This is a genomic window from Streptomyces sp. NPDC005202, from assembly GCF_040608235.1.
Lineage (GTDB): Bacteria > Actinomycetota > Actinomycetes > Streptomycetales > Streptomycetaceae > Streptomyces.
This window is the reverse complement of sequence record NZ_JBEXHW010000013.1, coordinates 125136-180616: the sequence shown is the minus strand read 5'-3', so window position 1 is coordinate 180616 and position 55481 is coordinate 125136. Positions and strand designations below refer to the sequence as shown.

The 55481-nt window shown below is 71.8% G+C and carries 56 protein-coding genes, 1 tRNA gene, 3 pseudogenes and 1 riboswitch (1 of these 61 only partly in view); of the genes and pseudogenes, 35 read left to right on the top strand and 25 right to left on the bottom strand.

Features of this window, described 5'->3' with window-relative positions; genetic code table 11:
• The 3 genes from ABZV31_RS20955 to ABZV31_RS20945 form a co-directional block, all read left to right on the top strand.
• Window positions 1–507 carry the final stretch of an aspartate aminotransferase family protein gene (locus ABZV31_RS20955; protein ID WP_355895814.1) on the top strand. Its footprint begins 876 nt before the window's first position, so the window shows 507 of its 1383 coding nt (coding positions 877–1383); its start codon lies beyond the left edge, outside the window; the stop codon is at window positions 505–507.
• An 84-nt stretch (window positions 508–591) separates the two neighbouring features.
• A complete protein-coding gene (locus ABZV31_RS20950) occupies window positions 592–1215 on the top strand; it encodes an XRE family transcriptional regulator (RefSeq protein WP_355895811.1) in 624 nt (207 codons plus the stop codon).
• Window positions 1212–1331, top strand: coding sequence for a DUF6126 family protein (locus ABZV31_RS20945; RefSeq protein ID WP_355895808.1), 120 nt, complete (start codon window positions 1212–1214; stop codon window positions 1329–1331). The genes ABZV31_RS20950 and ABZV31_RS20945 overlap by 4 nt, the downstream gene beginning before the upstream one ends.
• A gap of 29 nt (window positions 1332–1360) precedes the next feature.
• Here the strand turns inward: ABZV31_RS20945 and ABZV31_RS20940 are convergent, their stop codons facing one another.
• Window positions 1361–2158 (bottom strand): tyrosine-protein phosphatase, encoded by a 798-nt coding sequence (locus ABZV31_RS20940; protein ID WP_355895805.1) that lies wholly within the window; start codon window positions 2156–2158, stop codon window positions 1361–1363.
• 180 nt (window positions 2159–2338) lie between these two features.
• Here ABZV31_RS20940 and ABZV31_RS20935 point away from each other — a divergent pair.
• From ABZV31_RS20935 to ABZV31_RS20925, 3 genes and pseudogenes are all read left to right on the top strand, one after another.
• Window positions 2339–4441 (top strand): annotated as a pseudogene (locus tag ABZV31_RS20935) (alpha-galactosidase).
• Window positions 4442–4745: 304 nt separating this feature from the next.
• Window positions 4746–4904, top strand: a riboswitch (cyclic di-AMP (ydaO/yuaA leader).
• A 2-nt stretch (window positions 4905–4906) separates the two neighbouring features.
• A pseudogene (locus tag ABZV31_RS20930) lies at window positions 4907–5808 on the top strand (LysM peptidoglycan-binding domain-containing M23 family metallopeptidase).
• A 234-nt stretch (window positions 5809–6042) separates the two neighbouring features.
• Window positions 6043–6828 (top strand): SGNH/GDSL hydrolase family protein, encoded by a 786-nt coding sequence (locus ABZV31_RS20925; RefSeq protein ID WP_355895865.1) that lies wholly within the window; start codon window positions 6043–6045, stop codon window positions 6826–6828.
• Between the two features lie 196 nt (window positions 6829–7024).
• Here the strand turns inward: ABZV31_RS20925 and ABZV31_RS20920 are convergent, their stop codons facing one another.
• From ABZV31_RS20920 to ABZV31_RS20905, 4 genes are all read right to left on the bottom strand, one after another.
• Complete coding sequence (locus ABZV31_RS20920) at window positions 7025–7645, bottom strand: TetR family transcriptional regulator C-terminal domain-containing protein (protein WP_355895802.1); 621 nt, start codon at window positions 7643–7645, stop codon at window positions 7025–7027.
• A gap of 146 nt (window positions 7646–7791) precedes the next feature.
• Window positions 7792–8244, bottom strand: a complete 453-nt coding sequence (locus ABZV31_RS20915; protein ID WP_355895799.1) for a hypothetical protein — start codon at window positions 8242–8244, stop codon at window positions 7792–7794.
• Window positions 8245–8463: 219 nt separating this feature from the next.
• Window positions 8464–9642 (bottom strand): Glu/Leu/Phe/Val dehydrogenase dimerization domain-containing protein, encoded by a 1179-nt coding sequence (locus tag ABZV31_RS20910; RefSeq protein ID WP_355895796.1) that lies wholly within the window; start codon window positions 9640–9642, stop codon window positions 8464–8466.
• A 367-nt stretch (window positions 9643–10009) separates the two neighbouring features.
• A complete protein-coding gene (locus ABZV31_RS20905; RefSeq protein ID WP_355895794.1) occupies window positions 10010–10594 on the bottom strand; it encodes a carboxymuconolactone decarboxylase family protein in 585 nt (194 codons plus the stop codon).
• A 146-nt stretch (window positions 10595–10740) separates the two neighbouring features.
• Between ABZV31_RS20905 and ABZV31_RS20900 the strand changes: the two genes are divergently transcribed.
• The 14 genes from ABZV31_RS20900 to ABZV31_RS20835 all read left to right on the top strand — a co-directional run bounded on the left by ABZV31_RS20900 (window position 10741) and on the right by ABZV31_RS20835 (window position 24607).
• On the top strand, window positions 10741–12006 hold the full coding sequence (locus tag ABZV31_RS20900) for an MBL fold metallo-hydrolase (protein WP_355895791.1): 1266 nt from the start codon (window positions 10741–10743) through the stop codon (window positions 12004–12006).
• Window positions 12007–12359: 353 nt separating this feature from the next.
• A complete protein-coding gene (locus ABZV31_RS20895; RefSeq protein ID WP_355895862.1) occupies window positions 12360–14594 on the top strand; it encodes an ATP-binding protein in 2235 nt (744 codons plus the stop codon).
• Window positions 14595–14662: 68 nt separating this feature from the next.
• Window positions 14663–15097: a roadblock/LC7 domain-containing protein gene (locus ABZV31_RS20890; protein ID WP_355895789.1), complete on the top strand. Its 435-nt coding sequence runs from the start codon at window positions 14663–14665 to the stop codon at window positions 15095–15097.
• Window positions 15094–15471 carry a DUF742 domain-containing protein gene (locus ABZV31_RS20885; RefSeq protein ID WP_355895787.1) on the top strand — a complete coding sequence of 126 codons (378 nt, stop codon included), beginning with the start codon at window positions 15094–15096 and terminating at the stop codon, window positions 15469–15471. The genes ABZV31_RS20890 and ABZV31_RS20885 overlap by 4 nt, the downstream gene beginning before the upstream one ends.
• A complete protein-coding gene (locus ABZV31_RS20880) occupies window positions 15449–16066 on the top strand; it encodes an ATP/GTP-binding protein (RefSeq protein ID WP_355895785.1) in 618 nt (205 codons plus the stop codon). The genes ABZV31_RS20885 and ABZV31_RS20880 overlap by 23 nt, the downstream gene beginning before the upstream one ends.
• A 57-nt stretch (window positions 16067–16123) precedes the next feature.
• On the top strand, window positions 16124–16702 hold the full coding sequence (locus ABZV31_RS20875; protein WP_355895782.1) for a GAF domain-containing protein: 579 nt from the start codon (window positions 16124–16126) through the stop codon (window positions 16700–16702).
• A 193-nt stretch (window positions 16703–16895) separates the two neighbouring features.
• A complete protein-coding gene (gene tdh / locus ABZV31_RS20870; RefSeq protein ID WP_355895780.1) occupies window positions 16896–17924 on the top strand; it encodes an L-threonine 3-dehydrogenase in 1029 nt (342 codons plus the stop codon).
• Between the two features lie 36 nt (window positions 17925–17960).
• On the top strand, window positions 17961–19160 hold the full coding sequence (locus ABZV31_RS20865; protein WP_355895777.1) for a glycine C-acetyltransferase: 1200 nt from the start codon (window positions 17961–17963) through the stop codon (window positions 19158–19160).
• Between the two features lie 31 nt (window positions 19161–19191).
• The gene (locus ABZV31_RS20860) at window positions 19192–20094 is read left to right on the top strand and encodes a LysR family transcriptional regulator (RefSeq protein ID WP_355895775.1); all 903 of its coding nucleotides are present in this window, start codon (window positions 19192–19194) and stop codon (window positions 20092–20094) included.
• Window positions 20095–20281: 187 nt separating this feature from the next.
• A complete protein-coding gene (locus tag ABZV31_RS20855; RefSeq protein ID WP_355895772.1) occupies window positions 20282–21505 on the top strand; it encodes a radical SAM protein in 1224 nt (407 codons plus the stop codon).
• 63 nt (window positions 21506–21568) lie between these two features.
• Window positions 21569–22171 carry an XRE family transcriptional regulator gene (locus ABZV31_RS20850; RefSeq protein WP_355895769.1) on the top strand — a complete coding sequence of 201 codons (603 nt, stop codon included), beginning with the start codon at window positions 21569–21571 and terminating at the stop codon, window positions 22169–22171.
• A 2-nt stretch (window positions 22172–22173) separates the two neighbouring features.
• Window positions 22174–22707: a GNAT family N-acetyltransferase gene (locus ABZV31_RS20845; RefSeq protein ID WP_355895860.1), complete on the top strand. Its 534-nt coding sequence runs from the start codon at window positions 22174–22176 to the stop codon at window positions 22705–22707.
• 30 nt (window positions 22708–22737) lie between these two features.
• Entirely contained in the window at window positions 22738–23097 is a 360-nt protein-coding gene (locus ABZV31_RS20840; protein ID WP_355895766.1) for an MmcQ/YjbR family DNA-binding protein, read from the top strand.
• Between the two features lie 127 nt (window positions 23098–23224).
• Entirely contained in the window at window positions 23225–24607 is a 1383-nt protein-coding gene (locus ABZV31_RS20835; RefSeq protein ID WP_355895764.1) for an MFS transporter, read from the top strand.
• A gap of 44 nt (window positions 24608–24651) precedes the next feature.
• On the opposite strand, the gene ABZV31_RS20830 is transcribed toward ABZV31_RS20835, so the two are convergent.
• Window positions 24652–25572, bottom strand: coding sequence for a transketolase C-terminal domain-containing protein (locus ABZV31_RS20830; protein ID WP_355895761.1), 921 nt, complete (start codon window positions 25570–25572; stop codon window positions 24652–24654).
• A gap of 90 nt (window positions 25573–25662) precedes the next feature.
• Window positions 25663–26370 (bottom strand): transketolase, encoded by a 708-nt coding sequence (locus tag ABZV31_RS20825; RefSeq protein ID WP_355895758.1) that lies wholly within the window; start codon window positions 26368–26370, stop codon window positions 25663–25665.
• Between the two features lie 183 nt (window positions 26371–26553).
• On the opposite strand from ABZV31_RS20825, the gene ABZV31_RS20820 reads away from it, so the two are divergent.
• Window positions 26554–26627: transfer RNA gene (locus ABZV31_RS20820), tRNA-Pro, on the top strand.
• Window positions 26628–26726: 99 nt separating this feature from the next.
• Here the strand turns inward: ABZV31_RS20820 and ABZV31_RS20815 are convergent.
• The 7 genes from ABZV31_RS20815 to ABZV31_RS20785 all read right to left on the bottom strand — a co-directional run bounded on the left by ABZV31_RS20815 (window position 26727) and on the right by ABZV31_RS20785 (window position 31905).
• Complete coding sequence (locus ABZV31_RS20815) at window positions 26727–27224, bottom strand: tyrosine-type recombinase/integrase (protein ID WP_355895857.1); 498 nt, start codon at window positions 27222–27224, stop codon at window positions 26727–26729.
• Window positions 27225–27252: 28 nt separating this feature from the next.
• Complete coding sequence (locus ABZV31_RS20810) at window positions 27253–28203, bottom strand: ISAs1 family transposase (RefSeq protein ID WP_355895756.1); 951 nt, start codon at window positions 28201–28203, stop codon at window positions 27253–27255.
• Window positions 28204–28728: 525 nt separating this feature from the next.
• Window positions 28729–28950, bottom strand: a complete 222-nt coding sequence (locus ABZV31_RS20805) for a helix-turn-helix transcriptional regulator (protein WP_030724363.1) — start codon at window positions 28948–28950, stop codon at window positions 28729–28731.
• A complete protein-coding gene (locus ABZV31_RS20800) occupies window positions 28950–29435 on the bottom strand; it encodes a DUF2975 domain-containing protein (protein WP_355895752.1) in 486 nt (161 codons plus the stop codon). Before ABZV31_RS20800 ends, ABZV31_RS20805 begins: the two co-directional genes overlap by 1 nt.
• Before the next feature lie 531 nt (window positions 29436–29966).
• The gene (locus ABZV31_RS20795) at window positions 29967–30152 is read right to left on the bottom strand and encodes a hypothetical protein (protein ID WP_355895749.1); all 186 of its coding nucleotides are present in this window, start codon (window positions 30150–30152) and stop codon (window positions 29967–29969) included.
• A gap of 136 nt (window positions 30153–30288) precedes the next feature.
• Window positions 30289–31140: a hypothetical protein gene (locus ABZV31_RS20790; RefSeq protein ID WP_355895746.1), complete on the bottom strand. Its 852-nt coding sequence runs from the start codon at window positions 31138–31140 to the stop codon at window positions 30289–30291.
• A 201-nt stretch (window positions 31141–31341) separates the two neighbouring features.
• The gene (locus tag ABZV31_RS20785; protein ID WP_355895744.1) at window positions 31342–31905 is read right to left on the bottom strand and encodes a hypothetical protein; all 564 of its coding nucleotides are present in this window, start codon (window positions 31903–31905) and stop codon (window positions 31342–31344) included.
• 92 nt (window positions 31906–31997) lie between these two features.
• Here ABZV31_RS20785 and ABZV31_RS20780 point away from each other — a divergent pair, with 92 nt between their 5' ends.
• Window positions 31998–32549 carry a PadR family transcriptional regulator gene (locus tag ABZV31_RS20780; protein WP_355895741.1) on the top strand — a complete coding sequence of 184 codons (552 nt, stop codon included), beginning with the start codon at window positions 31998–32000 and terminating at the stop codon, window positions 32547–32549.
• A gap of 40 nt (window positions 32550–32589) precedes the next feature.
• On the opposite strand, the gene ABZV31_RS20775 is transcribed toward ABZV31_RS20780, so the two are convergent.
• The 4 genes from ABZV31_RS20775 to ABZV31_RS20760 all read right to left on the bottom strand — a co-directional run bounded on the left by ABZV31_RS20775 (window position 32590) and on the right by ABZV31_RS20760 (window position 36647).
• The gene (locus ABZV31_RS20775) at window positions 32590–33117 is read right to left on the bottom strand and encodes an NUDIX hydrolase family protein (RefSeq protein WP_355895854.1); all 528 of its coding nucleotides are present in this window, start codon (window positions 33115–33117) and stop codon (window positions 32590–32592) included.
• 84 nt (window positions 33118–33201) lie between these two features.
• Entirely contained in the window at window positions 33202–34374 is a 1173-nt protein-coding gene (locus ABZV31_RS20770; RefSeq protein WP_355895738.1) for an amidohydrolase family protein, read from the bottom strand.
• Window positions 34375–34376: 2 nt separating this feature from the next.
• Window positions 34377–35780 (bottom strand): glutamine synthetase family protein, encoded by a 1404-nt coding sequence (locus ABZV31_RS20765; protein ID WP_355895736.1) that lies wholly within the window; start codon window positions 35778–35780, stop codon window positions 34377–34379.
• Between the two features lie 51 nt (window positions 35781–35831).
• Window positions 35832–36647, bottom strand: coding sequence for an SAM-dependent methyltransferase (locus ABZV31_RS20760; protein ID WP_355895734.1), 816 nt, complete (start codon window positions 36645–36647; stop codon window positions 35832–35834).
• 234 nt (window positions 36648–36881) lie between these two features.
• Here ABZV31_RS20760 and ABZV31_RS20755 point away from each other — a divergent pair, with 234 nt between their 5' ends.
• The 3 genes from ABZV31_RS20755 (at window position 36882) to ABZV31_RS20745 (ending at window position 40430) form a co-directional block, all read left to right on the top strand.
• Window positions 36882–38174, top strand: coding sequence for a DUF1479 domain-containing protein (locus ABZV31_RS20755; protein ID WP_355895732.1), 1293 nt, complete (start codon window positions 36882–36884; stop codon window positions 38172–38174).
• Window positions 38175–38258: 84 nt separating this feature from the next.
• The gene (locus ABZV31_RS20750; RefSeq protein WP_355895729.1) at window positions 38259–39452 is read left to right on the top strand and encodes an ROK family transcriptional regulator; all 1194 of its coding nucleotides are present in this window, start codon (window positions 38259–38261) and stop codon (window positions 39450–39452) included.
• A gap of 108 nt (window positions 39453–39560) precedes the next feature.
• Entirely contained in the window at window positions 39561–40430 is an 870-nt protein-coding gene (locus tag ABZV31_RS20745) for a Cof-type HAD-IIB family hydrolase (protein ID WP_355895727.1), read from the top strand.
• Between the two features lie 279 nt (window positions 40431–40709).
• Here ABZV31_RS20745 and ABZV31_RS20740 read toward each other — a convergent pair whose 3' ends face one another.
• Window positions 40710–40889, bottom strand: coding sequence for a hypothetical protein (locus ABZV31_RS20740; RefSeq protein ID WP_355895724.1), 180 nt, complete (start codon window positions 40887–40889; stop codon window positions 40710–40712).
• A gap of 98 nt (window positions 40890–40987) precedes the next feature.
• On the opposite strand from ABZV31_RS20740, the gene ABZV31_RS20735 reads away from it, so the two are divergent.
• The 3 genes from ABZV31_RS20735 (at window position 40988) to ABZV31_RS20725 (ending at window position 44070) form a co-directional block, all read left to right on the top strand.
• Window positions 40988–42193 (top strand): helix-turn-helix transcriptional regulator, encoded by a 1206-nt coding sequence (locus ABZV31_RS20735; RefSeq protein ID WP_355895721.1) that lies wholly within the window; start codon window positions 40988–40990, stop codon window positions 42191–42193.
• A 302-nt stretch (window positions 42194–42495) separates the two neighbouring features.
• Window positions 42496–42993: a DUF6415 family natural product biosynthesis protein gene (locus tag ABZV31_RS20730; protein WP_355895719.1), complete on the top strand. Its 498-nt coding sequence runs from the start codon at window positions 42496–42498 to the stop codon at window positions 42991–42993.
• 477 nt (window positions 42994–43470) lie between these two features.
• Entirely contained in the window at window positions 43471–44070 is a 600-nt protein-coding gene (locus ABZV31_RS20725; protein ID WP_355895716.1) for a cupin domain-containing protein, read from the top strand.
• Window positions 44071–44220: 150 nt separating this feature from the next.
• Here the strand turns inward: ABZV31_RS20725 and ABZV31_RS20720 are convergent, their stop codons facing one another.
• From ABZV31_RS20720 to ABZV31_RS20710, 3 genes are read right to left on the bottom strand one after another with little or no spacing between them, the layout of a single operon-like run.
• Entirely contained in the window at window positions 44221–44691 is a 471-nt protein-coding gene (locus tag ABZV31_RS20720; RefSeq protein ID WP_355895713.1) for a DNA starvation/stationary phase protection protein, read from the bottom strand.
• Window positions 44688–44945, bottom strand: a complete 258-nt coding sequence (locus ABZV31_RS20715) for a WhiB family transcriptional regulator (protein WP_355895710.1) — start codon at window positions 44943–44945, stop codon at window positions 44688–44690. The genes ABZV31_RS20720 and ABZV31_RS20715 overlap by 4 nt, the downstream gene beginning before the upstream one ends.
• A 47-nt stretch (window positions 44946–44992) precedes the next feature.
• Window positions 44993–45802, bottom strand: coding sequence for a lysophospholipase (locus tag ABZV31_RS20710; RefSeq protein WP_355895708.1), 810 nt, complete (start codon window positions 45800–45802; stop codon window positions 44993–44995).
• A gap of 115 nt (window positions 45803–45917) precedes the next feature.
• Here ABZV31_RS20710 and ABZV31_RS20705 point away from each other — a divergent pair, with 115 nt between their 5' ends.
• The 3 genes from ABZV31_RS20705 to ABZV31_RS20695 all read left to right on the top strand — a co-directional run bounded on the left by ABZV31_RS20705 (window position 45918) and on the right by ABZV31_RS20695 (window position 49640).
• Window positions 45918–47105 (top strand): thiolase family protein, encoded by a 1188-nt coding sequence (locus ABZV31_RS20705; RefSeq protein WP_355895706.1) that lies wholly within the window; start codon window positions 45918–45920, stop codon window positions 47103–47105.
• Window positions 47106–47176: 71 nt separating this feature from the next.
• Window positions 47177–48688 carry a long-chain fatty acid--CoA ligase gene (locus ABZV31_RS20700; protein WP_355895703.1) on the top strand — a complete coding sequence of 504 codons (1512 nt, stop codon included), beginning with the start codon at window positions 47177–47179 and terminating at the stop codon, window positions 48686–48688.
• A 178-nt stretch (window positions 48689–48866) separates the two neighbouring features.
• A complete protein-coding gene (locus tag ABZV31_RS20695) occupies window positions 48867–49640 on the top strand; it encodes a sulfite exporter TauE/SafE family protein (protein ID WP_355895700.1) in 774 nt (257 codons plus the stop codon).
• Here ABZV31_RS20695 and ABZV31_RS20690 read toward each other — a convergent pair.
• Window positions 49629–50459, bottom strand: a complete 831-nt coding sequence (locus ABZV31_RS20690; protein ID WP_355895698.1) for an HAD-IIA family hydrolase — start codon at window positions 50457–50459, stop codon at window positions 49629–49631. The two genes, ABZV31_RS20695 and ABZV31_RS20690, sit on opposite strands and share 12 nt — an antisense overlap.
• 238 nt (window positions 50460–50697) lie before the next feature.
• Window positions 50698–50853 (bottom strand): hypothetical protein, encoded by a 156-nt coding sequence (locus ABZV31_RS20685; protein WP_355895696.1) that lies wholly within the window; start codon window positions 50851–50853, stop codon window positions 50698–50700.
• A 704-nt stretch (window positions 50854–51557) separates the two neighbouring features.
• Between ABZV31_RS20685 and ABZV31_RS20680 the strand changes: the two genes are divergently transcribed.
• A complete protein-coding gene (locus ABZV31_RS20680; protein ID WP_355895694.1) occupies window positions 51558–52583 on the top strand; it encodes an alcohol dehydrogenase in 1026 nt (341 codons plus the stop codon).
• A 38-nt stretch (window positions 52584–52621) separates the two neighbouring features.
• The gene (locus ABZV31_RS20675; RefSeq protein ID WP_355895692.1) at window positions 52622–53047 is read left to right on the top strand and encodes a hydrolase; all 426 of its coding nucleotides are present in this window, start codon (window positions 52622–52624) and stop codon (window positions 53045–53047) included.
• 195 nt (window positions 53048–53242) lie between these two features.
• Here the strand turns inward: ABZV31_RS20675 and ABZV31_RS20670 are convergent.
• Window positions 53243–53488, bottom strand: a pseudogene (locus ABZV31_RS20670) (GNAT family N-acetyltransferase); the annotation flags it as partial.
• A gap of 205 nt (window positions 53489–53693) precedes the next feature.
• Between ABZV31_RS20670 and ABZV31_RS20665 the strand changes: the two are divergent.
• A complete protein-coding gene (locus ABZV31_RS20665) occupies window positions 53694–54740 on the top strand; it encodes a serine/threonine-protein kinase (RefSeq protein ID WP_355895689.1) in 1047 nt (348 codons plus the stop codon).
• Window positions 54741–54814: 74 nt separating this feature from the next.
• Window positions 54815–55273 (top strand): RpiB/LacA/LacB family sugar-phosphate isomerase, encoded by a 459-nt coding sequence (locus ABZV31_RS20660; protein ID WP_355895687.1) that lies wholly within the window; start codon window positions 54815–54817, stop codon window positions 55271–55273.
• Window positions 55274–55481: the final 208 nt, after the last annotated feature.

Below are 55481 nucleotides of genomic sequence, written 5' to 3'. Positions count from 1 at the left end.
GACCGGGTGCTGGTCCACTCGGCGAGTTTCGGCTCCAACGCCCAGGCCATGGTGGCCGGCCTCGCCGTGCTGTCGGTCATGGAGAACGAGCAGATCGTGGCCAACGCGCGGGCGACGGGCGAGCAGCTGAAGTCCCGGCTCGCGGCGCTGATCGACAAGTACGAGCTGCTCGCCGACGTCCGCGGCCGGGGCCTGATGATCGGCATCGAGTTCGGCCGGCCCCGGTCGCTGAAGCTGCGCAGCCGCTGGACCATGCTGCAGGCCGCGCGCAAGGGCCTGTTCGCGCAGATGGTGGTCGTCCCGCTGCTGCAACGCCACCGGATCCTCACCCAGGTCTCCGGCGACCACCTGGAGGTGATCAAGCTGATCCCGCCGCTGGTCATCGGAGAGCGGGAGGTGGACCGGTTCGTCGACGCCTTCACCGCTGTGATGGACGACGCACACGGCGGCGGACTGATGTGGGACTTCGGGAAGACGCTGCTGAAGCAGGCCGTTGCCAACCGGTAGCCGGGCTCACCAAGCGGCCCCGCTGGGCCTTGCCTCTGAGGCAAAGAATTTGCCGGAGAGGCAAGTCTGCGGCTGAATGGAGGTATGAGCTTCCCCGAGTCCGAGCCCTCGGCGGGGCCGGTCGAGGAACTGCCCGCCGTCGCGCCGCAACTCCGTGCGCTGCGCCGTCGCGCCTCCCTCACCCTGGAGGCCGCGGCCCGCGCCGCCGGGCTGTCGCCCGCCCACCTCTCCCGCCTGGAGACCGGGCAGCGCCAGCCCTCGCTGCCGATGCTGCTCACGCTCGCGCGTATCTATGGTACGACCGTCTCCGAACTGCTCGGCGAGACCGTTCCCGAGCGGGACGCGATCGTGCGCGCCGCCGACATGGAGCCGACCCGGGCCGGCGGCTGGACGTACTGGCAGACAGGCGCACCCAGCCGCGGGATGCAGGCCCTGCGGGTCCGCGTGCCGTACGGCTCCCAGGGCGACATCGTGCGCGTGCACCCCGGCGAGGAGTGGCTGTACGTCCTCAAGGGGCGGCTGCGGCTGCGCCTCGGGGACACCATGCACCGGCTCGCACCGGGCGACAGCGCGCACTTCGACTCGCTGACCCCGCACCGCATCGCGGCCGAGGACCACGACGGGGTCGAGCTCCTCTTCGTCCACACCTTGCTGCAGAGCCCCACGGCCGCGCTGTGCCTGGGGCCCGTCACTGGAGACATACCATGAGCAACCTGGAAGAGAAGTTCCCGCGCGCCCTGTGGGTCCGGCTCATCATCTACATCGCCGTCGGGCACATCTTCGCCGCCTTCGTCTGGCTGCTGTTCGAGGTCGGCGCGAAGTAGCACCGCCACCCTCGGCAGCAACCGGCCCGTCAGTCGAGCAGCCGCTCCCGCAGCCGCTCCCGGGTCTGCGGAAGGAGCCCCAGCCCTCGCTCCAGGTAGGCGTCGACGCCGCCCCAGGTCTCCTCGATGGTCTCCATGGCCGCGGTCAGATACTCGGCGCGTGCCTCGAAGAGGGGGCTGAGCAGCTCCATGACCTCGGGGGAGTAGGCCGAGGCCGAGGTGGCGCTGCGGTGCACCTTGTAGCGGCGGTGCTTGGCGTTCGACTCCAGGTAGTCCGCGAGGATCGCCTCACGCTCCACGCCCAGGGCGAGGAGCGTCACGGCGATCGACAGGCCCGCGCGGTCCTTGCCGGCCGCGCAGTGCATCAGGGCGGGGACACTGTCCTCCGCGAGTGCGTGCAGCACCCGGGAGTGTTCGGCGGTGCGCTCCTTGATGATCGTGCGGTAGGAGGCGATCATCCTGTTCGCCGCCTTGCCGTCCGCGAGGATCGCACGCAGCTGGTCGAGGTCGCCGTCGCGGACCATCTTCCAGAACTCGGCGCCGTCCGCCGGGTCGCTCAGCGGCAGGTTCACATTGCGTACGCCGGGCAGCTCGACGTCCGGCCCCTCGAGCTTCTTGTCGGCCGCGTTGCGGAAGTCGAAGACCGTGTGCAGGCCCAGTGAGGCGAGGAAGGCCGCGTCCTGTTCGGTCGCGTGCGCGAGGTGGCCGCTGCGGTACAGCACACCGTGCCGCACCCGCCGTCCGTCCACGGTCGGCAGTCCGCCCACATCACGGAAGTTGCGCACTCCGGCCAGCTCGGGCTCGGTCGACGGGACCTGCTGCGTCACTGGGGCTCCCTCCCACATTGCCCCGCCGTCACGGCTCGTCGGCGGGCGCGACACCGACCATACGACATCGATTCCTGGGGCAACTGGGGCAACGAGTTGTCCACAGGCGTTGCCTCCGGGCCCGTACCCCTTGATGATGTTGGCGCTTGAGTGGACCTGTTCGGATCTGTGGGGGCGGACATGCTGGAGAGCGCCGACGACGGCCGTACGTGGCTCCTGACGGGCCCCGCGAGCAGTTACGCCGTCCATCTCACCGAGCACGACGAGCTGCTCCACCTGCACTGGGGCCCCAGGATCGCGCTCGCCGACGCCGAGGCCCTGGCCGCCCGCCCGCTGCCTGACCACTGGCCCTTCGAGTCCCCGCTCGACGGGCACGAGGAGTACCCGGTCGAGGGCGGCCCCCGCTTCGTGCGGCCCGCGCTGTCCGTGCGCACCGCCGAGCGGCGCGGCACCGAGTGGGCCTTCGAGGCGTACGAGACCGAGGACGGCGAACTGCGGCTGCGGTTCAGCGACTGCGGCCTGGCCGTCACGCTGCACTACCGGATGCGCGGCGACGTCGTCGAGCGCTGGGTGACCCTCGACAACCAGGGCCCCGAGGCCCTGGAGCTGCTGCGCGCCGACTCCGCCACCTGGACCCTGCCCGACCGCGAGGGCTGGCGGCTGTCCCAGTTGCACGGCCGCTGGGCCGCCGAGTCCCGGCTCGTGCGCTCCGACCTCACCTACGGGGAGAAGGTCATCGGCAGCAGCCGCGGCCACACCGGCCACCAGCACCTGCCGTGGGTCGCCCTCGACACCGACGCCACCGAGGAACACGGCGAGGTCTACGGCTGTGCCCTCGGCTGGTCCGGCTCCTGGCGGATCGCGGTCGCCGGGCTCCCGGACGGGCGGGTGCAGATCACCGGCGGCGCCGGGTACGACGACTCGGGCCTGCTGACGCTGGCCGCTGGGGAGTCGTACACGACGCCGGTCTTCGCGGGCCTGTTCAGCGACGGCGGCTTCGGCGGCGCGAGCCGCGCCTGGCACGCCTACCAGCGGGCACGTCATCCCGGACGCGGACCGGGACCGGCCGGTGCTCTACAACTCCTGGGAGGCCACGGAGTTCGACATCTCCGAGGAGCGGCAGCGGGCGCTCGCGCGGCGGGCGGCGGCCATCGGCATCGAGCTGTTCGTGGTCGACGACGGCTGGTTCGGCGCCCGCACCAGTGACCGGGCCGGGCTCGGCGACTGGCGGCCCAACCCCGACCGCTTCCCGGCCGGCCTGAAGCCGCTCGCCGACCACGTGCACGCCCTCGGCATGCAGTTCGGCATCTGGGTCGAGCCCGAGATGGTCAATTCGGACAGCGACCTGTACCGCGCCCACCCCGACTGGGTGCAGTACCAACCAGGACGAAAGCGGACGGAATTCCGCAACCAGCTCGTGCTCAACCTGGCCCGCGAGGACGTCCAGGAGTATCTGTGGGAGCAGCTCGACGGGCTCCTGTCCAGCGCCCCGATCGACTACGTGAAGTGGGACTTCAACCGCTGCTTCACCGACGCCGGCTGGCCCGGGGAGTCGTATCCGCAGCGCCTGTGGGTCGACCACGTGCGCGCGGTGTACGCCCTGCTGGACCGGCTGCGGGCCGCCCACCCGGGCGTCGCCTTCGAGTCCTGCTCGGGCGGCGGAGGCCGCGTCGACATCGGCATCATGAGCCGGACGGACCAGGTGTGGACCTCGGACAACACCGATCCGCTCGACCGCCTTGTCATCCAGCACGGCTTCAGCCAGATCCATCCCGCGCGGGTCATGGCCGCCTGGGTCACCGACAGCCCGAACACCCAGCTCAACGGGCGGGTTTGCGCTTCCGTTTCGTCAGCGCCATGGCCGGAGTACTCGGCGTCGGCGGCGACCTCACCGGGTGGACGGAGGAAGAGCTGACCGAGGCACGGGCTTGGGTGGCCCTCTACAAGGAGATCCGGCCCGTCGTGCAGCGCGGCGACCTCTTCCGGCTGCGCCCGCCGCAGGGCGGGCTGAGCGCGGTGCAGTACGTGCTCGGCGGCGAGACGGTCGTCCTCGCCCTGCTCCAGGCGCAGCACTACGTCGAGCCGGTTCCGGCGCTGCGGCTGCGCGGCCTCGACCCGACGGCGATGTACGAATGCCGAAGTGGGGGTCCCCCCGGCTCGAGTGCAGCCGAGAGCCTGCGGGAAGGTGAAGTGCTCCGCGGTGCCGTCCTGCTGCATCACGGGCTGCGCACCGGGCTCGGTGGCGACCTCGATGCGACGGTTCTCCGCCTCCGTCGTATCTGAAACTACTGTCCGAATTGCAGCCTTCATTCCAACTCGCTCCGGATTAAGGGGTGCTGGAAAGCGGCCGCGTGAGGAGCATCATATTCGTGACCGAGCGTCGCCCGTCATGTTCACGTAATTCGTGTAATATTCCAGGGAATTGAACAAGGAAAGGGCGATCGAATTCACGGAGGGTGACCGGGAATTCCCGTAACGGATCAAGCAAAAGGCGGAGAACTGTGACCATCTGCTTGTCCCTGCGTGTCTTGATCGCTTACGTTCTCCACCGATCCGGACGGACGCCGAATCCTGCCGCCGTCCGGGGCCCGCACACTCACCTGTGCACGGCAGGAGCGGCGGGACCCACAGGTACGACTGCCTGTTCCGGTCTCCGGAACGGCTAGGGGTTAAGCCGCGTCCCCGCGGCCGGGCATCTCCAGCCCGAACCCGACAGCTCACCTCGCAGGCGCCGGAGAGGAATTTGCCATGCCGGCGAAGGGAAAGCACCGCCGCCCGAAGCCCCAGCGCTTCACCCGCACCATCGCCGCCGCCGGAACCGGTGGCGCCGCCCTCGCCCTGCCGCTCATCGGAGCCACCGGCGCCCACGCGGCCCCCGCGCAGTCCGTCTCCGAAAAGGCCGTCCAGACCGTCCCGTGACCGGGAAGACGGCCGCCGCCAAGTACGCGGGCGTGCGGATCTACACCGTCAGGACCGGCGACTACCTCTCGAAGATCGCCGAAAAGCAGCATGTCGTCGGCGGCTGGAAGAAGCTCTACCAGGACAACCGCCGGGCCATCGGCGACGACCCGTCGCTGATCCACCCGGGCCTGAAGCTGACGCTCGGCCACAAGGCCGCGACGACCGACGCGACACAGGCGCCCAAGTCGTCGTCCTCCGCATCCTCCTCGGCCTTCGTCACGAAGGGTACGAAGGCCACGAAAGCCACGAAGGCCACCCAGGCCGCCCAGACCACCTCCACCGGCTACACCCTCCCCGTGACCGGCGCCACCATCGGCACCGGCTACCACGTGGCCGGCAGCATGTGGTCCAGCGGCTACCACACGGGCGTCGACTTCGTCGTGCCGACCGGCACCCCGGTCAAGGCCGTGGCCGCGGGCACCGTCGTCTTTGCGGGCTGGGGCGGCGCGTACGGCAACCAGGTCGTCGTCAAGCTGAGCGACGGCTACTACGCCCAGTACGCCCACCTGTCCTCCCTCTCGGTCTCCGCCGGCCAGACCGTGACCGCGGGCCAGCAGCTCGGCCTGTCCGGTGCGACCGGCAACGTGACTGGCCCGCACCTGCACTTCGAGATCCGCACCACGCCGAACTACGGCTCGGACGTGGACCCGGTCGCCTACCTTCGCTCGCACGGCGTCGCCGTCGGCTGACGCGCGCGCCCCTCGGAACCACCTGCCTGACACGCCGCCGAAGGCCGGACCCCGATCCCCGGGTCCGGCCTTCGGTGTTCGGCGGCTCGTTCCTGCCGCGTATTCCCGGTTGAGCCAGAAACGGAAAGTGGCTTATCTCACCGCCCGTCAACCCCTGCCTACGGTCGCGTAGGTCACATCAAAGGTGAATCATGGGCCGATGTGGCAGACGATTCGAAGAGTGACAGCAGATCAGTGATCGGGTCGTACGTGGCGGTGGGGGACAGCTTCACCGAGGGTGTCGGCGACCCCGGCCCCGACGGGGCGTTCGTCGGCTGGGCCGACCGGTTCGCCGTGCTCCTCGCGGACCGGCGGCCCGAGGGCGACTTCAACTACACGAACCTCGCCGTGCGCGGCAAGCTGCTCGACCAGATCGTGGCGGACCAGATCCCGCGGGCCGTCGAACTCGCCCCGGACCTGGTGTCGTTCTGCGCGGGCGGCAACGACATCATCCGCCCCGGCACCGACCCGGACGACGTGGCGGAGCGCTTCGAGAAGGCGGTCGCCCGGCTCGCCTCCGCCGCCGGCACCGTCATGGTCGCCACCGGCTTCGACACCCGGGACGTGCCCGTCCTCAAGCACCTGCGCGGCAAGATCGCCACATACAACGGGCACGTACGGGCCATCGCCGACCGCTACGGCTGCCCGGTGCTCGACCTGTGGTCCCTCAAGGCCATCCAGGACCGCCGCGCCTGGGACGACGACCGGCTGCACCTGTCTCCCGAGGGGCACACGCGCGTGGCGCTACGCGCCGGGCAGGCCCTCGGTATCGACGTCCCGGCCGACCCGGAGCAGCCCTGGCCACCGCTGCCGCCGCGCGGCACCCTGGAGATCCGCCGCGACGACGTCCACTGGGCGCGTGAGTACCTGGTGCCGTGGATCGGCCGCCGACTGCGCGGCGAGTCGTCGGGCGACCACGTGAGGGCCAAGGGCACGCTGTCGCCGGACGACATCAAGATGCGGATCGCTTCGGTGGCTTGAGGGCGGGCCGCAGTCGGGCTCCGCGTACCGAAGTCACCAAGGGGCACGACCTCGACACCGGGTCGTGCCCCTTGTCGTTGCCGGGGGGCGGGCGAGAGGCCCGCGCCGTTCCATGGCGGTCGGTGACGCTCCGCGGGCTCCGGGGCGGTCGGCGGATGCTCCTCGGGTTCCGGGGCGGGGCGAGGCGAAGGCGTCCTCACCGTTCCGCGGCCGTCAACGCCTCCCGCTCCAGCCCCAGTTCCCGGGCCAGCGCCTCGTCCACCCACTCCTGGGCCCGCGCGCGGGAGACCGCGGCCCCGTATGCCGTCATCTGCACGGCGAGCCCGTCCAGGAGAGCCGTCAGGCGCAGGGCCGCACCGGTGGGGTCCGGGCAGCGGAACTCGCCCGCGGCCACGCCCTCCGCGACGACCTCGGCGATCGCGGCCTTCCACTGCTTGTCGAGGTCCCGCGTAACCTCCCGCAGGGCGGGTTCGCGCAGCGCGGCCGCCCACCCCTCGATCCACAGCCGCCAGCCCTTGGCCTGCCCGGTCGGCGCGTACCAGCGCACGGCGGCCCGCAGTCGGCGCAGCGCCGTCGTACGCCGGCCGAGCAGCTTGCGCAGGTGTGCGAGGTCGTCCTCGGCCGCGTAGGTGAACGCGGCGGCGACCAGCTTCTCCTTCGTCGAGAAGTGATAGAGCACCAGCGCGTTGCTCACACCGAGCGCCGAGGCCACGTCGGCGATCCTGACCGCCGCCACGCCCCGCGCCTCGATCTGCTCGATGGCGGCCCGCAGCAACTCCTCGCGCCGCTCCGCCACGCTCAACCGCACTCTCGCCACGCGGTCACCCTAATCGGTCGCGTCCCAGGAACAAGGCGAGACCTCGCCGCAGGCGCCCGCTCGCGCGACGACGACCTCTTGCCACCCCTGCGCGGCCGGCCACGGTACCCGCACTGCTGGCTGCTCATTCAGTCAGCAGCGGCGGCTCAGTCGACGAACTGGTGGTCCAGCCTGATGCGGCCGTCCTCGGCCAGTACGAGAAACTCGCGGCCGCCTCCCGTCGCCCGGTTCTCCTCCCGGTGGAAGGACTCCCAGCGGAACGTGATCACATCACGCAGCTGCTGTGCGGGCTCCCGGATCCGGAACACATACGTCCCGGGGGCGACGAACTCCTCGTAGGCGCGCGTCACGCGCGCGTGCAGCTCGTCGTGGCCCCGGGCCTCGAGGACGGCGGTGGTGAAGCCGAGGCCGACCGCCCGGTCGTGCATCTCCGGGGGCGTGCATCTCCGGGGGGCGGGCATCTCCGGGGGCGGGCGCAGGACGTGCAGCCCGTCCTCCGCCCACAGGCCGTGCACGGTCTTGCAGCGGATCTCCGTATCGGGCTCGTTCCAGACGCCGATGTAGTGCTCGATCAGGTCCTGCGGGTCGATGGCGGGCAAGGACGCTCCTCGTGCGGGGCGGCTCGGTTCGGCCGTGTTCTGCGGTGCGCCACCGATGCTGCTGCCGGCGTGTGTCCGGCTCAATTCCCGGCAGGGTATGACGCGTCGGGCTCGCCGAGGACCGCATGCGCGTCCGGGGCGCATCGCGCGCGGGGTGCATCGCGCGCCGAGGTGCATCGCGGCATCGCGCGCCGGGGTGCACGAAAGGTCCGTCCGCCGTCACCGGTACCACCCGAAGCGCTCCGCGATCACCGGCAGCCGGTCGGCGACGATCGCGTGCGCGGCGGCCCGCGGGGTCGTCCCGTCGGCCTCCGCGCGGGCCAGCATCCGGTCGATCAGGGCCCGCATCGAACGCCGCGTGTACGCGAACGCCTCGTCCGCGTCGGCGCCGATGTCGCCGAACAGCGTCCACCACCACCAGGCGTTCGTCCCGGAATTGACGACGACGTCCGGCAGCACGGTGACCCCGCGCGCGGCCAGCAGTTCCTCCGCCTCGGGCAGGACGGGCATGTTGGCCGCCTCGACGATCCAGCGGGCGGTGATCCGCTCCTGGTTCGCGGTGTCGATCGCGTAGGAGACGGCGGCCGGCACCAGGACCTCCGCGTCGGCGGACAGCCAGGCGTCACCCGGCAGTTCACGGTCCTCGGGGCGCAGCACCGAGCGGTCGACGGTGCCGTAGGCGTCCCGCGCGGCCAGCAGTGCCTCGACGTCCAGGCCCGCCGGGTTGGCGACCGTGCCCTTGATGTCGGCGACGGCCACGACCGCCAGGCCCGCGCGCGCGAGGAAGCGTGCCGTGGCTCCGCCCATGGTGCCCAGGCCCTGGACGGCGACCCGCGTCCCCGCATACGGCATCCCGGCCCGGTCCAGGGCCGCCAGCACCGACTCAGCGACCCCGCAGCCGCCGACCAGTTCGTCGAGCCCGATGCCGTCCACCTCGACCGCGAACGCGTCCGCGAGCCGCCGCCGGGCTGTGGCCTCGTCGTCGAGCAGCGGGTACACGGCCTGGATGGACGACACGAGTCCCGCCTCGGCCGCTGCCCTGTCGACGAGGTCCTGGGTGAGGCCGAGGTCCTCGCCAGTCGTCCAGAAGTTCTCGATGTACGGCCGCATCGCGCGCAGATAGCGCACCAGCAGCCCGTACGCCCGAGGGTCCTGGGGATCGCAGTCGATGCCGCCCTTGGCGCCGCCCAAGGGGATGTAGCGGCCCTCGGGGTTGTAGTGCAGGGCCTCCTTCATGGTCATGCCGCGGGCCAGCCCGGCGACCTCCTCCAGCGTGCAGCCCTCACGCATCCGCAGACCGCCGCTGGAGACGCCGCGCACCAGCCGGTCGACGACCAGGAACCCCCGGCGGCCGGTGACGTGGTCGGTCCAGGTGAGCGACATCAGGGGGGCGGTCATGCGGTCTCCTCGGGAATGGTGATCAAGGTGGGGCCGGGCGCCGCCGAGGGCCTCGGACGACACCCGGAGGATGGCACCTCGAGGCTCCGCTCGATGGACCAGCTCGGTGGGGAGGCCGGACGTGGCGCCTCCAGGGGCTGCGGTGTGCGCCGGGTGCTGACCAATACGGCGATTACTGAACCGTGAGTCAGTATCGGAACAGGTCTCCTGCCCTGTCAACGCTCTGAACGGAGGGGAGAGAAGCCGGACGCGGCCACGCACACCGCACCGGACGCCCTGCATCGCGGCGACCGACGCTACGGAGCCGGGGGCCGAGGCCGGCCGGGCGGCGGTCGCCGGGGCGGTCTGGGCGCCGGGGACAGGACCTCTACTTCGTAGAGGTCCTGACGCGGTCCGCCGCGGCGGCCGGCGCGTCGCACGAGTCCTTGAACCCCTGACTGGTCAATTCGAGCGCGGAGTTGACGCGCGAGCGCAGGTTCTCCACCGCCACCATCGCCGTCAGCTCCACCCCCAGCGCGGGCTCGCCCAACCGGTCGCGCAGCCGCTCGGCGAGGCCGTCGTTCACGGTCGGCGGGGTGGCCGTCATGGCCTCGGCGTAGGCCATGACGTCGCGCTCCAGCGGCGTGTACGCGTCGCTGCCCCGCCACACGGGGACGTCGTGCACCTTTTCGGGAGCGATGCCGCGCTCCCGGCTGATCCAGTGGCCGAAGTCCATGCACCACGAGCAGCCGATCGCGGCGGCCGTCGCCATCTCGGCGAGCGCCCGGAGGCCGGGGTCGAGCCTGTTCCACTTCGACACCGACTGCTCGAACCGCATGGTGCCCCACAGCACGCGCAGGTTGTGGGCGAGCGCCTTGACGGGGTCGAGGGCCTTGCCGTAGGTGCGCTTGGTATACCACTGGGTCAGGCGGTGGAGGAGGGTCGGGGGCGGAGCGAGCGAGACGCGGGCCATGGGGGCCACCTCCCTGTACGCCGGTTCCGGTGCACCTCGAAGGTGCCTTCACCGGATACGACGGACGGGGCCGCGCCCGTGTGACATCGGGCTGTCGGAGGAGCCCTCCATAATGGAAAGCCTGACCGACTCCACCTGGAGGTATCGTGGCCGGATTCCGTTCCCTGAGCTCCGGACTCAGCGCCCTGCAGCCCGCGGCCTTCGGTGCGGACCCGAGCGGGGAGCGCCTGGCGCGCATCCGCCGATCACCCCACTTCAAGGACGGCGTCTTCCAGAACCCCGGGGGCGTCGCACGGACCCGGCCCTCCGGCTCGATGCTGGACTTCGCCAAGCTCTTCTTCGACAAGGACGAGCGCCCCCGCCGTGCTCCGCAGGGCACGGTGCCGCTGCACGCCACCACGCTCGCCGATCTGGCCAGGCCCCCGGCCACCGGCCTGCGGCTGACATGGATGGGGCACTCCAGCGTGCTCGCGGAGATCGACGGCCGGCGGGTGCTGTTCGACCCCGTGTGGGGCGAGCGCTGCTCGCCCTTCCCCTTCGCCGGTCCCAAGCGGCTGCACCCGGTGCCGCTGCCGCTGGCCGCCCTGGGCCCGGTCGACGTCGTCGTCATCTCGCACGACCACTACGACCACCTCGACATGCCCACCATCAAGGCGCTGGCCGGCACCGACACCCTGTTCGCCGTGCCGCTCGGCGTCGGCGCCCACCTCGAGCACTGGGGCGTGTCCGCCGGCCGCCTGCGCGAGCTGGACTGGCACGAGTCCACCAAGGTCGGCGCTCTCACGCTGACCGCGACCCCGGCCCGGCACTTCTGCGGCCGCGGCCTGCGCAACACCCAGCACACCCTGTGGGCCTCCTGGGTCGTCGCGGGCGAGGAGCACCGGGTCTACCACAGCGGCGACACCGGGTACTTCGAGGGCTTCAAGGACATCGGCGCGGACCACGGCCCGTTCGACGCCACGATGATCCAGATCGGCGCGTATTCGGAGTTCTGGCCCGACATTCACATGACGCCCGAGGAAGGCATGCGTGCCCACCTGGATCTCCAGGGCGAGCCGTCGGCCGGCCCGATGCTGCCGATCCACTGGGCCACTTTCAACCTGGCGCCCCACCCGTGGGCGGAGCCCGGCGAGGGGACGATGGCGGCGGCCCGCGCGGCCGGCGCCCGCATCGCCCTGCCGCGCCCCGGCGAGCCCTTCGAGCCGACCGCGGAGACCGTGCCGTGCGAGCCGTGGTGGCGCGGGGTGGCGCGTGCCCCGGCGGGCGGCTGGCCCGCGGCGGAAGCCCTGGCCGAAGGGGCGATCAAGACCGCGGCCGACGCGGCGGCCCGGGGCCAGTCCGACACGGCGGGTGACACCGCGGAGGACACGGCGGAGGGCACCGGCGACCCCGAAACCGTCCCGGCGGGCTGACCGCGGGCGGGAAACGGACGGACGGCGGGGGCCGGGGAGCACAGGACTCCCCGGCCCCCGCCGTCTGTTCGTGACCGGTTCTGACCAGGTGAGTTCGATGCATGTCGGTTTTGGGACCGCACATCCCAGAGGTGGCTCGGTCTGTCGTGCGAACCCTCATACCAGAGCGCGACGCTCCCCGGGGGATTTTGTCAACTGCTCGCCGCACCTGATGCGTTAGTGACTACTGTGAGTGTCCGTCGGGCGACGCAGGGCCGAATTCCTCGGCTCTCTCGACCGGCACAGCGATGGCGCATGCCCGCTCGCGCACCCTGCGCGAGCACTCGGGCCCGACGGACCAGTACGAGGAACAGATGTCTCACCTCCGTGCACCGGCCGCACGCGCAGACCGCCGTGAGGGCGGGCGGCACGGGCGGCCGGTCACCCGCACCGTCCCCTCGCTGCCCGAGACCCACATACGGCCCCAGCTCCTGCGTCTGGCGGTGCTGCCGCCGGTCGCGGTCGCCCTCAGCGCCGGCGCCGCCGTGCTGTTCACCGTGCGCTCCACCGGGGCGCGCCCCGGCCTCACCCTGTGGGCCGTGCTCGCCGGGGCGCTCTCGGTGACGCTCGCGGGCATCGGGATCGCCGCCGTCGCCGCCGACCGCGCCGCCCGGTCCGTCCACGACCGGATCGGCGCCCTGCGCCGCAGCACCGTGCGCCGCGAGGCCGATCTGCGCGCCCTCGTGGACGCGCTGCGCCACGGCGAGACCCCGCCCCAGCGCAAGCCGCGCGGCGGTCCCCCCGAGGACGCCGACGACTTAGAACTGCTCGCCGCCGACCTGGCCCGCGCCCACGACGGGGCCGTCGCCGCCGTCGTCCGGGCCACCCAGCTCTCCAGCCAGGCGGGAAGCGAACAGAAGGTCGAGGTCTTCGTCAACCTCGCCCGGCGCCTGCAGTCCCTGGTGCACCGCGAGATCTCCATCCTCGACGAGCTGGAGAACGAGATCGAGGACCCCGACCTGCTCAAGGGCCTCTTCCACGTCGACCACCTCGCCACCCGCATCCGCCGCCACGCCGAGAACCTCGCCGTCCTCGGCGGCGCCGTCTCCCGCCGCCAGTGGAGCCACCCCGTCTCCATGACCGAGGTGCTGCGCTCCGCCATCGCCGAGGTCGAGCAGTACTCGCGGGTCAAGCTCGTCCCGCCGATCGACGGCATGCTGCGTGGCCACGCCGTCGCCGACGTCATCCACCTGCTGGCCGAACTCGTCGAGAACGCCACGGTGTTCTCCGCTCCGCACACCCAGGTCCTGCTGCGCGCCAACTTCGTCACCTCCGGACTCGCCGTGGAGGTCGAGGACCGGGGCCTCGGCATGCCGGTCGGCGAGCAGGCCAGAATGAACGCCCTGCTCGCCGACCCCGACCAGGTCAACGTCGCCAGCCTGCTCGCGGACGGCCGCATCGGGTTGTTCGTGGTCTCGCAGCTCGCCAAGCGGCACGGCATCACCGTCCGCCTGCAGACCAACATCTACGGCGGGGTGCAGGCCATCCTCGTCGTGCCGCAGGGGCTGCTGGGGACCGCGCCGGGCGTCCCCGGGGGCGTACCACAGACACAGCCGCACACGGCGGCCGAGACGCAGCCGTACACGGCGGCCGACACGCGGCGGCCCCCGGTGCCGGCGCCGTACCCGCCCGGCCCGTCGGGCGGGTACGGGACACCGGGCCCTGGCACACCGGGCTCCAACACACCGGCCATCGGCACACCGTTCCCCGGGGCACCGCACCCGCCGCACCAGGCACCGGCGCCACGTACCGGAGCGCCCGGCCCGGACGGCAGCCACACGGGCCGCGCCGCTAGGGGCGGGGACGGCAGCCACGCCGGCTCCGCCGCGTCGGCCGGGAACGGTGGGCATGTACACCCCGGTTCGACCGTGAGTGGTGGGGACATACGCCCGTCATCGCTCGGGACCGGTGACGTCGTACGCCCCGTCTCGGTCGTGAACGGTGACGCAGTTCGCCCCGCCTCGCCCGTGAACGGTGACGTCGTACGCCCCGCCCCGCCCGTGAACGGCGGCGGACCGGCGCCCCTGCCCCGGCGCGCCGCCCGCGAGGGGCGGTCGAACCCCGCCGAGGCCGTGCCCGGTATCAGGCCCGAGGACAGGCCTGCCGTCGCGACGCACGCGGCCGTGCCGCCCACCCCGCGCGACGGCACGGTGCGCGGCACCATGGGCAAACCCCAACTGCCCCGGCGCCGCGCCCAGCAGCACATCGCGCCCCAGCTGCGCGGCGGCCCGGCGCCCCGCCAGGACAGCGAGTACGTCGCCGGCCACGACCCCGGCCTGATGGCCGCCTTCCAGCGCGGCATGGGCCTCGCCGAGGCCCAGCAGCACCGGGAGCCGACCTTCCTGGAGCCGGTCCGCAAGGACGACCCCTTGACCACCTCGAGCGACGCGTCACCCCGGGACGTACCACCCCTGGCCGCGTCCCCGACCCCCGAGGCGCGGCCCGCGCACGCGTCCGCCCCACCCGAGGCGCTCGGGGCGCACGACGGCGCGCCCACGACCGGACACGACCTCACCGCCCGGCACGACGGGAGCGCACCAGCCGGATGACCAGCCCGCTGTCCACCCCCGCCCCCAGCGCCCCCGCAGACCTTCGTAACCCAAGGAGTCGATCCACCATGGCGAGCGATGCGCCGACCGGCCATGTATCCGATCTCGACTGGCTGATGAGCGGCCTCGTGCAGCGCGTGCCGCACACCACCAGCGCGGTCCTGTTGTCCTGCGACGGGCTCGTGAAGTCCGTCCACGGCCTCGACCCCGACAGCGCCGACCACATGGCCGCCCTGGCCTCCGGCCTGTACTCCCTCGGCCGCAGTGCCGGCATCCGCTTCGGCGACGGCGGCGACGTGCGGCAGGTCGTCGTCGAACTCGACTCGACCCTGCTGTTCGTCACCACCGCCGGCTCCGGCACCTGCCTCGCCGTGCTCGCCGGCCGCGAAGCCGACGCGGCGGTGCTCGGCTACGAGATGGCGATGCTGGTCAAGAGCGTCCGCCCCTACCTCGTGACCGCGCCCCGGCAGCACACCGTCGAACCCCCGGCGCTGAGGCCTTGAGCGCGACGACGGCCGGCGACGGGCCCTGGCTGGACGACGCAGCCGGACGCCTGGTGCGCCCCTTCACGGTCAGCAACGGCCGCACCCGGCCCAGCATCGCGCTCGACCTCATGTCGCAGGTGATGGTCACCGGGGCCACCCCCCTCGGCTACCTCGGCCCCGAGCACGCCCAGGCACTCGACCTGTGCCGCGCTCCCCTTCCGGTCGCCGAGGTCGCCGCCCACCTGAAGCTGCCGGCGGCGGTGACCAAGGTGTTGCTGTCCGACCTCGTCGACTGCGGGGCGCTGACCACCAAGCCCCCCGTGTTCCACCACCACCCCACCGACCGGGCCCTTCTGGAGGCAGTGCTCGATGGACTACGACGACAGCTCTGACTACGACGACGGCACCGACCCCTTCCCGACCGCGCTGAAGATTCTGGTGGCGGGAGGGTTCGGGGTGGGCAAGACGACCTTCGTCGGCGCGGTGAGCGAGATCGCCCCGCTCAGCACGGAGGAGTTGCTCACCACGGTCAGCGCGGCCACGGACAACCTCGACGGCATCGAGAACAAGGTCGAGACGACCGTGGCGATGGACTTCGGCCGCATCACCCTCGATCCGCAGCACGTGCTCTACCTGTTCGGCACGCCCGGACAGGAGCGGTTCTGGTTCATGTGGGACGAGCTGTCCGAAGGCGCCCTGGGCGCCGTGATCATCGCCGACACCCGCCGCCTGGAGGAGTGCTTCGCGGCCGTCGACTTCTTCGAGCAGCGCGGCCTCGCCTTCATCATCGCCGTCAACGAGTTCGACGGCGCCTATCGCTACGACCCCCAGGAGGTGCGCGCCGCCCTCGACCTCGACCCGGGGATCCCCGTCGTCCGCTGCGACGCCCGCATCTCCAGTTCGGGCGTCCAGACGCTGCTGAACCTCGTACGGCACCTCATCGCCCACGCACCCGCCCCCGCGCCGAGCCACGGCGCCCACATGTGATCCCACACCGCCAGGGAGCCCGTAGATGACACACGCCCACAGCGACGGAGCCCGGACATGAGCTACGACCCGCCGCGCCCGGCAGGTCGCCTGCTGCTCACCCCCGAGGACAGGGAGGCCCCCGCCCGCACCCGGCGGCTGCGCCGGCTGGGCCTGGGGGAGCGCCCCGAGGCCGTCCTCGACGCCTTCGCCGACCGCCTCGCCGAGCGCACCGTGGCGCCGTACGCGATGGTCAACTTCCTCGACGACAAGGGGCAGTTCTTCGCCGGCCTGCACACGCCCGGACGGGACGTCCTGACCGTCGACGCCGACGGGACCCGGCGCGAAGTGGGGCGCCACCTGGCTCGCGACCACGGCTTCTGCCCCCATGTCGTGGTCCGGCGCAAGGCGCTGGTCCTGGAGGACGTCTGCGACTATCCGCGCTTCGCGGGCAACCCGGTCGTCGACGAGTTCGGCATCCGCTCCTACCTCGGCGCTCCGCTCATCGACGGCACGGGGATGGTGCTGGGCACGGTGTGCGTCGTCGACGTAGAGCCGCGGCCGTGGGGCCGGGACGGCCTGGAGACCATCAAGGCGTCGGCGGCGGAGCTCGTCGGGTGGCTCGAACGGCGGGGGTCGGAGGGCTTCCTGCTCTGAGCGCGCGGTGCCCTGCGGACGCGCCGGAAGGGGCTGGGGACGGCGTGAAGGAAAGCTGCGGCCGCGCTTAAGAAATCCTCGATGGACCAGGGCGTCGCCGTACGGCAGATTGCTACGCGATTCCACCCCTCTCCCCGGATGCGGGTCCCTTCGGCATGCCCGGACCCGGGGTCTCACCACAGGAGCCGTAGCGTTGAAGGCGCTGGTCAAGGAGAAGGCGGAGCCCGGGTTGTGGCTCGTGGACGTCCCCGAGCCCGCCGTCGGACCCGGTGACGTACTGATCAAGGTCCTGCGGACCGGCATCTGCGGCACCGACCTGCACATCCATGCCTGGGACGGCTGGGCGCAGCAGGCGATCCGCACCCCGCTCGTGATCGGGCACGAGTTCGTCGGCGAGGTCGTCGCCACCGGCCGCGACGTCACCGACATCAAGACCGGCGACCGGGTCAGCGGCGAGGGCCATCTGGTGTGCGGCAAGTGCCGCAACTGCCTGGCCGGGCGCCGCCATCTGTGCCGGGCGACCGTCGGGCTGGGCGTGGGCCGCGACGGCGCGTTCGCCGAGTACGTCGCCCTGCCCGCCGCCAACGTCTGGGTGCACCGGGTCCCCGTCGACCTCGACGTCGCCGCGATCTTCGACCCGTTCGGCAACGCCGTGCACACCGCCCTGTCCTTCCCGCTGGTCGGCGAGGACGTGCTGATCACCGGGGCCGGCCCGATCGGTCTGATGGCGGCGGCGGTGGCCCGGCACGCGGGTGCGCGGAACGTCGTGATCACCGACGTCAGCGAGGAGCGGCTGGAGCTGGCGCGCAAGGTCGGCGTGAGTCTCGCGCTGAACGTCTCCGAGGCCACCATCGCCGTGGGACAGCGCGCACTCGGCCTGCGCGAGGGCTTCGACATCGGCCTGGAGATGTCCGGCCGGCCCGAGGCGATGCGCGACATGATCGCCAACATGACGCACGGCGGCCGGATCGCGATGCTCGGCCTGCCCGCCGAGGAGTTCGCGGTCGACTGGGCCCGGATCGTCACCTCCATGATCACCATCAAGGGCATCTACGGCCGGGAGATGTTCGAGACCTGGTACGCGATGTCGGTGCTGCTGGAGGGCGGCCTCGACCTCGCGCCCGTGATCACCGGCCGGTACGGCTACCGCGACTTCGAGGCCGCGTTCGCGGATGCCGCCAGTGGCCGGGGCGGCAAGGTCATCCTCGACTGGACCGCGTAACCCTCCTCCCGCGCAAGCACCTTAGGAGCTTCTCCCATGTTCGACTCCGTGCGCGACGACCTGCGCGCCACCCTCGACGAGATCCGCGCCGCCGGTCTGCACAAGCCCGAGCGCGTGATCGGCACCCCGCAGGCCGCGACCGTCAACGTCACCGCGGGCGGCCGCCCCGGCGAGGTCCTCAACTTCTGCGCCAACAACTACCTCGGCCTCGCCGACCACCCCGACGTCGTCGCCGCCGCGCACGCGGCACTGGACCGCTGGGGCTACGGCATGGCGTCCGTGCGCTTCATCTGCGGCACCCAGGAGGTGCACAAGGAGCTGGAGGCCCGCCTGTCGGCCTTCCTCGGCCAGGAGGACACGATCCTTTACTCCTCGTGCTTCGATGCCAACGGCGGTGTCTTCGAAACCCTCCTCGGCCCGGAGGACGCGGTCATCTCCGACGCCCTCAACCATGCGTCGATCATCGACGGCATCCGCCTGTCCAAGGCCCGCCGCTTCCGCTATGCCAACCGCGATCTGGCCGACCTGGAGCGGCAGTTGAAGGAGGCCGATGAGGGCGGCGCGCGCCGGAAGCTGATCGTCACCGACGGCGTCTTCTCGATGGACGGCTACGTGGCGCCGCTCCGCGAGATCTGCGACCTCGCCGACCGTTACGACGCCATGGTCATGGTCGACGACTCGCATGCCGTCGGCTTCGTCGGCCCCGGCGGCCGCGGCACCCCCGAGCTGCACGGCGTCATGGACCGCGTCGACATCATCACCGGCACCCTCGGCAAGGCGCTCGGCGGCGCCTCCGGCGGCTACGTCGCCGCCCGCGCGGAGATCGTCGCCCTGCTGCGCCAGCGCTCGCGGCCGTACCTGTTCTCGAACACCCTCGCCCCGGTGATCGCGGCCGCCTCGCTGAAGGTGCTCGACCTGCTGGAGTCGGCGGATGACCTGCGCGTCCGGCTGGCCGAGAACACCGCGCTGTTCCGCCGCCGCATGACCGAGGAGGGCTTCGACATCCTCCCCGGCGACCACGCCATCGCGCCCGTCATGATCGGCGACGCGGCGAAGGCGGGCCGGATGGCGGAGCTGCTGCTGGAGCGCGGCGTGTACGTGATCGGCTTCTCGTACCCGGTCGTGCCGCAGGGCCAGGCCCGCATCCGCGTCCAGCTGTCCGCCGCGCACTCGACGGACGACGTGAACCGCGCGGTCGACGCGTTCGTCGCGGCCCGGGCGGAGCTGGAGGCCTGAGCGGCCCGGGGGGCTTGCGATAATCGTTCGCATGATCGAAGCGCGGCGGCTGCACATCCTCCGTGCGGTGGCCGACCACCGCACGGTGACGGCGGCTGCCGCCGCGCTGTACCTCACGCCCTCCGCCGTCTCCCAGCAGCTCACGGCCCTGGAGCAGGAGACGGGCCACCGGCTCGTGGAGCGCAGCGCCAAGGGCGTACGGCTGACCCCGGCCGGCGAGATCCTGCTCAGCCACACCAACGTGGTCCTCGCCCAGCTGGAGCGGGCCGAGGCCGAGCTCGCCGCGTACAGCTCCGGCGCGGCCGGCACGGTCACCGTCGCCTCCTTCGCCACCGGCATCGCGCTGGTCGTCGCGCCCGCGGTGGCCCGCCTCGCAGAGTCGGCGCCGGGGATCCGTATCCGCGTCCAGGACGCCGAAGGCGACGAAAGCCTCCCGATGGTGCTGGACCGGCAGGTCGACGTGGCGGTCGCCGTCGAGTACCGCGGAGCGCCGCCCGCCGACGACCCCCGCCTGACCCACGTCCCGCTGTACGCCGAGCCCTTCGACGCGGTCGTCCCGGTCACCCACCGCCTGGCCGACACCGCCGAGGTCCCGCTCGCCGAGCTGGCCAAGGACTCCTGGATCGGCCCCTACCCCGGCAACCCCTGTCACGACGTGGTCGTCCTGGCCTGCGAGAACGCGGGCTTCCAGCCCCGCCTCGAACACTCCTCGGACGACTTCCGCGCGGTGGTGGCCCTGGCCTCGGCCGGGGCCGGCGTGGCCCTCGTCCCCCGCTCTGCCCTGCGCGGCATGGACCTCACGGGCGTGGTGGTTCGTCCCGTCGACGGCGTGGCGCCCACGCGCCGGGTCTTCGCGGCCGTACGCCGGGGAGCCGAGGAGCATCCCCTCATCCGCCCGGTGCTAGACGCGCTGGGAGAAGCTGCCCGGGGGTAGGGAACCGGCCGCGTCCGGCGCGCAGTCTCGGTGGGCATGCGTGTGACGATGATCCTTCCGGCTTTGACCGAGGCGACCAGTCCGCTGTTCCGCCCCATCAAGTACTCCCTGTTCCCGCCCCCTCGGCCTTGCCACCCTGGCCGGTTACCTGGACCCCGACGACGAGGTCACGCTCTACGACGAGCACGTGGAGCGGATCGACCTGGAGGCCCTTGAGACCCCCGACCTGCTGGTGGTGCAGCCGTACATCACGTCCGCCCGGCGCAGCTACGAGATAGCCGACCACTTCCGCGCCCGCCGCGTCCACGTGGCCATGGGGGGCCTGCACGTGACCTCGCTCCCACAGGAGGCGGCGGCCCACGCCGACACGATCTTCACCGGCCCCGGCGAGGACACCTGGCCGCTGTTCCTGAAGGACTTCTGCGACGGCTCTCCCGCCCGCCGCTACGACTCGACGCAGCGCACGCTCGCCGGACTCCCGCCGGTGCGCCGTGACCTGATCAAGCGTCACCTCTATCTCGTTCCCCACTCGATCGTCGTGTCACGAGAGTGCCCACACCACTGCGACTTCTGCTACAAGGACGCCTTCTTCGAGGGTGGCAAGTCCTTCTACACCCAGGCCGTCGACGACGCGTTGGCGGAGATCGACCGCCTTCCCGGCCGCCACCTCTACTTCCTCGACGACCACCTGCTCGGCAACCGGCGCTTCGCGCAGGCCCTGTTCGACGGCATGTCCGGCATGGGACGGCTGTGGCAGGCGGCCGGCACGGTCAGCTCCGTCCTCAGGCCGGGTCTGCTGGAGCGGGCGGTGGAGGCGGGCCTGCGCAGTCTGTTCGTCGGCTTCGAGACCGTCAACGACGCGAACCTCGCCGAGCGGCGCAAGAACCAGAACATCGGCACGGACTACGCGGCGGCCGTACGGCGCCTGCACGACGCCGGGGTCATGGTCAATGCCAGCTTCGTCTTCGGGCTCGACCAGGACGGCCCGGACGTGTTCGACCGCACGGTGGAGTGGGCGGTCGAGCAGGGCATCGAGACGGCGACTTTTCACATCATGGCGCCGTATCCGTCGACCGGCCTGTGGCGGCAACTGGAGTCCGAGAGCCGGATCGTGCACCGCGACTGGGACCTGTACGACACCCGCCATGTCGTCTACCGCCCCAAGGGTATGACGCCACGTCAGCTGGAGGACGGCTACTGGCGGGCGTACCGCGACTTCTACCGCTGGTCCAGCATCTGGCGCGGCGCGGCGGCGCAGCCGGGCCCGCACGAGCGGCTGCGGCACCTCGCGTACGCCGGTGGCTGGAAGAAGTTCGAGCCGGCGTGGGACCTGCTGATCCGCTCGAAACGGGTGGTGCGGGCGCTGCCGGTGCTGGAGCGGACGCTGGCGGCGTTCGGAGGTCGCGCGTGACAAGGGCCACGGGAAGGGTCTCCCGCGTGCGGGGCATCTCGAATCTGGGATAGCATCCCGAATATGAAACGACCTGTCGGTGGAGCCGAGGAAGAGGTCGCCTCCGGCCCGGACCCCGTCGACGCCCGTCTCGGTGCCCGCCTCGCCGAGCTGCGGGCCGAACACGGCTGGTCCCTGGGGGAGTTGGCGGAGCGCAGCGGGGTGAGCCGGTCGACGCTGTCGCGGGCCGAGCGGGCGGAGATCAGCCCGACGGCCTCGCTGCTCAACCGGCTGTGCCACGTGTACGGGCGGACCATGTCGCAGCTGCTCAGCGAGGTCGAGGCCGACCACGCGCCGGTGGTGCGGGCCGCCGAGCAGACGGTGTGGCAGGACCGGGCCGCCGGGTTCGTCCGGCGGTCCGTGTCGCCCCCGCACGCCGGGCTGCGCGGCGAACTCGTCGAGGGACGGCTCGCCGCGGGCGCCGACATCGCGTACGACCGTCCGCCCGTGCCCGGCCTGGAGCAGCACATCTGGGTACTGGAAGGAAGCCTCGAGGTGACCGCTCAGGACGTCGGACACCACCTCGGCACCGGTGACTGCCTGCGGCTGCGGGTGTGGGGGCCGACGCGGTTCCGGTGTGCCGGTCCCGCGGACGCGCGCTACGTCCTGGCGGTGGTGCGACCGTGACGGTGACCGTGACCCGGCTCGACGCCGCCCACCTGCTCGACCGCGTCGAGGAGCTGGCCGAGCTGCTGACCGACACCGTGGCGGCCGGCGCCTCCGTCGGCTTCCTCGCGCCCCTCGATCACGCCGAGGCGGTCGCCTGGTGGAAGGAGCGGGCCGCGGGCGTGGCCGCCGGGCAGCTCGCCGTGTGGGCGGCGAACGACGAAGCGCGGACGGTCGGCACCGTCAGCCTCGCCTTTCCCGACAAGCCCAACAGCCGCCACCGCGCCGAGCTGGTCAAGCTGATGGTGCACCGGCACGCACGCGGACAGGGCCTCGGCCGCCGGCTGCTGACCACCGCGGAGGAGGCGGCCGGCGCGGCCGGCATCACCTTGCTGCACCTGGACACGGAGACCGACAGCCTCGCCGAGCGCCTGTACGACTCGGCCGGCTGGACGCGGGTCGGCGCGATCCCCGACTACGCGGCCAGCCCGGCCGGGGTGCTGCGGCCGACGACGATCTACTACAAGCACTTGGGAGCGGGATCCGTGACCAGGTGACTGTCAGTGGGTGCGGCTAGCGTGCGTGTCATGCCGGATGCCGAAGACGTACGCCGTACCGCCCTGTCCCTGCCGGACACGACGGAGAAGATCGCCTGGGGCATGCCCACGTTCCGGGTCGCGGGAAAGATGTTCGCCACGCTGCCGGAGGACGAGACCTCCCTCGCCGTGCGCTGCCCCAAGGACGAGCGCGACGAACTGGTCCTGGCGGAGCCGGAGAAGTTCTGGGTCGCCGACCACGAGGCGCAGTTCGCATGGGTCCGTGCCCGGCTCGCCGCGCTGGAGGACGAGGACGAGCTGCGCGACATCCTCGCCGACTCCTGGCGCCAGGCGGCCCCGCCCCGACTGCTGGCGGCCCACCCCGAGTTGGGGCTGCCCACCGTGCACTGAAAACCCCTCGGGCGTTGTCAGTGGGCCATGGCATGATCCGAAGGCACGGGGGCAGCCGGGGCAGGGAGGGGACTCCGGCTGCCACCAGGGGGGACCGTGTGGATCGGCCGGGAGGGGAGCGCCAAGGATGACCGGGACGCCATCGCAGTCGTCGCCCGGTGAGGCGGCGGCGCAGGGAGTCGCGCCGTCGGGCGGGGCCGGACCAGGACGGCATGACATCGTTGCCGGACCCGGAGACGGCACTTGGGTACGGCCGGTCTGGTCGCGGGACTTCGCGTTGTTCTTCGTCGCGCGGGCCGTCGCCCGCCTCGGCGACACCATGCTGCCCGTGGCACTGGCCGCGGGCCTGCTGCAGCACGGGTACGGCGTGGGCGCGGTCGGCCTCGCCATGGCCTCCACGGCCGCCGCGTTCGCCGGACTCGTGGTCTTCGGCGGGGTCATCGCCGACCGGTTCAGCACCCGCAGACTGATGATCGGCGCCGACCTCGTGCGGCTCGGCACCCAGTCCCTGGCCGCCGCGCTCTTCTTCTCCAGCCACGTGGTGCTCTGGGAGATCTGCGCGATCGGCTTGTTCAACGGCGTGGCCGGCGCGGTCTTTCAGCCCGGCGTGGCCAGCACGGTGCCCCGGCTGGCCTGCGACATCCAGGGCGCCATCGGCGCCATACGGATCGCCGAGTCCGCCGCCCAGCTCGCGGGCCCCGCCGTCGCGGGCGTGCTGGTCGGCCTCGCCTCGTCCGGCGCAGTGTTCGCGGCCCACGCCTCCACCTACGCGGTCAGCGCCCTCTGCCTGCTGCTGCTCCGCCTGCCCCCGCTCGCTCCCGGCAGCACTCCGGCCGGTCACGGGACGAGCACCTTCAAGGCCGATCTGGTCGAAGGATGGCGGGAGTTCAGGGCGCGCACCTGGCTGTGGGGCGTCATCGCCGTCTGGTGCCTGTACATGATCGCCGTCTGGGGCCCGACCGTCCCGCTGGTGGCCACGGAGGTGGTCCAGCAGCACGGCCCGCGCGCCTACGGCCTGGTCAACTCGGCCCTCGGCGCCGGCACCGTCGTCGGCGGGTTCCTCGCCCTGCGGCTGCGCCCGCGGCGCATGCTGCGCGCCGGCGCGCTCGCTCTCTTCGCCTTCGCCGGTTTCCCGGCGACCGTCGGAGCCGGCCTCGACGTACCGGTCATGGCGGCGGGAGCCGCCGTCGCCGGGGCCGGGATGTCGTTCTGGGGCGTGATGTGGGCGACCAGCGTCCAGACCCAGGTGCCGCCCGACGTCCTGAACCGCATCCACGCCTACGACGTGGCGGGCTCCCTCGCGATGATGCCCGTCGGCCAGGCCCTCGCCGGCCCGGCCGCGTCGGCCCTGGGCGCGGACCACGTGCTGCTGGTCGCCGGGGTGATGAGCTTCGTCGTACCGACCGCGCTGCTCGCGGTCCCCGCGATACGCGATCTGATACGCGCCGACGCGACGGCCCACGGCCCGGGCAGGGAGGCGAGACGCGGGAGGGCCCCGGAGCAGCGCTGACGACCGGACGCAGCTCTCACACCCCACCGCCGCGCGACCGCTGCTCAGGCCCCGACCACCAGACGCCCACCCCCGACGAACCCCGCGATCCGCTCCCGGAGGGAGCGGGCGTCGAGACCATGGGCGGCGACGTGCTCCTCGACGCGCCCGTAGCGCCGCAGTTCGCGGCGGCCCACGCCGAGGCCGAGGACGCGGTGCGGGACGTCGCGCAGCGCGTCGCTCACGGCCGCCGTCGACGTCCCCGCCAGGTACGGCTCGATCAGGACGACGTCCGTCCCGGCCGTCTGCACGGCCCGGCGCAGCGCGGCCGCGTCGAAGGGCCGTACGGTCGTCGCGTACAGCACGGTGACGTCGAGGCCCTCCGTCGCGGCGAGCGCCGCGTCGAGCATCGGCCCGACGGCGACCACGACACCCGAGCGGCCCTCACGGACGGTGAGGAAGCGCTCGCCGTCGACCGGACGGCGCTCGGCGTTCGACTGCACGGACAGCCGCACGTACACCTTCTCGTCGCCCGCGGCGACCGCGTGCCGCAGCAGGGTCTCGGCCTCGTCCGGGTGCCCCGGCACATGGACGGTCCAGCCGTCCAGGGTGTCGAGCAGCGCCACGTCGCCGGGCGCCATGTGCGTGTACCCGCCGGCGGGCCAGTCGAAGGAGGCGGCTGCGCTCACCAGCACCGCTCCCGCGTCCTGGTGCCCCAGGTCCAGCTTGACCTGCTCGAAGGGCCGCTCGACGAGGAAGCTGGCGAAGGTGTGCACCACCGGCCGCATCCCGGTCAGCGCCAGCCCCGCGCCGGCGCCGACGAGGAGCTGCTCGCGGATGCCGACGTTGATGACCCGGTCGGGGTGCCTGCGCCGGGCCTCGGCGAAGCCGTCCTTGCCGATCTCGGCGAGGACGACCGCGACTCGCGGATCCTCGTCCAGCAGGCGCGAGACGACGGGTGCGAAACGGTCACGCATGGTGTCCATGGAGGTCGAGCCCTTCGGCACGTCGGATGGAATGGGGGAGTGGGGGCGGCACGTCGGATGGGAGGGGGAGCGGGGGTGTGGGGCGGGGATTCAGGCGTTCTTCGGCTCCACCCGGGCCACGACCGCGTGCGGACGGCCCGGATGCGATGCGGTGAAGGCGGCGTACAGCGCCTCGTGGTCGCGGCCGTCGACGGTCACCGCCGACCAGCCCGCGGCCTCCAAACGGGCCGCGATCCCGCCCGGACGGGCGTGGCTGGCGGAGGCGTTGTCGATGACGACGGTGTGCAGCTGCTCTAGCCCCGCGGGCCCGGCGAAGGCGATCGCCTCGTGATTGCTGCCCTCGTCCAGCTCGGCGTCCCCGATCAGCACCCACACCCGTGGCCCGTCGAGCCCCTGGGCGCGCAGCCCCAACGCCGTGCCGACGGCGATCGGCAGCCCGTGCCCCAGTGATCCGCTGCCGATCTCCACGCCCGGCACGAGCGTGCGGTCCGGGTGGTGTCCGAGCGGCGAGTCGTAGGCGCCGAAGTTCGGCAGCCAGTCCACGGGTACGAAGCCCTTGGCGGCGAGGACCGCGTAGTACGCCATCGGCCCGTGCCCCTTCGACAGCAGGAACCGGTCCCGCTCCGGGTCGTCCCTCCGCTCCGGGCCGACCCGCAGCACGCGGTCGTAAAGCACCCAGAGCACGTCCAGCGTGGACGTGGCCGCCGGCCCGTGCTTCTCGTCGCCCGTCATCAGCCCCATGAGTCGGGGCAGGTCGGCGTACCCGTGGGTACGCCCGAGTTCCTCGGTGATCGTCATGCGGACGATCGTGCAACCTCAAGCGAACTTGAGGTCAACTGCGCGCCCGCGCCGCGGCCGCCGGAGTAACAGGTGTGCGCTCGCGCCCCGGCCGCCGGACAAACGGGTGCGCGACCACCGACCCGAGTGCGGTATTGTTTTCCTGCACGTTCGGCCGGGGGAAAGCCCAGGTCAGACGGGCAACGGGACGTGGCGCAGCTTGGTAGCGCACTTGACTGGGGGTCAAGGGGTCGCAGGTTCAAATCCTGTCGTCCCGACTCGAATGAGTCGCAGGTCAGGGGCGGTTTCGGAGTGATCCGAAACCGCCCCTTGATCATTCTTGGGGACCAGTTGGGGACCAGCGTTCCTTGACCGGCTCAGCGGGTGACGACGATCGGGCTCGGCAAGGAGCGCGGGGCGCGGAGCACGCTGAGGTGTGCGGTGAGGGCCGCGCCGGCGGCCGTGATCTTGTGCACGTCCGGGTGGAGGTAGCGCTGGGTGGTGGTCAGCGATCCGTGGCCGGCGATTCTGCGTAGGACGTGGACTTGGACTCCTGCGTCGGCGAACCAGGTCAGTCCGGCATGCCGGAGATCGTGGCGGCGCAGGTGTTCGTAGCCGAGCTTGGTGACCACGTCGTCCCAGTGGGTCGCGTCGCGCAGGACGGCGGTGGAGATGCGCCCGCCGCGTGGGCCGGTGAACAGGCGGGCGTCGGGGTCGGGGCCGGCGGACAGGATGCGCTGGGCGACAAGGGGGCGGATTTCCTCGATGATGGGGACCTTGCGGGCCCGCTTGCCCTTGGTGCCCTTGTCGGTCAGTCCGCCGGGTGCGGGTGTGGTCCGACGTCGCACGGTCCAGATCCACTGGCTGGTGTCGATGTCTCCGACACGGCATCCGGAGACCTCGCTAACCCCGCATCCGCTGCAGTGGACAGCGAGGAAGAGGCGCAGGAGTGGCTCGGGGTACGGAGCCGGTTCGCAGATGGGAGGCGTCCTCGGCGAACGTCACGTCTCGGACGTGGTGCTGGGCTTCGATCTTCCAGTGGCTGCGGATCAGCCGGGCGAGCTCGGCGGGTGTGGCCTGTTCCGCAGTGAGGCTGGTGGCTGCGTAGACGGTCTTGATGCTGACCTTGCCGGTCTTGCGGTCCACTCGGCGGCGCTTGAGCTGGACGGCCTGGCGGGCGCCGGGAAAGAGCAGGCTGTTCACCGTGCACACCTTGATGCGGCGGATCTCTCCGCGGCCGTGGCCGGTGTCGCGGGTGCGGCCCTGCAGCGGGATCTGCTTCCAGGGAAGGGACTTGAGTTGCTTGTGGAGCTTCTTCTGGTTCCCTTTCACGGTCACGACGTAGTGCGCGCCTCGGCCGAGCAGGTAGCTGGCGTGCTCGCGCTGGGTGTGCATGGCGTCGCTGGTCACGACCACGCCCGCCAGGTCGGCGAGGGTCTCCAACAGAGGCTGGAAGCAGGTGATCTCGTTGGTCTTCTCGCCTACGTCGAGTTGGGCCAGGACCAGGCCGGAGAGGTGGTCGCAGGCGGCGAGCAGATGAATCTTGCGGCCCGTGGCCCTGGCCGCTCCGCGCAGGGTCTTGCCGTCGACCGCCACTGCGTGCAGCCGACCGTCGGCCCCAGCGCGCCGGTCGGCCAGCCAGCGGCCCACCGCCGGGTCCAACGCGTCGCCGTCGATGCGGCCCAGCAGCCGCCGCAGGGTCGCCTCCGCTGGCAGGCACCGCTTCGGGGACAGCGGATCGGGCCGTACGCCAAGGCGCTCCAGGACGGACGGCGGGGCGTCGGTGATCCACTCACCCACCGCCAGCAGGGAGGTCGCTCCGGCCAGAACCGCGCACGCGGTCAGCGCGAGCACGACGACCAGAGCGTGCCGTACGCCGCGCGGATCGCGAGGGCGGGCACCTCGGCCAGTCGCTCCAGCAGGCCCGGGATCTCCTCGGGCACGGCCCCGGGATGCTCGCGGAGTTGGTCAAAGCCAGGCGGGATCGGCGATGCTGCGTCGGCAGGCACGGTTTTCCACTCGGATCACGGGCGTCGAGAACTCCATGATCTTGGAAGCCCGTGCCTGTCGCGTTCCCGGAACCCCGTTGAATTGACAGACCGTCACGAATCCGGCGTCAAGCGACTACGGCGAAGCCCTGGCTGCCCGCCCAACAACGAACCCCCGCTCTTCCGCGCTGGAAGGACGGGGGTTTGCTGTGGGGAGGTCGCGTTCGCAGGTTGCGATCGTCGACCGGGACGGTGCGGTGCAAGTCAACCGGAATCTACCCAACGGGGTCGGGACGGTGCTGCGGGTGATCGGCGATCCACGTTCTTGCGGTCCACGCGCCGTGCCACGGGCCGGTGGTGCCAGGCGTTTTCACGCCCGCCCTGGGGCATGTCATCCGCCCGCGGCGTCCTCGGCCTCCCAGCGCAGCAGGTCGCCCGGCTGGCACTCGAGCACCTCGCAGAGCGCGGCGAGCGTCGCGAAGCGCACCGCCTTGGCGCGGCCGTTCTTGAGTACCGCCAGGTTGGCGGGCGTGATCCCTACGCGGTCCGCGAGCTCGCCCACGGACATCTTCCGCCTGGCCAGCATCACGTCGATGTCGACGGCGATCGGCATCAGATCACCTCGTCCAACTCGGCCTGCATCTGCGCCGCTTCGATGTCGCGCGCGACGGCCTGGGCGAGCAGCATCCGCAGCACGAGCACGATGAGCGCGACCCCCAGGATGGCCACGCCAACCCCGCCCATGATGACGGTGACGCCCGGGTCGGCCCGCTGGCCCGGCGCATTGAGGACCGTGACCGCGAACCACACGAGGGCAGCCGCCACGATCGCGCCGATCACGGCGTCCACGTACCGGAAGGCGGCGTGGGAGAACACGGTTCCGCGTCGCACCATCGTCACCAGCCGCCATACGCAGATCAGGGCGACCTGGACCGACGCCATGCCCAGGATCGTGATCACGCGCAGCGGGGTCAGCGGGAGCGACCCGTCCTCCGGGTCGGTGGCCAACGCCCACACCATCAATGCCTGTACGAACACGGTGCCGGCGAGCACCACCACGAGCACGGCGCGCAGCGCACCCACTATCAGCTTTCCCACTGCCCATCCTTCCATCGAGTCGCGATGGAAACCTATTGAATTTCGATAGATGAAGCAAAGGTTGGGGCGGAGGATGGGCGGCGGTTTCGCACCGTGGCGGTGCGCCGCCACCCCTCCCATGGCATGGCGTTCGCGCGAACCGTCTTGATCTTGTCGAAGTCGGCCTCGCTTGAGCACAAATCGGACGCCACCCGACTACGCCGAAGCCCTGGAAAGTGGGACAGCACGCTCAGCGCGGCATCAGCGGGACCTGCACAAGCCAGACTCTTCACAGCGGCCGTTCCTTCACGCGACGTTGCTCGACACCTCGAAGCGTGAAGAACGGCCGTCCTGCTGTCTCAGAAAGACGCCAAGATCAGCAGGTCAGGTGACCCGGCGAGGTTAAACGCCAAGCGTACGTCCAGGAGTCCGGGCGTCTTCCCAGCTCAGAAGGGATGTGAGTGATGTAACCGGACGTCAAGCTCAGGGTAGCCAGCCGGTGGAAGTCCGGTCCGGGGAGACGCCAGGGTCCCTGGTAGCTGACTCCCGGCGTCACTCGAAATGGTGGCGTCGAAGTGGAGTGACAAGCGCCCTTCTGGCCGGGGAGGCGGCGAGGACGACCCCACCGACCCCCAGAGCCGCCGTCACCGGCTCGAAGCCGAACCGGACCACGGCCCAGACGGCCACCGCGACCCCCGTGAGCCAGAGAGCCAGGGCCCCGCGCTCTCTGTTCGTCATGGAATCATGAAATCCCAACTCGCCTGGCCCGTCTACGGAACAAGCGAGGGCTTCGGCGTCCCGTCACCAGTTCGGGGTGTACGTGCGCGCACACCCCTGGCGGCGGTCGGCGGCCCCGGCTCGGTCGTGAACGTCCTTACCGCGGCCGGACGTCGGCCCGCGAGACGGCCAGGTACCCGACGAAGGCCACGATGGCGGCCGTCCAGGAGAGGGTGACCGGGCCGAGGCCCAGACCGAGGCCGCCGCGGCCGGGGGAGAGGGCCATCCAGTCGGCCAGCGAGGCGCCGAGGGGGCGGGTGATGACGTACGCGGTCCAAAAGGCGGTCACCGGGCCCAGCGCGCCACGGTGATGGGCGAGGGCGGGGACGCAGATCGCGACGCCGAACAGGACGACGGAGCCGAGGTAGCCGAGGCCGATGGTGGCGGTGAGGTCGCCCGCTGCCGTGCCGAGCGCGAAGGTGGCCAGGACGGCGGCCCAGTAGAAGGTCTCGCGGCGGCGGGTGTGGATGCTGTGGATCGACAGGGTCCGCTCGACGGCGTACCAGAGGGCGAAGACGGCGGCCAGTGCGGCCATGAAGGCGGGCGTCGAGACGGCGTAGGGGACGCCGAGGCCGACGTGCAGGACGTCGGCGGCCATGGTGCCGAACACGCTGACCATGACGATGGCGGTCCAGTAGATCCAGGCCACGTACCGGCGGACGGCGAACTGCAGGGCCAGTGAGGCCAGCAGGGCGAGGCCGCCGAGCGCGACCGCCGGGACCGGGCCGAGGAGATGGGCCAGGAAGTCGGACGCCGTCTCGCCCATGCCGGTGGTCAGCACCTTGATGATCCAGAAGTAGACGGTCACTTCCGGCACCTTGTTCGCCGTGCGGCGGATACGGGAGTGGCTGGTGCGGGAGTGGCTGGTGCGGGGGTGGCTTGTGCGGGAGTGGCTGGTGCGGGAGTGGTGATCGTCGCGGCGGTCATCAAGGACGTGCTCTGTGGTCATGGCGCGCACGATCGCATGGTCAACTGCCGTCTTCCCAGACCCCTTTGCCAGGGTTTTGGGACTTCTGGGGCAGGCGTTGCCCGACGGCCCCGGGAACCTGAGAGCAACCTGAACACCCCCGCGGAGTCCCTGGTCACAGCGGTGGGGCGGCTGATACGAAGGAGCGTTCTGCGGTGGTGTCCCGGGGCCGTGTCCGGGGTTTCAGGACGCCGTGTTGAGCTTGGCGTACCGCGCCTGGACGATCTTGGGGTAGCGGGCGGTGAAGACGGCCGGGACCACGAAGCCGAGCACCTGGATCGTGATCTTGACCGCCGTGCCCGCGCCGGTGGCGTCGCAGACGGTCAGGGCGGCAGCGGTCACCAGGAAGGCGGTGGCCCACACCGCGGTGATGACGTTGTTGATGCGCAGGAACTGCGGTGTCTTCCAGAACTTCTCCGGCACGGTGCGCCGGGCGATGCCGAGCGTGAAGGGACGGCGGACGGCGAGGGTGGTCCCCGCGGTCACCGCCAGCCAGCCGAAGGAGATCGCCCCGCCGTAGTCCGCCACCTTCGAGTGCGGCGCGGCGAAGGCGACCGCGGTCAGGACGACGAAGAAGCACGCGGTGCTGAACTCCAGGATGAGCGCGTCCGCGGGCACCCCCGCCCTGCGGTTTACGGCTATGAGGACCAGGGCAACGACCAGTCCGGTGAGAGCACTCCACTGCCAGCCGAGCGGCGACAGGCAGGCGTAGGCGATCCAGGGGAGGAAGCCGCGCAGGTAGTGCATGGGAACCCCTTCCCGGGGTCAAATTCCACTGCTGACAGGTCGAAGTTACGGGGTCACATGTGACATGTCAAACGTGGAGGTACGGTGGACCCATGAGCCTTCGCCACGCACTGCTCGGTCTCCTGGTGGACCGGTCCGCCAGCGGCTACGACCTGATGAAGCTGTTCGACACGTCGCTGGCGCACGTCTGGCCGGCGACGCAGAGCCAGATGTACGGCGAACTGAACCGGCTCGCGAGCGCCGGACTGGTCGACGTGTCCGCACAGGGGCCCCGCGGCCGCAAGGAGTACACGCTCACCGACAAGGGCCGTGAGGAGCTGGCTCGTTGGCTGGCCGCGCCCACTCCGCCGCAGCCGCGCCGCAGCGAGCTGCTGCTGAAGGTGTTCTTCCTTGATCTGGCCACCGGTGACCAGGCCCGCGCGATCCTGGGCGAGCGCGAGCGGCAGGCGGTGGCCGAACACGAGCGGCTCTCAGCGCTGCGTGCCGCGCTGGGCGGGGACGACGGCCCGCTGACCGTCAACGGCCGGATCGGGCTCGAATACGGGCTGCGCCTGGCCGAGATGGAGCGGGACTGGGCCCGCTGGGCCGCCGCGCAGCTGGCGCCGCGCGAGGAGGTGGCGGCCGCGGCCCCAGGCGAGAGCTGACCGGCCGCGGCGCCCGCACCGACGGTGCGCCGGGCGCCGTTCAGTACACGTAACCGACATGCGCGAGGGCCTGCTTGAGGAGGACGCCGTGTCCGCCCGGCATCTCGCTCTGCACCGCCGGGGAGGCGGCCTCCTGCGGGCTGAACCAGACCAGGTCGAGGGCGTCCTGCCGGGGGCGGCAGTCGCCGGTCACCGGGACGATGTAGGCGAGCGACACGGCGTGCTGTCGGGGGTCGTGGAAGGGCGTGATGCCCGCCGTCGGGAAGTACTCGGCGACGGTGAAGGGCTGCAGGGAGGCGGGCACGCGGGGCAGCGCCACCGGGCCGAGGTCCTTCTCCAGGTGGCGCAGCAGGGCGTCCCGCACGCGCTCGTGGTGCAGCACCCGGCCGGAGACCAGGGTCCTGCTGACCGTTCCGTCCGGACCGATGCGAAGGAGCAGGCCGATGCTGGTCACTTCACCGCTGTCGTCGACGCGCACGGGCACCGCCTCGACGTACAGGATCGGCATGTGGGCGCGCGCCTGCTCGAGTTCGTCGGTGGTCAGCCAACCGGGCGTGGTTTCGGTCATGTCAGACATTGCTTGATCATACTTTCAGGGGTTCCGGCGTCGTGCGTGCCGCTCCGGAGCAACTGTGAGCGGCCCCACGTCATTTCAGGTTTCTCCTGCACCGTCGGTGAGTTCGTAGATGCGGTGTGCGTTGTCCCGTCCCGTCCACCGGACGATCCGGAGCGCGTCCGCCGGGCTCAGTTCGTCGGCGTCCACCCGGTCCTGCAGCAGTCCGGCCAGGCCCTGCCGGAAGGCCACCGCCCCGAGGTGGTGGAACTCGGCCACACCGTAGGCGTCGGAGCTGTACAGCAGTTTGCGGAACGGTGTGATCTCCAGGGCCTCCTCCAGGATCGCGCGGGCCCGGGCGGGACCGACGTGGTGCAGGGTCAGGCCGACATCCAGGTACACCTGCTCGAAGACCGCCGCGAGGTAGGCGGCCTGGCGCTGGTAGGGCCAGCAGTGCAGCAGCAGGACCGGGATCGTGCCGGCGGTCAGATGCAGCCAGTCGGTGAGGTGGGTGGGGTCGACGCGGTGCAGGCGGATGTCGTTGTCGCCGAACCCGGTGTGCAGTTGGAGGGGCAGACCGAGGTCGACGGCCGTCCACAGCAGGTGCCGGACGAGGACCGGGTCGTCGAGGCGGCGGCCGGCACCGGCGAGCCAGCGCGCGGCCGCCTGCGCGACCTCCGCGTCCGACGGGCGGGCCGGGTCGAGGTCGAAGCCGGTGCGGTAGGCGGCCACCGATTTCACGCCCACCACGCCCGGCCGCCGTGCGGCTTCGTGGGCGGCTTCGCGGAAGACGGCTCCGTACTCGTGGGGCTCAACTCCCTTGGCCACCAGAGCCTCGGCGACGCTCTCCAGCCGTACGACCTCGTACGCGACCGCGTCACCGCCCGCGGCCGCGGCCAGCTCCGCCGGGGACGTGAGGCGGTCCGGCGCGTACCCGGTGTCGACGCAGAACACGCCCGAGCCCGCGGCGGCGAGGAAGCGCCGGTTCGCCTCGTGCGCGCCCAACTCCGCCCGCCGGGCGAGGTATGCGTCGGCCGGGGCGTGGCGCGGCAGGTCGAGCACCGGGGCGCAGTGGCGGCGGACGGCCACGCCGACAGGGGAGTCGAAGGGCGAGATCCCGCTGCCGGGCCACACCTCGCCCTCGGTGAGCAGGGTTTCGAAGCCCGCACGGTCCAGGTCGGCGGTGACGACTCCGTGGCAGTGGTGGTCCACGAGCGGCAGGGCGGCGAGTGCCTCGTGGACCGGCCCGGCACCGCGTGCTACGCCGCCCATCGTCAGTACTTCCAGCGGTACGCCGCCGCCACCTGCTCGTCGTCCAGCCCGTCGACGGCCGCGATCTCGCCCTGGCGCACGGCGATCACCGCGTCGGCCAGGACCGGGCCGAGGGCGGTGCGCAGCAGTTCGTCCTTGCGGAACTCCGCGACGGACTCCTCCAGCGAGGTCGGCAGGCGCCGCACGCGGCGGGCCGCCGCCTCCGCCTCGCCGAACCGTGCCGGATCCCCGGTGATCTCCTCCGGCAGGGGCGCGGACGACGTGAGGCCGTCCATCCCGGCGGCGATCAGGCAGCCGAGGGCGAGGTAGGGGTTGGCGGCGAGGTCGACCGGCTTGACCTCCAGGTTGGCGGCCTGGTCGCGCTGGCCCTGTGTGCCGGTGACGACACGCACCGCGGCCTCGCGGGTCTCGCGGCCCCAGGCGGTGAACACCCCGGCCCACTGGGAGGGTTTGAGCCGCAGATGGCTGGCCGGACTCGGCGCGGTCACCGCCGTGAGAGCCGGGAGGCGGGCGAGCAGCCCGGCGGCGAAGGACTCGGCCTCGGCCGTCATGCCGTACCGGCCCCCGCCGCCGGAGTGCAGGTTCACCGCGTCGCGCCAGGCCGAGAGGTGGACATGGCCGCCGTTGCCGACGCCCTGCGCGAAGACGGCCGGGGCGAAGGAGACCTTCAGGCCGTGCCGCTGCGCCACGGCCCGGACGGTCTGCCGCACCAGCACGCTCCGGTCGGCCGCCGCCACCGGGTCCAGCGCCCCCACCGAGATCTCGAACTGCCCGGCCGCGTACTCGGGATGGATCTGCTCGACGTCCACGCCCTGCGCCGCGAACGCCGCCAGCAGGTCGGCGGTGTAGTCGCTCAGCTCGACCTGCCGGGTGGCGCCGTACGCCGGACCCGACACCGCCGGCACGAACTCGCCGTCGGGCGCCTCGCCTCGGCCGACGGCCCACTCGACCTCGATGCCCGCCTTGAAGGTGATGCCGTGGCGCTGCTCCGCGTCGGCGACGATCCGGCGCAGGAAGGTACGGCTGCACCCGGGGTGCCGCTCGCCCTCCTGCGTGATCCGGTCCACCGGGGCCCATGCCCAGCCCGGCTGCCCGGACAGGACGACCAGGTGGTCGAGGTCGGGGTAGAGCCGCAGGTCGCCGTCCGGGGAGCCGAGGACGCCGGTGGTCACGATGGAGTCGTTCGCCAGGAACGTGTCGAACACCGGCGACATGCCCACCCCCCAGGCCGCGGCGGCGGGCAGCTTCGCCGTCGGGACGGTCTTCACCCGTCCGATCCCGGCGGTGTCGACGTAGGCCAGGACGACGCCGTGCACGCCCCGCCCGGCCAGCTCGCCGCTGAGCGCGGTGGCCCGTTCGACGTCACCGGGACGCCCACCGGGGACGGGATCGACAAGGGTGGTCATACGTCCTCCTCGACGAGCACGGGTGAGCCGGCGGCCGGTGTGCCGCCCGCGTCAGGGTTTCACGGCCACCGCACCGAACTGCGGTACCGCGGCGGCGGGGGAGCCGGACTCGGCGCGCCACTGCGAACACGGCACCAGGCCCGGGTCGAGCAGGTCCAGCCCTTCGAAGAACGCGGCGATCTTCGCGCGGCTGCGGGCGGTGATCGGGGGTGTGGCGTTCTCGTTCCAGAACTCCATGGCCTGGATGTTGCCCTCGCCGCCGAGGTCGGCGTCGAAGGTGGGGTGCGTCAGGACCAGGAAGCTGCCGGAGGGGACCGCCGCCATCGCCCGGCGGACGATGTCCCGCGCCTTGTCGGTGTCCAGGACGAAGTTGAGGATGCCCAGCATCATCACCGCGACGGGCTTGCCGAAGTCGAGGGTCGCCGCGGCGCGTTCGACGATCGCGTCCGGGTCGTGCACGTCGGCGTCGATGTAGTCGGTGACGCCCTCGGGGGTGCTGGTCAGCAGGGTGCGGGCGTGGGCCAGGACGATCGGATCGTTGTCGACGTACACGATCCGTGCCTCGGGAGCGATCCGCTGGGCGATCTCGTGCGTGTTGTCGACCGTCGGCAGCCCCGTGCCGACGTCGAGGAACTGCCGCACTCCGCGCTCGGCGGCCAGGAAGCGCACCGCCCGGCCGAGGAACTCGCGGTCCGCGCGGGCCACGTCCCGGATCACGGGGAACATGCCGGCGACGTGTTCGCCGACCTGCTCGTCGACCTCGTAGTGGTCCTTGCCGCCGATCCAGTAGTTCCACACGCGCGCGTTGTGCGCCACACCGGTGTTCAGCCTCGGCGACCCGCCCGACGGGGTGTGGCTCTCGCTCACGTCTGCACTCCTGGTTCTTCTCGGTTCAGCGGTGTTTCTCGGCGTTTCTCGGCGTTTCTCAGCGTTTCTCGCAAGGTGCGGCCGTCGCCGCCATTGTGCCGCCCGGTGATCACGCTGTCCCGGGAATCGGCCTACCCGGCAGGACGAGGATTTTGGTCAGGGCTCTTGCTTAAAAGGTGTAAGCCATGTTTCGCTGGGCTCCTAGTTAGGAGCCCTGACCAAAGGAGGTCGACGATGACCGCCACGACCGAGCGGGAGCAGCCCGCTCAGGCCCTGCCCCACTGGGAGACGACTCCGGAGGACCTGCCCGCGGCGATCCGGGAGATCAAGCACGCGCTACGGGCCCGCATCGAGGCCTCGGGCCGGAGCGTGGAGGAGGTCTTCGCCGTCGTGGAGCGGCGGGTCGCCGCCCGCGTCGCCGAGATCAAGGCCGAGAAGGAGCGCGGCGAGACCGTCTGGCCCGTCATCGACTACGCCGACCTCGAGAACGGCACGGTGACCCCGCAGCAGATGGCCAAGCTCAAGAAGCGCGGCTGTCTGGTCGTGCGCGGTCACTTCGACCGGGAGCAGGCGCTGAAATGGGACGCGGACATCGTCGACTACGTCGAGCGGAACCACTTCTTCGAGACCTACTCCGGTCCCGGCGACGACTTCTTCGGCAGCGTCGGCTCGAAGCCCGAGATCTACCCGATCTACTGGTCGACGGCCCAGATGGAGGCCCGGCAGAGCGACCGCATGGCCCGGGTCCAGTCCTTCCTCAACTCCTTCTGGAAGCACGAGTCGGACGGGGTGCAGTGGTTCGACCCCGACCGGGACGCGATGTACCCGGACCGGATCCGGCGCCGCCCGCCGGGCACCGACTCCGGCGGCCTGGGCACGCACTGCGACCCCGGCACGCTGGACCTGTGGATGACCCAGGCGTACCAGAAGGCGTTCCGGCACCTGTTCGACGGCAGCGTCGAGGAGTACGACCCCTGGGACGCCTCGTACCGCACCGCGGGCCCGCAGTACCCCGGCACCACCATGTGCTCGGCCTTCCGCACCTTCCAGGGCTGGACCGCCCTGTCGGACATGGACCACGACCAGGGAGTCCTGCACACCGTCCCGATCCCCGAGGCGATGGCGTACCTGCTGCTCCGCCCGCTGCTGCCGGACGTGCCCGAGGACGACATGTGCGGCGTCACCGTCAACCAGGTCTTCCCGGCGAGCGAGCAGTGGCATCCCCTGCTGATGGAGGCCCTCACCGGCATCCCCGACGTCCGGGCCGGCGACTCCGTGTGGTGGCACTGCGACATGATCCACAGCGTCGCGCCGGTGAGGAACCAGAAGGGCTGGGGCAACGTCATGTACATCCCGGCCGCCCCCTGGTGCCCGCGCAACGAGAAGTACGCCGCCCACGTCCGTGAGGCGTTCGCCACCGGGTCCAGCCCGAGCGACTTCCCCGAGGAGCACTACGAGCGCTCCTGGACCGGGCGCTTCACCGCCGACCGGCTCAACGAGACCGGCCGCCGAGGGCTCGGCCTCTAGTCAGGAAGGAGCCCTTACCGCTACGCGGTCGGTAGGCTGGTGGAGCCGCCATGCGGCGACACAGGCCTGACGACGAGAGGTGCGATGGAGATCCGCCGGGAGCTCGCGGGAGCGGCCCTGCCGAGCATGGCTCTGGTGCGGGAGCTGACCGACCAGATCGTGCTGGACACCGTGTTCGAGCAGGCGCCCGTCACCCGCGCGGAGATCGCGCAGCGCACCGGCATCTCCAAGACCACCGTCTCGGAGTCGGTGCGGCGGCTGGAGGGGATGAAGCTGCTGCGGCCGGCGGGCGAGCAGCGGGGCCGGCAGGGCCGTGTGGGCACCTACTACCAGGTGGCCGCCGACGCGGGCTTCGTCATCGCCGTCGACCTGCATCCGACCGAGATCCAGCTGTGCGCCGCCGACCTCTTCGGCCGCCCGTTCCTGCAGAGCACGCACCAGCCGATGCGGCCGCGCAACCCCGAGCACACTGCCCGGCAGCTGCGCACCCTCGTGGCCGGCGCCGTCGAGCAGGGCAGCGTCGAACACGGACGGCCGCTGGCCGTCGGGATCTCGGTGGCCAACCCGGTCGACCCGAAGACCTCCGCCGTGGTCCCGCTCCGGGACACCCCCTACCCCGGTGGCGTCTTCCAGCCGCAGGAAGCCCTCGCCGACCTCACCGACGCCCCGCTGCTGGTGGAGAACGACGTCAACCTCGCCGCCGTCGCCGAACGCTGGCACGGCGCGGGCCGCGACGCCGACAGCTTCGCCTACGTCTACATCGGCGCCGGCCTCGGCATGGGCCTGGTCATCGGCGACCGGCTCGTCCAGGGCGCGCGCGGGGTGGCCGGCGAGATCGGCTACCTCAGCGTCAGCTCCCAGCCGCCGGGCACCCCGCACGGCCTCGCCCGCGCCGTCGCCGCGGCGGGTTTCCGCGCGGGACAGCTGCCGGAGACCGACGGCGTCGATCCCGTGGCCGCGGCCCGCGAGATCCTGCGGCGGGCCGAGGAGGGTGACGCCGAAGCCCGGGCGGTCGTCGCGGAGGAGGGCCGCACCATCGGCGAGGCGATCGCCACCGTCTGTGCGGTCGTCGACCCCGAGCTGGTCCTCCTCGGCGGCTCCATCGGCTCTCACCCCGCCCTGCTCGACCCCGTCCGCGAGGCGGTGCAGGCCCTCGCCCCGCTGCCGCCGCCCGTCGAACCGGGCGCCCTGGGCGACGCCGCCCCGCTGCGCGGCGCCCTCACCGTTGCCCTCCGCCGCGCCCGCGCCGACCTGCGCACCCGCGCCGGGACCGGCTGACGGCGTGCCGGAACGCTCCCCGTGAACGGCAACGAACCTCCTCGCGCACGGCAACGGAGCCGGCGCACGACCCCGGCGCCTCATCGCGCCCGCCACGGAAAACAGGACATGCCCTCCACCCCCTCGCCCCTCCTCACCACCCCCGCACTGCCCACCGGTCCCGCCGACATCAAACTGATCGTCACCGACATGGACGGCACGCTGCTGGACGACGCCAAGCGGTTCCCCGCGGGCCTGTGGCCGACACTGGCCGAACTGCGCCGCCGCGGCGTGCTCTTCAGCCCGGCGAGCGGCCGCCAGTACGCCACGCTGGCGGAGCAGTTCGGGGACGAGGGGCAGGGCATGGTGTTCATCGCCGAGAACGGCACCTACGTCGTCCGGGACGGCGTGGAGCTGAGCTCGGACCCGCTGGACCCGGCCGTCGCGGCCCGCCTCGTCCATGCCGTACGGCACCTCGTGGCCCAGGGCGTGGACGTGGGCGCCGTCGTCTGCGGCAAGCGGTCGGCCTACGTCGAGCGGACCGACGAGGCCTTCCTGGCCGAGGTGCGCCAGTACTACGTGCGACACCGGATCGTCGAGGACGCGGCCGCCGTCGACGACGACATCATCAAGGTGGCCCTTTTCGACTTCGGACCGGCCGAGCGGACCACCGCCCCGGCCCTGGAGCCGTTCGCCGCCACCCACCAGGTCGTCGTCTCCGGCGAGCACTGGGTCGACGTCATGAACCGCACCGCCAACAAGGGCGCCGCCCTGCGCAGGCTTCAGCACGAGCTCGGCATCACGCCCGCGCAGACCATGGTGTTCGGCGACTACCTCAACGACCTGGAGATGCTGGACGCCGCCGAGTGGGCGTTCGCCATGGCCAACGCCCACCCGGAGGTCGTCCGCCGGGCCCGCTACCTGGCCCCGTCCAACAACGACAACGGCGTCCTGCGCACCATCGCCGGCGTGCTGCACCTGCCGACAGCGGACGCCTGAGCACCGTCGCGCGCACCTGCCCGTTCCGCTGTCGACACCGGTTTCGCGACGCTGAACGGCCGCCTCGACGTGGCGCTGCAGCGGACGTCCACGGCGGAGGGCGACATTGCTGACCTGCGGGCGGATGTGGAGGCGTTGAAGCGGTCGCGCTGGCCGCTGCCGTCCGTTGCCGCGGTGGCCGGGGTGGGTGGTCTCGTGTTGTCGCTGTGGCAGGCCGCGGGCCGCTGACTACGGGGGACGGGCTGCTGAAGCCCCGCCATCGTGCGGGGCTTCAGCGCGTTACGCAGCCTCCATGACCTCGGCCCGTACCGCCTCCGCCCACTCCACAACGAGCTGCTCATACTCCGCTCGCTGCTCCGGGTTGAGGCGTCCGCCGGCGCGTTCCCACAGAGCGCGGATGTCCTCGTTGAGAACGGCAGAAGACCGCACGGAGCCAAGGCCGGACGCGTTGGGGGGCATGGCATAAGCCTACGGGCGGGTATCACAAACGACGCGCCCCCGTACACCCCCCACCAGCAGTACCGTGGACAGACACATACCTTCTGGCGGGGGTACACATGAATACCAGTATCGGCGACCGCATTCGCAGCCTGCGCGAGTTCCGCGATCTCACCCAAGAGGGACTCGCCTCCCGCGCCGGCGTCCACGTCGACACCATCCGCAAACTCGAGCAAGGCGTACGCCAGTCCGCACGCATCAACACCTTGCGTGCGCTCGCCCGCGCTCTCGATGTCCAGCTCGAGCGTTTGGTAGGACAGCCCACCGTGACCCAAGAACTCGTCGACGACGGCGGCCTGCTCGAGCTGCGCGACGCCATCCAGGACATTGGCGCCCTCCCCGGTGTCTCCTTGAGCGAGAGCCTCGAGGATCCGCCCGACGAGCAGGAGTGGGCGGACAGCGTACGGGACGCCACCACTACCTACTGGCGCGGCGACTACTCCCAACTCGCGAGTGTCCTGCCGCTTCTGATGCGCGACGGGCGGGCCGTCGCCCGCGAGACACCGACCGAGCGGGTGTGGCGGCAACTCGCCCTCACCTACCAACTCGCCGCCTGCCTCGCCGCCCAAGCAGGACATCCGGACTGGGCCTTCGCGGCCGTCGAAAAGCAGCTTGCCGCCGCGGCCCGCGCCGCCGACCCGCTCATGGAGGGCATGGGCGTCTCAACCCTGTCGTGGGTGCTGCTGCGTCAGGGACGGTGGGAACAGGCGCAGGATGTCGCGGTGCGGAAGGCCGACGCCCTGGAGCCCAGTTTCCGGAAGTCGACGGCGGCGCAGTTGGCCGTGTACGGGAACCTCCTCATCGCGGCCGCCACGCCCGCGGCGCGCGGTGACGAGCGTGACGAGGCCATTCAGATGCTGACTGCTGCTGAGGCTGCGGCGATCCGCTCCGGGCCTGTACGCGCGTACGGCACCGCCTTCAGCGTGGTCGACGTCCGTACCCAGAAGGTGAACATCGCGCTCGCCGGGAGCGCAGGCCGGCCGGACGAGGCGCTCCGCTTCTCGAGCGACGTGAGACTCGAGGAGATCTCACGGCCGGTGCATTCCGCCGCCTACCGGGTCGACGTTGCACAGGCGCAGTACCAGACGGGGGACAGTGACGGCGCCCTCGCCACGCTGCTCGAGGTGGAGACCGAACAGCCGGAGTGGATCCGTTTCCAGACGCTCGCCGCGGCGACCGTACGGGAGATGCTCGAGACGGAGCGCCGCCGGAACACGCCGCTGCGGGGGCTCGCCGCGCGGCTGGGGGTGGACCCGACTTTGTGAGCGGGTAGGACAACACGTCCTAGTGCGGGGAGAATTGACGGTGCGACTGATGGCTCACGTCACTGGGCTGTGATCACGCATGCACGTAGCGTGATCTGTGTCACGCGGCGCTGGCCCCTACCCCCGCCAAAGGTTGGGCCAGCGCCGCACCCCGCAGCCCAGGGAGCGATCGTGAGCGCCAGTGTGAGAGGCCTTCTATCCGTAGAGCTAGCCGTGGATGGCCTGTCCGAGCAGCAGGCCCCCGGCACCGCGATGAGTCTCCCGTCCGGGTTCGAGCCGCCACGCCGGGCTGGCGGTGCCCAATGACCGGCACAGTGAAGACGGACAGTGACACCCGTCCGCTGGACACCGAAACGATGCGCGAGAACGTCGGCCGCCTGCTCCTGCCCGAGAAGGAGCCGCCGACTGGCAAGGAACTGGACACTCTGACCGGCCTGCTGCGCGGGCACATGGAGCTGATCATCCCGGAGGTCCAGGCGGCGGCGAAGCTGCCCAAGGACGACATCCCCCGGTATTGCGCGCTCGCCTGCGTCGGTGAGGCCCGCGGCCGGCTCAGGGCCGAGCCGAGCCCCGCACCAGGCGGAGCCATCGCCTACGCCCGCAGGTTGGCCCGCTCGCTGAATGCCCTCGTGGACCACTACGAGGCACTGACCGGCGTGACGATGTGCCTGGCCTGCGACAAGCCGATCGGGGAGCACGAGGAGTCACTGCCGTACGACCACGTCAGCCCAGACGGAGGCGCAACCAGAGCAGGCCGCATCCACGCCCGCTGCGCCAACACCGTGCGCCGTCGTCGCTGACGAGCGCCGTCCCGCCCCGGCGACAGGGGCCACATGGCGGCCGTATCGGGTCAGGGCCGCAACACAGACGCCCGTCCCGTCGGAGGTCCGGAAGCCTCCTCGGGTGCACGACGGCGCGGAGACCGCATCTCCGTCAACCGATCGCCAGATCATGGAGGTCAGCTATGGACATGGCCAACCTGTACGAGATGCCGGCAGTTGCCGACGCTCCGGCCAAGAAGTGGTGCGGCGGCGACAACGAGACCTGCATCGTCACCACGCCCCTGGCAGGCGTGGACGCGTTCGTCGTCGGCGACTCCAAGCCGGAGGGCGCCGGGCACCAGCTGCGCATGACCGGCGCAGAACTCGACAGCTTCGCGCTGTCGTGGGCCAAGGCGCGGGGCCTGGGCGCGTTCATGTCCAATGGCCGCACCGACGCGGGCAAATTACTCAGGCTCTACCGCAGCGGCTACACCATCCGCGTGGGCAACCTCCAGCGTGATCCCGTTCTTTGCCAGCGTCACGAGGGCCATCCAGCAGGAAACCGGATACAGCAACTACGTCCACGCCTTCCTGACGCCTGCGGGCCAGCAGGGCTTGCTGCACCACTGGGACCAGCAGATGGCCCTCATCGTGCAGGTGGCCGGCGCCAAGACGTGGCAGCTGTGGAAGCCGGTGTACGACTCGCCCATGCGCGAGTACCAGGAGTCCTTCCGGGTGGGGCGAAAACTTCCGGACTGGGAGGCCGCCGGGCCGGACATGTCGATCGATCTCAAGGCCGGGCAGACGCTGCTGCTGCCAAGGGGCTGGGTGCACAACCCGCACGCCCTCGACCACGACGAACCGAGTGTGCACCTGACATTCGCGATCCGGGAGCGCACTCCGTTGTGGCTGGCCGAGCAGTTGACGCGCGGCCTGATCGACGACCCCGAGTTCCGGCGGATCGTCCTGCCGTCTGTCCTGACTGGCGCAGGCCTCGGCGAAGAGCTGGAGGCAACCCGGGCCATGCTGATCGAGCATCTTCAGGGGCTCGCCCTCGATGCTCTGGTCGACACCGTGCGTCGGGCTACTCTGACCGAGCTGGAATACACGACCTGAAGCCCTCCCAAGCGCTCCCCCCCGTCCGCTGCTCTTCGGTCCTTGATGACGGAGAAACGCGGGGGTGGCGGCCCGCCGTCGGTGCTCCCCTGGCCTGGCGGCGGGCCGACGTCTGTGCAGGTCAACACCACAACCAGCCCCCCGACCAGGTCACACCTTCTCGGCCGCGAACATCCAGCGCTGCTTCTCCAGTTCGGCGGTGATGGTGATCAGCAGGTCCTGGGTGACCCGGTCGGCCTTCTCGGTCGCCTCGATGCGCTCGCGCAGCCGTCCGATGGCCCCCTCCAGGGCCTCGACCATCACCTCGACGACCTCCTTGTCCTGCACCCAGCCGTCCTTCGGGCCGGGCAGCGTGAAGGCCGAGGCGATCGTCTCCGGCCGGCCGTCGGGCGGCACGCCGAGCGCCGCGGCGCGCTCCGCGACGGTGTCGGAGAAATCGCGGGCGGCCGTCACCACTTCGTCGAGCTGCAGGTGGATGGAGCGGAACCGGGGTCCCACGATGTTCCAGTGCGCCTGCTTCCCGATCAGGGAGAGCCCGAGAAGATCCACGAGTGTGCTCTGCAGCGCGTCCCCGGTGATCTGACGGGCCGGTTCGGGAATCGTGCTCTTCACGACAGTCATAGGGTGCTCCTCCTTATGGAGTCGTCTCTGGCGGTACGGAGCAGTGCGACGCGCTCTTCCTCGCAGGTCCCGCCCCACACGCCCGAGGTCTGCCCGCTGCTGAGCGCGAACGTCAGGCACTGGGAGAGCACCGGGCAGCGGGCACAGATGCGTTTGGCTGCCGCGACGTCTCGCAGCGCCGGTCCGGTCGTGCCCACGGGGAAGAACAGCTCGGGGTCCTCACCCACGCAGGCAGCACTGCGCAACCACTCCATGGGGGCGCGGGTGCCCCTGGCGAAACCGGTGCAAACACCGCGACGCCTCAGCGTGCGATCACCTTGTCCAGGAATCCCGTCACGTCCGCGAAGACCTCGGCCTTGTTCGCCTCCTGGAACACCTCGTGCCGGGCGCCCGGGTAGATCCGCTCGGTCAGGCTCCCGCCGCTGAGCTGCTCGACGCCGATCCGGCTCCCGGCGAGCGGGACCAGCCGGTCGTCGTCGCCGTGCAGCCACAGCAGCGGGAGCGGACCGACGTCCCCGCCCTTGGCGACACTGTCCAGCGTCCGTACGAACGCCTGGAGCGTCGGCCGCTTCATCGGCCCGTGCCAGACCAGCGGATCCGCCGCGTACGCCGCACCGACCGCCGGGTCCCGGGAGAGCGCGGCCGGACTGATCGGCGTGTCGGGGATCTCGTCGAGGCCGAGCAGCCGTCCCGGCAGCTCCCAGGCCCCGATGACCGGGCCGGACAGCACCAGCGCGGTGAGCTCGCCGCGGTACCGCTGGGCGTAGCGGGCCGCGATCAGGCCGCCCATGGAGTGGCCAACCATCACGACGGGCAGGCCCGGGTGCGCCGCCCGGGCCAGATCGGCCACGGCGTGCACGTCGGTCACCACGTCCTCGAAGTCCTCGATCACCACCCGTTCGCCGGCCGACTTCCCGTGGCCCGTGTGATCGGGCCCGAACACGACCGCGCCGTGCGCCCGCAGGACGCCGGCCACCTCCTCGTAGCGGCCGATGTGCTCGCCGTACCCGTGCACCAGGAGAGCGATGTACCGCGGCCGCGCGTGCGGCCACTCGCGGGCGGTGAGGGTGCCCCGGGTCCCGGTGAGGACGTGCTCGCGGGCGTCGGCCATGTCTCCTCCAACTGCGTCGGCGGGGGTACCCGGGGATCTTCCCAGGGGGCCGGTCGGAGGTCTATAGTCCAAAACTAGCAGTGCTAATTAAGTGGGTCGTCTGAGGAGTCCTGTCGTGCGCCCCGTCCATTTCGCCGCCGCCCGCCGCACCCCGATCGGCAAGCTGCGCGGAGCCCTGTCCTCCGTGCGCCCCGACGACCTCGCCGCGACCGTGATCCGCGCGCTGGTCGCCGACGTCCCCGCGCTCGACCCGGCCCGCATCGACGACGTGTACTGGGGCGCCGCCAACCAGGCGGGCGAGGACAACCGCAACGTCGGCCGTATGGCCGCCCTGCTCGCCGGGCTCCCCGAGTCCGTGCCCGGCGCCACGGTCAACCGGCTGTGTGCCTCCGGACTCGAGGCCGTCACCACCGCCGCCCGCACCATCGCCGCCGGCGAGGCCGACATCGTGCTCGCGGGCGGCTCCGAGTCGATGAGCCGCGCCCCCTTCTTGCTGCCCCGCCCCGACGAGGGCCTGCCGCACCGCATCGAAACCGTCGACACCCGCCTCGGCTGGCGCCTGGTCAACCCGGCGATGAAGGACCTGCACGGCCTGCTGTCGATGGGCGAGACGGCGGAGGAGGTCGCGAAGCGGTACGGCATCCCGCGCGAACGCCAGGACGAGTTCGCGCTGCGCAGTCACCAGCGGGCCGCCCGGGCGCGCAAGGACGGCCACTTCGACCACGAACTCCTGCCCGTGGAGCGCCCCGACGGCGTGGTCGTCGACAGCGACGAGGGCATCCGCGAGGACACCTCGTACGAGAAGCTCGCCCGGCTCAAGCCGGTCTTCCGTGAGGGCGGCACGGTCACCGCGGGCAACGCCTCGCCCATGAACGACGGCGCGGCCGGACTCCTGCTCGTCAGCGAGGAGGCCCTGAACGACCTGGGCCTGGAGTCCCTGGGCCGGTACGTCGCCGGCGCCTCCGCCGGCGTCCACCCCGACGTGATGGGCATCGGGCCCGTCCCCGCCACACGCAAGGCGCTGGCCCGCGCCGGCTGGAGCATCGACGACATCCAGGAGGCCGAGTTCAACGAAGCCTTCGCCGCCCAGGCCCTCGCCTGCGTCGACCAGCTGGGCATCGACCCGGACCTGGTCAACCCCAGCGGCGGCGCCATCGCCCTCGGCCACCCGCTCGGCTGCTCGGGCGCCCGTATCCTTACCACCCTGCTGCACCGCATGCGCCGCACGGGCGCGGCCCGCGGGCTCGCCACGATGTGCGTGGGGGTGGGGCAGGGGAGCGCGGTGCTGGTGGAGAGGCACTAGCCGTACATCAACGGGGGTTTCCCGCAAGGGAATTCGGAACCAGAGCCACTAGGAAACGGAGCATCCCCTCCATGGCAACCCTGTCCCTCGCCGCCATCCTCGCCGAGAACGCCCGGCGCCGCCCCGGCAGGACCGCCCTCGTCGAAGGCGACCTGCGGCTCACCTTCGCCGAGGTGTGGCAGCGGGCCCGCGCGCAGGCCGGGGCGCTCGTCGGGCTCGGCGTCCGGCCGGGGGACCGGGTCGCGCTGATGGCGCCGAACACCGCCGAGTTCCCGCAGGCGTACTACGCGATCGCGGCCGCCGGAGCGGTCGTCGTCCCCGTCCACCTGCTGCTGTCGGCATCGGAGGTCGAGCACGTCCTGAAGGACAGCGGCGCCACGCTGCTGCTGTGCCATCCGGCGCAGGCGGAGACGGGCGCGGCCGCCGCCCGGGCGGCCGACGTCCACGTCGTCACCCTCGGCGCCGAGCTGGAGAAGCTCGCGGCCGACGCCGAGCCGCTGCCGTCGTACGTCACCCGCGCCGCCGACGACCCGGCCGTCATCTTCTACACCAGCGGCACCACCGGCGTCCCCAAGGGCGCCGTGCTCAGCCACTTCAACCTGGTGATGAACGCGACCGTCAACGCCTTCGACGCCAACGACATCCGTGCCGACGACATCGCGCTGGGCGCGCTGCCGCTCTTCCACGCCTTCGGGCAGACGGTGTCGATGAACTCGACCTGGCGGGCCGGGGCGACGCTCGTGCTGCTGCCGCGCTTCGACGCGGCGCGGGCGATCGAGCTGATGGTGAAGGAGGGTGTGAACACCTTCCACGGGGTGCCGACGATGTTCGTCTCGCTCGCGGCCGCCGCTGCCGACGCCGACGTGCTCCCCGAGCTGCGCGTGTGCATCTCCGGCGGCGCCTCGCTGCCCGTCGCCGTGCTGGAGCGGTTCGAGGCGGCGTTCGGGGCCAGGATCTACGAGGGGTACGGGCTGTCGGAGACCTCCCCGACGGCGAGCGTGAACCAGCCGTGGTTCGGCACCAGGGCGGGCACGATCGGCCACCCGCTGTGGGGCGTCGACGTGGAGATCGCCCGCGCCGAGGTCGAGGGGCGCATCGAGCTCCTGCCGCCGGGCGAGCTCGGCGAGGTCGTCATCCGCGGCCACAACGTCTTCTCCGGCTACCTCGGCCGCCCCGAGGCCACCGCGGAGGCGCTCTTCGACGGCTGGTTCCGCACCGGCGACCTCGGCACCAAGGACGACGAGGGCTTCCTCAGAATCGTCGACCGCAAGAAGGACGTCATCATCCGCGGCGGCTACAACGTCTATCCGCGGGAGGTCGAGGAGGTGCTGCTGCGCCACCCCGGCATCGCCCAGGCCGCCGTCATCGGCCTGCCGGACGAACTGCACGGCGAGGAGGTGTGCGCCGTCGTCGTCCCCGCGCCCGGCACAAAACCGGACCCGGCCGCGATCACCGCGTGGTCGAAGGAACACCTGGGCCGGCACAAGTACCCGCGGCGCGTGGAGTTCACGGACGCCCTGCCGTTGGGGCCGAGCATGAAGGTACTGAAGCGGGAGCTGCGGGCGCGGTACGCCGACCGGTAGGGCCGGTAGGGCCGGTAGGGCCGGTAGGGCCGGTAGGGCCGGTAGGGCTGGTAGGGCCGGTAGGGCTGGTAGGGCCGGTAGGGCCGGTAGGGCTGGTAGGAACCGCAGGACCGGTAGGGACCAACCACCGAGACGGTCCTTACGGCGCCGGATGCGTACGCCTAACATCGGTGCCCGCATGAACACGATGACGCTCTGGCACATATCCGGGTGGGGATTCGCGGCGCTCGCCTGCGCGGCCCTGCTGGTCGGCTTCTCCAAGACCGCCGTCAGCGGGGCCAACACGGTCAGCCTCGCGATCTTCGCGGCCGTCCTGCCCGCCCGCGCCTCCACCGGTGTCCTGCTGCCGGTCCTGATCGCCGGGGACGTGCTCGCCGTCCTCACCTACCGGCGGCACGCCCACTGGCCCACCCTGTGGCGGCTGTTCCCGGCGGTCGCCGCAGGAGTCGTCATCGGCACGCTGTTCCTGATGTGGGCCGACGACGGGGTCGTACGGACGTCGATCGGCGCGATCCTGCTGCTGATGGCGGCGGTCACGGTGTGGCGGCGCCGCACGGCCGACGCCGGCGAGGAACCGGACTCGGTCACCACCCGATCGGGCCGCGTCAAGGCCCGCTCCTACGGTGTCCTCGGCGGCTTCACCACGATGGTCGCCAACGCGGGCGGCCCGGTGATGTCGATGTACCTGCTGTCGGCGGGTTTCCGCAAGCTCGGCTTCCTCGGGACGTCGGCCTTCTTCTTCCTCATCGTGAACGTCTCCAAGGTGCCCTTCAGCGCGGGACTCGGCCTCATCGACGGCCGCTCGCTGCTCCTCGACGCGGCGCTCGCGGTGTTCGTCGTGCCCGGAGCGCTGTTCGGCAAGTGGGCGGTGAACAGGATCAACCAGCGCCTGTTCGAGCAGCTGGTGATCGCGGCGACGGTCGTGGGCGGCGTACAACTCCTACTGCGCTAGTCCCAGCAGCGCGGGAACGTCCGCGAAGGAATCGACGACGTGGTCGGGCCGTCCGCTCGCGTCCCGATGGGTCTGCGGCAGATACTTGCCGGTCCTGACGAGCACCCCGGTGATGCCGGCCCGCTGCGCCGCAAGCACGTCCGACTCGATGTCGTCCCCGACCATCACCGCCTCGTCCGCTCCCGACCCCAGGTGCGCCAGCGCCGCCTCGAAAAACGCGCGCGACGGCTTGCCGGTGACCTCGGCCTCGGTACGGGCCGCCGCCTCCAGCCCCATGAGGAAGGCCCCGGAGTCGAGTTGCAGGCCCTCGTCCGTCCGCCAGTACAGATTGCGGTGCATGGCCACCAGCCGCGCTCCCTGTTGCAGGTGCCCGAAGGCCCGGTTGAGCGCCGCGTAGTCGAACTCGGGACCGGCGCCGCCGACGATGACGACGTCCGGGACGGACTCGGAGTCGGAGGCGTCGACAACGGTGACGCCGGCCAGGTCCTCTTCGATGTCGCCGCTGTTGAGCAGGGAGCAGCGCGCTCCCGGCAGGCGTTCGGCCAGGTGCGCGGCGGTGACCGCGGGCGCGGTGAGGATGTCGTCGGCGCCCACGGGGAAGCCCGCCGAGGCGAGGGCCTCGGCGATGGACGCGCGCGTGCGGGACGTGGTGTTGGTGAGCAGCGCGACCCCGAGCTCCGCCTCCCTGATCTCCCGCAACGCCTGCACCGCACCGGGCAGCGGCCGCCACGAGACGGTGAGGACTCCGTCGATGTCGATCAGGACCGAGCGGTCGATCAGGACCGAGCGGTCGATCAGGACCGAGCGTGCGGATGCCATGAGGGGGACGATAGCGATCCGGACCCGGCCCGGAGGGGATCACCGTGCCGGACCTGCGCGCGGTCCGGCACGGCGGTGCACCGGTCCGGCGCGCGGTCCGGCACGGACGCCGCACGGGGCCGGGCACCGCCGACCGTGCTCGGGGCGTGCGCGCCGTACGATGCGGATCCCGAGATCCGGACGCACAGTCAAAACGGCCGACCCGTCCCGTGGTAGGGCTCCGACAGCGCCGTCCGCGCTAGGAGGCCACGCGAGAGAGCGCCGCGCGAAGCCGGTCGTAGCGGTCCACGTCCGTCCAGACATCGGTGCGACGCGGTCGTCCCGCGAACCATCCCCAGATGCTCGCACCGACGGCCGTCACCAACGGGATGAGCAGCCACGCCAGAGCGGTCACGGTTGTCCTCCCTTCCTCATTACTGACGGATCAGCAGATAAGCCGACGATTACATACATAGTTTGGCGGCTTATCTTTACAAGAGGCGACTCAAGAACATTCACCCAAACGTCAGACGCCCGATGCCGAAGGAGGTGGCTTCCATGGCACGGCTGACGGCGGACGGTGAGGACCTCGTCCTGCGCCTGTCCTGGCGGGAGCGGCTCCTGGCGGGGCGCCGCGAAATCCGGGTGCCGCTGGCGGCGGTGAAGGACGTGAGGGTGGAGCCGGACTGGTGGCGCGGTCTGCGCGGTGTACCGAAGCGCGGGAGCTGCCGTCCGGGCCGCTGCCTCGGAAAACGGCGCCATCCCGGCGGCACGGACTTCGTCGCGGTGCGCGCCCGGGCCCGTGGTCTTGGTGGACCTGTGGCCCTCCGCGCCCTTCGTCCGGCTGGCGGTCTCCGTGCCCGACCCCGACGGCGTCGTACGGGCGATTCGCGGCAGCCGCGTCGGCGCGCACGCGTGACGCCGCAGAGCGCCCCGGGTCAGTACGCCCGCGTCGCAGGAGGGCCGATGCGCTCGGTGTCCGGCGCCTCGCCGAGGAACAGCTGCCGGCCGAACAGGTCCCCGGGGACTCTTCTCTTTCCCTTCGGCGCGCGCGATCGGGCCGGAGCTGGTCTGCTGGTTCGGGGGGGGCGTCGTCCTACCTTTCCCGGGGAGAAACAGATGACTACCTACCGAGTCGCACAGGTGGCCGCCGCCGGCGGGCCGTTCGAGATCGTCGAGCGTGAGGTGCCGCAGCCGGCTCCCGGCCATGTACGGGTTGCCGTGGACGCCTGCGGGATCTGCCACAGCGACGTCTTCTTCGTGAACGCCGGGCTGCCGGGCGTCCGGTTTCCGTTGGTCCCCGGGCATGAGATAGCCGGGCGCATCGACGAGCTCGGCGAGGGAGCCCAGGACAAGGGCTGGCAGGTCGGCGACCGGGTGGCGGTGGGCTGGTTCGGCGGCAGCTGCGGTCACTGCAAGCCGTGCAGGCAGGGCGACTTCATCGTGTGCGAGAACCTGAAGGTGCCCGGATGGGCGTACGACGGGGGCTTCGCCGAGGCGGTGATCGCGCCGGTCGATGCCCTGGCCCGGATCCCCGACGCGCTGGCGGCAAGCGATGCGGGGCCCATGGCCTGCGCGGGGGTGACCACGTACAACGGGCTGCGGCGCAGCTCCGCCCGGCCGGGCGATCTGGTCGCCGTACTCGGCATCGGCGGCCTCGGCCACCTGGGGGTGAAGTACGCGGTCGCCATGGGCTTCGAGACCGTGGCGATCGCCCGCGGAGCCGACAAGGCCGACTTCGCCAAGCAGCTCGGGGCTCACCACTACATCGACAGCACGGCGGACACCGCCGTCGGGGACGCCCTGCAGTCCCTCGGCGGTGCCAAGGTCGTCCTGGCCACCGCCGGCAGCTCCGATGCCATCACGGCGACCGTGGACGGGCTGTCGCACCGCGGCGAGCTGGTGGTCATCGGCGCGGCCCCCGACCCGCTGGGGATCAGCCCGATCCAGCTGCTCATGAACGGCAGGGTCGTCCGCGGCCACCCGTCCGGCACCGCGCAGGACGTGGAGGACACCATGGCGTTCAGCGCTCTGCACGGGATCCGACCCATGGTCGAGACCGTGCCGCTGGACCAGGCCGGCGAGGCGTACCAGAAAATGCTCTCCGGCAGCGCCCGCTTCCGGATGGTGCTCACCATCCGCTGACGTACCCGGGTGGCTACCCGACCCAGGAGGCGTGGGCCATGGACGGACGGCTCCTCGACCGACTCCCGGCCGCCTTCTGGACGGTCCCCTACGCGGGCTCCCGCTTCCCGGGGGCGCCCGCGGTGGCCGCGCGGCCCGGGCTGGCGGCAGGGGCGAACTGCCAGCTGTTCGCCCACGAGGTGCTGCGGCACTTCGGTCTGGCTCCGCCCCCGCTGCGCTCGAGCGAGCTGTGGACCGACACACAGGCCACCGTCCGCGTGCCGCGCCCCCGACCACTGGACCTGCTGTTGTTCAACGCCACGGACGACGCCTACGGCGCCCATGTCGGTGTCTGGACGGGTGAGGACGAGGTGCTGCACCTGTGCGCGCAAGTGGGGCGCCCGGTCGTCTGGACCATGGCCGAGTTCGCGGCGCGGGAGCGCTACCGCGTGCTGATCGGCGTCAAGCGCGTGAGGGCGCGCTAGGCGCACCCGCCCCGCCTCTGCGGCCGGCGCTGGAGAAGCACAGGGGGCAGGCGCAGCGCGCGTCCGAGCCGGCCCTCGAGGTGCGGGCAGGCGGGGCCGCGGTGCGGAAAGGACACGGCCGTCTCCTGGCATCGCCGCGAAGAACGCCCGCCCGGCCGGTGAGTGCCACGTCGTGGTCCACCGGTGGCCGGCGTGGGCGTCGAGCAGGGACTGGACCAGTTCACGCCCCAGTCCCTGGCGCTGCCACGCGCCCCGGACCCAGACGTCCAGGATCCGGCCGGTACGGCACGGAGCGCAGACCCGGAAGCGCAGCCGCCCCACGACGACGTCCCGCAGATCCAGCGCGCGCAGCTCCGTCACCGCGCACGGCACGCCCGCGATCGCCTGGCCGAGCCGCGCCAGCCGGTGGTTCCGGGCCCCGTCACCGTCCGACCACGCCATCACGGACCGTCCGTTCCGCGCCCCCGGGGAGGGCGGCGCCATGTCCCGAGAACTATGAGCCATGCCCGTGCGGTGCGGGAGAACTCCGGCCGGCAAACCTCCCCGTGACCTGCGTCGCTCGGCCGTCGTACGAGGCGTCAAGTGATCGTTAAGATGGGGCGGTTGCCGCGAGGGCGGGACTTCGGGGATTGAGGATGGTCTACGAGTGCTGGTGGCGGGTCGGTACCGGCTGCACACGGTCATCGGGCGGGGCGGGATGGGCGAGGTCTGGCGGGCCTCGGACGAGGTGCTCGGCCGGCCAGTCGCGGTCAAGCTGCTGCTGAACGACGGGGCGGACGCCTCGGCAGTGGCGCGGTTCAAGCTGGAGGCGCAGACCTCGGCGCGGCTGAACCATCCGCACGTGGTCGGCATGTTCGACTTCGGCGCCTGGCAGGACCGCTTCTTCCTCGTCATGGAGCTGGTCGAGGGCGACAGCCTCGCCGGAGAGCTGGCCGCCGGCGGGCCGCTCGCACCGGACCGGCTGGCCCAGGTGGCCCTGCACGCGGCCGAGGGGCTCGCCGCGGCGCACGCGCAGGGCATCGTGCACCGGGACATCAAGCCCGGCAACCTGCTGAGCGACCGCGACGGCACGGTCCGCATCGGCGACTTCGGCATCGCGCGCTTCGTCGACGACCCGTCGGCCGGGCTCACCACGACCGGGCAGATCGTCGGCACCGGCCTGTACCTCGCGCCCGAACGCGCCATCGGCACCCCGGCGACCCCGGCCTCCGACCTGTACTCGCTGGGCTGCGTGCTCTACCAACTGGCCGTCGGACGGCCGCCGTTCGAGGCGGCGACCGCGACCGCACTGCTCTACCAGCACGTCGACGCCACGCCCGTGCCGCCGCACCAGCGGGGCGCCGCGCTGCCGCCCGCCTTCGAGGCGTACCTGCTGAGCATGCTCGCCAAGCGGCCGGAGGAGCGGCCCACGGCCCGGCAGGCGGCGGACTGGTTCCGCAGCGGGGCGTGGCGAGGGGCACCGCAACCCCTCCCACCGGAGCAGTCCGGCACCGGCCAGTCTCGTGGCCGGCACGCCGTCCCGCGCCCCACGGCCGCGGCCGTGGACAGCGGATGGAACACCACCGTCCACCGGGTTCCCCCGCGGCGACCCGGCCTGCGCACGTCGCTGCGCCGCCACCGCCGCGCGGTCGCCGTCGTGGGCAGCGCGGTCCTCTTCGTCTCCGCGCTGCTCATCGGCATGACCTGGTTCTAGGGCCGTGCCAGGGCGGCCGTGCCGGGTCCGGGCCGCCCTGGAAGCGGATGGCCGCGCTGAGTAGTCTGCGAGACATGCGGATCTCCGTTTCCTCGGACATGGACGAACCCGTGGCCCGCTCCCTGGTCGCTCAGCTGCGCGAGCGCGGGCACGAGGTGGTGACCCACGGCGCGCTGCGGCCCGGGGACGACCCGCAGTGGGCGGCGTGCTCCGAGGCCGCGGCCCGCGACGTCGCCGACGGGACGTCCGACCAGGCGGTCGTGTGCTGCTGGACCGGCACGGGCGCGTCCATCGCCGCGAACAAGGTCCCGGGCGTCCGGGCGGCCCTGTGCACCGACGCGTACACGGCGGACGGCGCGCGCCGCTGGAACGACGCCAACGTGCTGGCCCTGAGCCTGCGGCTGACGTCCGAGCCGCTGATGAAGGAGATCCTCGACGCCTGGTTCGCCGCCGCGCCCAGCGAGGACGCCGAGGACCGGGAAAACGTCGCCCACGTCGGACGGCTGGACGGCGGCAGGACGGTCCCCTCGTAGGGACGCCGCGCCGGACGCGATGTCGGCGGGACGGGCCGCCGCAGTGGCGCGCTACGGACGTCGGCTGGACAGTGGCGCATGGCGCGCTACGGGCGTCGGTGGGACCGGTCGCCCGCAGTGGCGCGCTACGGGCGTCGGCGGGACTGGCCGCCGCAGTGGCGCGCTACGGGCGTCGGCGGGACTGGCCGCCGCAGTGGCGCGCTACGGG

Coding starts and splice junctions, on each gene's coding strand:
- ABZV31_RS20780 (WP_355895741.1), top strand. CDS start 31,998: ATGAGCCTTCGCCACGCACTGCTCGGTCTCCTGGTGGACCGGTCCGCC.
- ABZV31_RS20840 (WP_355895766.1), top strand. CDS start 22,738: ATGCCGGATGCCGAAGACGTACGCCGTACCGCCCTGTCCCTGCCGGAC.
- ABZV31_RS20715 (WP_355895710.1), bottom strand. CDS start 44,945: ATGGAGTGGTTGCGCAGTGCTGCCTGCGTGGGTGAGGACCCCGAGCTG.
- ABZV31_RS20795 (WP_355895749.1), bottom strand. CDS start 30,152: ATGACGAACAGAGAGCGCGGGGCCCTGGCTCTCTGGCTCACGGGGGTC.
- ABZV31_RS20910 (WP_355895796.1), bottom strand. CDS start 9,642: ATGACCGCCCCCCTGATGTCGCTCACCTGGACCGACCACGTCACCGGC.
- ABZV31_RS20850 (WP_355895769.1), top strand. CDS start 21,569: ATGAAACGACCTGTCGGTGGAGCCGAGGAAGAGGTCGCCTCCGGCCCG.
- ABZV31_RS20750 (WP_355895729.1), top strand. CDS start 38,259: ATGGAGATCCGCCGGGAGCTCGCGGGAGCGGCCCTGCCGAGCATGGCT.
- ABZV31_RS20710 (WP_355895708.1), bottom strand. CDS start 45,802: ATGGCCGACGCCCGCGAGCACGTCCTCACCGGGACCCGGGGCACCCTC.
- ABZV31_RS20720 (WP_355895713.1), bottom strand. CDS start 44,691: ATGACTGTCGTGAAGAGCACGATTCCCGAACCGGCCCGTCAGATCACC.
- ABZV31_RS20680 (WP_355895694.1), top strand. CDS start 51,558: ATGACTACCTACCGAGTCGCACAGGTGGCCGCCGCCGGCGGGCCGTTC.
- ABZV31_RS20890 (WP_355895789.1), top strand. CDS start 14,663: ATGGCGAGCGATGCGCCGACCGGCCATGTATCCGATCTCGACTGGCTG.
- ABZV31_RS20805 (WP_030724363.1), bottom strand. CDS start 28,950: ATGCCGATCGCCGTCGACATCGACGTGATGCTGGCCAGGCGGAAGATG.
- ABZV31_RS20675 (WP_355895692.1), top strand. CDS start 52,622: ATGGACGGACGGCTCCTCGACCGACTCCCGGCCGCCTTCTGGACGGTC.
- ABZV31_RS20695 (WP_355895700.1), top strand. CDS start 48,867: ATGAACACGATGACGCTCTGGCACATATCCGGGTGGGGATTCGCGGCG.
- ABZV31_RS20660 (WP_355895687.1), top strand. CDS start 54,815: ATGCGGATCTCCGTTTCCTCGGACATGGACGAACCCGTGGCCCGCTCC.
- ABZV31_RS20875 (WP_355895782.1), top strand. CDS start 16,124: ATGAGCTACGACCCGCCGCGCCCGGCAGGTCGCCTGCTGCTCACCCCC.
- ABZV31_RS20880 (WP_355895785.1), top strand. CDS start 15,449: ATGGACTACGACGACAGCTCTGACTACGACGACGGCACCGACCCCTTC.
- ABZV31_RS20765 (WP_355895736.1), bottom strand. CDS start 35,780: ATGACCACCCTTGTCGATCCCGTCCCCGGTGGGCGTCCCGGTGACGTC.
- ABZV31_RS20945 (WP_355895808.1), top strand. CDS start 1,212: ATGAGCAACCTGGAAGAGAAGTTCCCGCGCGCCCTGTGGGTCCGGCTC.
- ABZV31_RS20730 (WP_355895719.1), top strand. CDS start 42,496: ATGACCGGCACAGTGAAGACGGACAGTGACACCCGTCCGCTGGACACC.
- ABZV31_RS20690 (WP_355895698.1), bottom strand. CDS start 50,459: ATGGCATCCGCACGCTCGGTCCTGATCGACCGCTCGGTCCTGATCGAC.
- ABZV31_RS20735 (WP_355895721.1), top strand. CDS start 40,988: ATGAATACCAGTATCGGCGACCGCATTCGCAGCCTGCGCGAGTTCCGC.
- ABZV31_RS20700 (WP_355895703.1), top strand. CDS start 47,177: ATGGCAACCCTGTCCCTCGCCGCCATCCTCGCCGAGAACGCCCGGCGC.
- ABZV31_RS20905 (WP_355895794.1), bottom strand. CDS start 10,594: ATGGCCCGCGTCTCGCTCGCTCCGCCCCCGACCCTCCTCCACCGCCTG.
- ABZV31_RS20740 (WP_355895724.1), bottom strand. CDS start 40,889: ATGCCCCCCAACGCGTCCGGCCTTGGCTCCGTGCGGTCTTCTGCCGTT.
- ABZV31_RS20865 (WP_355895777.1), top strand. CDS start 17,961: ATGTTCGACTCCGTGCGCGACGACCTGCGCGCCACCCTCGACGAGATC.
- ABZV31_RS20825 (WP_355895758.1), bottom strand. CDS start 26,370: ATGACGATCACCGAGGAACTCGGGCGTACCCACGGGTACGCCGACCTG.
- ABZV31_RS20745 (WP_355895727.1), top strand. CDS start 39,561: ATGCCCTCCACCCCCTCGCCCCTCCTCACCACCCCCGCACTGCCCACC.
- ABZV31_RS20895 (WP_355895862.1), top strand. CDS start 12,360: ATGTCTCACCTCCGTGCACCGGCCGCACGCGCAGACCGCCGTGAGGGC.
- ABZV31_RS20775 (WP_355895854.1), bottom strand. CDS start 33,117: ATGACCGAAACCACGCCCGGTTGGCTGACCACCGACGAACTCGAGCAG.
- ABZV31_RS20830 (WP_355895761.1), bottom strand. CDS start 25,572: ATGGACACCATGCGTGACCGTTTCGCACCCGTCGTCTCGCGCCTGCTG.
- ABZV31_RS20835 (WP_355895764.1), top strand. CDS start 23,225: ATGACCGGGACGCCATCGCAGTCGTCGCCCGGTGAGGCGGCGGCGCAG.
- ABZV31_RS20790 (WP_355895746.1), bottom strand. CDS start 31,140: ATGACCACAGAGCACGTCCTTGATGACCGCCGCGACGATCACCACTCC.
- ABZV31_RS20950 (WP_355895811.1), top strand. CDS start 592: ATGAGCTTCCCCGAGTCCGAGCCCTCGGCGGGGCCGGTCGAGGAACTG.
- ABZV31_RS20770 (WP_355895738.1), bottom strand. CDS start 34,374: ATGGGCGGCGTAGCACGCGGTGCCGGGCCGGTCCACGAGGCACTCGCC.
- ABZV31_RS20755 (WP_355895732.1), top strand. CDS start 36,882: ATGACCGCCACGACCGAGCGGGAGCAGCCCGCTCAGGCCCTGCCCCAC.
- ABZV31_RS20860 (WP_355895775.1), top strand. CDS start 19,192: ATGATCGAAGCGCGGCGGCTGCACATCCTCCGTGCGGTGGCCGACCAC.
- ABZV31_RS20785 (WP_355895744.1), bottom strand. CDS start 31,905: ATGCACTACCTGCGCGGCTTCCTCCCCTGGATCGCCTACGCCTGCCTG.